Genomic DNA, 55,998 nt, shown 5'->3' with positions numbered 1-55,998 from the left:
TACGGGTGAGGGCGCGCCAGCCTCGCGGCGGGCCACCTGCAATGCGCCAATGCGCGGGCGGCCTCGTTGCGGCAGGCGGCGTGGTGGCGTACCTGACGCCAGAACGTCCGGGCGCCGCACCCTGCGGGTAATTCCGTCCTGACGGATTTTAGCAGGTGCTAATATGTGAAATGAGGTAGCGCGACATGGGTCGCCTTGGCCCGTCTGGCTTCGCAGGCCGGAACGTCACGCGCAGATCCAAAAAATCATAAAGGGAACAGACATGCTGGTTACTTTTAAATGTCACGCGGCGCCCGACGTCACGATGCTGGAGAACCTCGCACAATACCTTCTCGGCATCATCGGCAAGCGGCTCGGCCCGCGCGGCGTGATCACCCACGACGAACTCGACACCGCCATCACCAAGCTCGAAGCGGCCATCGCCACCGACAAGAAAGAGCGCCACGAGCAGGAAGGCCACTTCCACGAAGGCGAGGATGACCGCGTGCATCACGAACTGCCGGTCGGCCTTGCGCAACGCGCCTTTCCTTTCCTCGATATGCTGCGCGCCGCAAAGAAGGAAGACAACGACGTATTGTGGGGCATTTGAGGTCCGTGTTTGACGTCCTTGCGTGACGTGACCGACCGGTGAGCGAGGGATTACGCTGTCTCCATTGCGCGCAGCGGCTAGCCTGTGAGGACAGCTCCGGCTGCCCCGTCCGATTCGACATTCCAAAAGCAAAGAGCCCGCAACATCGCGGGCTCTTTGCTTTTGTTCACCTTCGGCTCACGTTACTCGCTGGCGGCCGCCGGTTCGGCAGCGGAAGCCTCCGACTTCTTCATCTTCTTTTTCTTCGGCTTCTTCACGTGCTTTTCGGTGGGCGCCGAATACGACGTCGCCGGGCTCGCCTGCTCCGGCGCGGCCGGCTGGGCGAACGACGGCTGCGCAAGCGCCGCGACGCCGAAGGCGGTCAACATCAACATCAGCTTCTTCATACGATTTCTCCGTCGAGGTTGCTTCGATTTTGCGTTTTAAGGATTTGCTGATGATCGAGCCGGCGCGGCGTTGCCGCATGTGGCCGGGTGTCATGCAGGTGATACCGGGTCTTGCCGGGCCATCTTACAAAGCCGAAAAATCGCGCGCGCGTAATCTTCACCTTGCCGGATGGCGTATGTCGGGCGGCGACAACAGGGGGTAGCGCGACGGGAGAAAGCGCGCCGCCCGGGGCGGCGCGCCGTGCGGCTTAGAGCTGCGGCGCGAGCGCGCGGCGGGCGTCCGCGTCGGAGAGCGACATACGCTTTGCATAGTCGGCGAGCTGGTCCTGGCCGATCTTGCCCACCGAGAAATAGGTGCTGTCCGGGTGCGCGAGATAGAAGCCCGAAACGCTCGCAGCCGGCAGCATGGCGAGCGATTCCGTCACGCTCATGCCGACCTCGCCCGCCTGCAGGAAGTCGAACATGTCGCGCTTCACGAGGTGATCCGGGCACGCCGGGTAGCCAGGCGCCGGGCGAATGCCCGCGTACTTTTCGGCGATCAGCGCGTCATTGTCGAGCGTTTCGCTGGCTGCATAGCCCCACAAATCGCGGCGCACGCGTGCGTGCAATGCTTCGGCGAACGCTTCCGCGAAGCGGTCCGCGAGCGCTTTGAGCATGATCGCGCTGTAGTCGTCGTGGTCCTTTTCGAACTGCGCTTCCTTCACGTCCACGCCGATGCCTGCCGTCACCGCGAACATGCCGATATAGTCCGCCACGCCCGAGTCCTTCGGCGCGATGAAGTCGGCAAGCGAGCGGTTCGGACGCATCACGCCGTCCACCACAGGGCGCACCGACTGCTGGCGCAGGTTGCGCCACGTGAGCGCGACTTCGCTGCGCGATTCGTCGGTGTAGATTTCGATGTCGTCGTCGTTCACCGTGTTCGCGGGCAACAGCGCGATCACGCCGTTGGCCTGCAGCCAGCGGCCTTGAATCAAGCGCGAAAGCATCGACTTCGCGTCGGAAAACACGCGGCGCGCCGACTCGCCCACGATCTCGTCGTTGAGGATCTGCGGATAGGGACCGGCGAGATCCCACGTCTGGAAGAACGGACCCCAGTCGATGTAATTCGCGAGCTCGTTCAAGTCGAAGTTCTTGAACACGCGGCGGCCGATGAACTTCGGCTTCACGGGCTGGAAATTCGCCCAGTCGATCTTCGTCTTGTTCGCGCGCGCTTCTTCGAGCGTCACCAAAGGCTGAGCCTTCTTGTTCGCGTGCTGATCGCGAATGCGGTCGTAGTCGGTCCTGAGGTCGTCGATGAACTTCGTCGCGCCTTCATCCGAAAGCAGGCTCGACGCCACCGAAACCGAACGCGACGCGTCCGGCACGTACACGACCGGACCTTCGTAATGCGGCGCGATCTTCACGGCCGTATGCACGCGCGAGGTGGTCGCGCCGCCAATCAGCAGCGGAATCTTCTTGATGCGGAAGTAGTCGTCGCGCTGCATTTCGCTCGCGACATAAGCCATTTCCTCGAGCGACGGCGTAATCAGCCCCGAGAGGCCGACGATATCCGCGCCTTCGACCTTTGCCTTCGCGAGGATCTCGTTGCACGGGACCATCACGCCCATGTTGACCACTTCGAAGTTATTGCACTGGAGCACCACCGACACGATGTTCTTGCCGATGTCGTGCACGTCGCCCTTCACGGTCGCGATGACGATCTTGCCCTTCGCGCGCACATCGGCGCCCGTTTCGGCGAGCAGGCGCTTTTCTTCCTCGATGAACGGAATGAGGTGCGCCACGGCCTGCTTCATCACGCGCGCCGATTTCACCACCTGCGGCAGGAACATCTTGCCCTGGCCGAACAGGTCGCCGACGATGTTCATGCCGTCCATGAGCGGGCCTTCGATCACGTTGATCGGGCGGCCGCCGGCACCCATGATCTTCACACGCGCTTCTTCGGTGTCCTCGACAATGAAGTTCGTGATGCCGAGCACGAGTGCGTGCGCAAGACGCTTTTCCACGTCCTGGTTGCGCCACTCGAGGTTCTCTTCTTTCTTCGCGGCGCCGGTCTTGAACTGGTCGGCGATCTCGAGCAGACGGTCGGTGGCGTCGGCGCGGCGGTTGAGCACCACGTCTTCCACGCGCTCGCGCAGCTCCGCGTCGAGGTCGGCGTACACGCCGAGCTGGCCCGCGTTCACGATGCCCATGTTCATACCCGCCTGAATGGCGTAGTAGAGGAACACGGTGTGGATCGCCTCGCGCACCGGATCGTTGCCGCGGAACGAGAACGACACGTTCGACACGCCGCCGCTGATCTTCGCGTAGGGCAGGTTCTGCCTGATCCAGCGCGTGGCTTCGATGAAGTCCACCGCGTAGTTGTTGTGCTCCTCGATGCCTGTCGCCACCGCGAAGATGTTCGGGTCGAAGATGATGTCCTCGGGCGGGAAGCCCACTTCGTTCACGAGGATGTCGTAGGAGCGCTTGCAGATCTCGGTCTTGCGCGCGTAGGTGTCGGCCTGGCCCTTCTCATCGAAGGCCATCACGACGCTCGCCGCGCCATAGCGGCGAATGAGCTTCGCGTGATGCACGAACTGCTCCTTGCCTTCCTTGAGCGAGATCGAGTTGACGATGGCCTTGCCCTGCACGCACTGCAGGCCCGCCTCGATCACGTCCCACTTCGACGAGTCGATCATGATCGGCACGCGCGCGATGTCGGGCTCGGACGCGATGAGGTTCATGAAGCGCACCATCGCCGCCTTCGAGTCGAGCATGGCTTCGTCCATGTTGACGTCGATGACCTGCGCGCCGTTTTCGACCTGCTGCCGCGCAACCGCGAGCGCCTCGTCGAACTGGCCGTTGAGAATCATCCGCGCGAATGCCTTCGAGCCGGTCACGTTGGTGCGCTCGCCCACGTTGATGAACAGCGAGCCTTCGGTCACGTTGAAGGGTTCGAGGCCGGAAAGGCGCAGGGTATGGTCAGTCATGGCGTGGGACCGGATCGTATGGTGTTGGAGCGGGACTCGAAAGCAGTGATCGAATGTGTCGTCAGGCAGCGTCGCGATACTGGCCGGGCCAGCGGCGCGGCTTGATCTCGGCGAGCGCGCGGGCGATGGCCGCGATGTGCTCAGGCGTCGTGCCGCAGCAGCCGCCCGCCAGGTTTACGAGACCGGCGCTCGCGAATTCCTTGAGCAGTGCCGAAGTATCGGTGGGCGTTTCGTCGAAGCCCGTGTCGCTCATCGGGTTGGGCAGGCCCGCGTTCGGATAGCACGAGACGTACGTGTCGCAGAGTTTCGCAAGTTCGGCGATGTACGGGCGCATGAGCGCCGCGCCCAGCGCGCAGTTCAGACCGAACGTGAGCGGCTTCGCGTGGCGCAGCGAGTTCCAGAATGCTTCGACGGTCTGGCCCGAGAGAATGCGGCCCGAGGCGTCGGTGACGGTGCCCGAGATCATGATCGGCAGATTCTCGCCCGTGTCTTCGAAGAGCTGGTCGAGCGCGAACAGCGCGGCCTTGGCGTTGAGCGTGTCGAAGATCGTCTCGACGAGGAAGAGGTCGCAGCCGCCGTCCATGAGCGCCTTCGCCTGCTCGTAGTACGCACGGCGCAGTTCTTCGAACGTCACGTTGCGCGCGCCCGGATCGTTCACGTCGGGCGAGATGCTCGCCGTTTTCGGCGTCGGCCCGATCGCGCCCGCGGCGAAGCGCGGCTTGTCCGGCGTCGAATACTTGTCGCACGCGGCGCGCGCGAGCTTCGCCGACTCGACGTTCATCTCGATGGCGAGTTCGCCCATGCCGTAGTCGTCCTGGGCCACTGTGGTCGCGCCGAACGTGTTGGTCTCGATGATGTCCGCGCCCGCCGCGAGATACTGCTCGTGAATCTCGCTGATGATCTGCGGCTGCGTGAGCGAGAGCAGTTCGTTGTTGCCCTTGATATCGCGCGGGTAGTCCTTGAAGCGTTCGCCGCGGTAGGCGGCTTCGTCGAGCTTGTAGCGCTGGATCATCGTGCCCATCGCGCCGTCCAGGATCACGATACGCGAGGCGAGCAGCGCGGGAAGCGCTGCGCCGCGCGTGTATTTGGCGTCCCCGGCGGGGCGCGAGGCAAGGGCTGCGGGCTGGTTCATGGATCGCGGGCGGGCGTGGTGCCGGTTGAACTGGGAAACCTCACATTGTAGCCGCTGCGGCAATGGGCCGCTGCCGGCGGCGTCGCGCGCAGGCAACCGCTGTGGCGCGCGCCGGACGGCCAAAAGAAAACCCCGGCCGGCCAAGCCGGACGGGGTTTCGTGTGAAGGACGCTGCGCGTTGAGTGCCGCGGGGTGCGCTAGCGTCAGTGAAGCACGACGGGTTGCTGCATGAGGCTGTCGAACTGTCCGAGGAATTCGTCGACTTCGTCGAGCGACTGGTCTTCGTCCATCAGCTTTTGCACGTCTTCGCGAAAACGTGCCGCCATCACGCCGTCGATGAAGATCTCGCGGCGCGCGTTCTTGTCGACGATCTCGTAGCCGCCTGCGCGCATGGCGCTATGGCCGTCCTGCGGTGGGAACTCGACAACGCAATAGTTGGGACTGTTGTAGATCATTTGCATGGCGACACTCCTTTTTCCTGTGCTCCCCGACCTTCTCGGTCATTACATGGAGCGTTCGTTCTGGAATTCAAGGGGTGGGTCCCGCATCACCTCTTATGTGGACTGCTCTCCCTTTTTATACTTCACTTCTCAACTGCGTCTGCTGCCACTGCCATGATGCATTTACTTCGAACTACTTAGACCAACTGCTTGAGAAACGTTTCGAGCAACGCGGTGAAACGGTGCGACTCCTCTACCGGGGCCAGATGCGCGGCGTCGAGCACCACAAAATGCGAACCTTCTATCGCTCTTGCGAGGCCCTGCGTCATCGCCATCGGCGTGCCGTTGTCGTGGCGGCCCGCCACTGCGAGCGTCGGCACTCGCACTTGCCCGAGCCTGTTTTCCACGTCGAAATCGCGTAGCGCCTCGCAGGCCATCGCATAGCCTTCTGAAGGGGTCCGTAATAAAACGTCACAAATCCGCTCGACAGTCGGCGCATGCGTGCGCCGGAAGTCGGCGGTGAACCAGCGCGCCATCGTCGCGTCGACGAGCGCCCCGAGACCGTCGCTGCGTACCGTCGCGGCGCGCTCGTTCCACGTTTCGCGCGCTTGTGGCGGCGTATGGCTAGCCGTGTCGCAAAGCGTGAGCGTCGTCACGCGTTCCGGGTAATCGAGCGCGAACTGCTGCGCGATCATGCCGCCCATCGACATGCCGACGAGATGCGCATGCTCGATGCCAGTTGCGTCGAAAAGCGCGTCGAGGTCGGCGGCGAGTTCTGCGAAGCCGAAGGGCTTGCTCGCGACGGCACTCGCGCCGTGGCCACGCACGTCATAGCGCAACACGCTGTGACGATGGCGGAAATGTCCGGCGAGCGTGTCCCACACGCCAAGGTCGCCGCCGAGTTGATGAATGAACGCCAGCGCGGGCCCACCGCTCCTGTCGTCGAAGACATAGTGCGTATCGATGCCGTTGACAGTCACTTGCATGGGTTCCTCCTTCGCCTTCCAGGCTGGGAGTCAAGCCGTTTGCGAGGTACTGCATGCACGCGATGCTGGGTGGAGCAATCCGCGCGCCTGGGGCGCGCAGACGATGCGCGATGCGATGTTCGTTAGCTTGTGTGTCGCGTCCCTGTTTGCTGCGCCGTTTATTGTGTCGTGCCGATTTTGCCCGTCTTTTGCAGCGTTGTATCGGTTTGTTCGTGCTGGTCCGTTTGCTGGTCCGTTTGCTGGTCCGTTTGCGCGCGGAGTCGTGCTGCCGTATTTCGTCTGCTTGTTTTTCGGCCCTTCGTGATGCGCGCGATGCCTTGCGATCCTTGACGCACGGCTCGATTCGAGTATGCGCTCATTCGCGAATTTGTGTTGCGAAGCGGGCCGTCCGGATCGAGCGGTTCGTGCGGTTGCGCGCTCAGGGATGTTCGGGCGCCGGGCCCGGCGAGGCGGGTGAGGGCTGCGCGTCGTCAGTGGACGGTTGCGGCGGTGATTCGGTTGGCGTTTCTGTCTGCGTATTGGCGGGTGGTGCAGGTTGCACTGGCGATTGCGGTTGCGGCGCAGAGGCTGGCGCAGCTTCCGATGTTGCGGATTGTGCCGATGTTGTGTCGGGTGCGGCGTTGGGCGCCGTGGCGGTCGTGGCCGTCGCGGAGTCGGGCGTCGGCGCAGGCGCGTTCGTCGCGCTCGGCGCCGTTAGCACGCCACGCCACACCAGTTCGAACTGGTTGCCATTCGGTTCGGTTTGCACGAGGCGCACGGGCAACCAGCCGAGCGACTGCGCGAGCCACACGTCGATGCGCCGCTTGTCGCCCTCGCGGCGCGGCAGACGCATGAAGTGGCGCGCCGTGACGTAGCCATGATCCGTGCTCACCGTTTCGTCGCCGATCGTGGTGATGGGCCAGCTCTCGCCGCTGTCGTTGTCCGCGACATAGAACTCGCGCGTGACGCCCGGCTTGTACGCATCGGGGTCGCCGCGCACGAGGCTTGCGAGCTGCATCACCATGCTGAAGCGGTCCTGCGCGCCATCGGGCAGTGCGAGCGAGTTGGGCGTGCGCGTGAACACGATCTGCTTGTCGGTGCGGTTGAAAATCGTCACGTCCGAGGGACGATGGCCGCGCTTTTCGATGTACTGATCGGGTGCGAGGCCGAAGGCGTCCACGCGGCCCTTGCTCGTCCAGCTGAACTCGCCGACGAAGGGCAGGGGCACACGCACGACCATCTCGTAGCGTTGCCCATCGCTTGACCAGTGGATCGTGCCGGGCTGATTGCGCACACCGTTATAGAACGTGTCGTACTGCAATTCGCCCGATGGGGGCACCGAAAACTTCAGTCCATGCGAGGCCTGCGTGGCTTGTGCCGAAGGCTGCTTGCCGTTGCCGGGCGCCGTGCTTGCCGTCCCGCTAGTGCCGGCGCCGCTCGCGCTGGCTTGCGATGCGGCTGCGGGCGCGGACGCCGCCTGCGTATCCGGTGGCGAGGCCGGCGCTTTGGGGTGCGGTTTGGGCGGCGTCACAGTGTGCAGCGTATGCGGCTCGGCGGGCTTAGGCGCCGGTTTGGGCGCGGCATGCGCGGGCGCCGCCGCGGGGCCCGCGGGCGGTGCCTCGCGCTCGATGCGCTCGGGTTTGAGGAGCGCCACTTGCACCGGAACGCGCACGTGCGCGATGGGCGGCGGCGCGCTGTGATGCCGCTCGAACCATTCGGCCGCGAGCCAATGGAGCGCCGTGACCGCGACGAACACACCCACCCAGCGCCACGCGCGCATGCGCTGCGGCGTGGGTGAGTCGGTGTCGAGGCGGCGTGCCTCGCGCGGGGCGGCTGGAGTGGACATCGGCGGTTCGTGGGGCGGTATCTGTCGTACGTTAATGTGACACAACCCGCCCGGTGCGCGCAGAAACGCCGACGCGCGAGAGCGGGGTCACATGTCTGCCGGCCCAGGCATACAGCCTTCAGCGCGGCGTTGGACTGTACCCCAATTCGTACGACAGTTTTTCGGCGCACGCGCGCAACGCGGTGTCCACGACGCCGTTCCAGTCGATATCGAACGCGCCTTCGTGACCGAGCGCGATGAGCCCGAGCGCGAGTTCGCCGCTCGCGTCGAACACAGGCGTGCAGAACGCGTGGATAGTCGGCAGCAACATGCCTTCCACGCGGGCTGCGCCATGCTCGCGAACTTCTGCCAGTGCGCATTCAAGCGCCTCTGCCGTACGCGGTGTCGAGCCGTACGAGTAGTGCTGCGCGCCCGCGAGTTCGCGCTCGATCATCGGGGCGGTCTTGCTGCGCGGCAGGTAGGCGGCGAATAGCAGGCCCGTGGCGGAACTGAGCATCGGCATGACGTCGCCGAGCTTGAGCGACGCTTTCGCAGGGTGGCTCGACTCCAGCCAGTGCACGACGGTTGGCCCCTGATTGCCCCACACGGCGATGCCCACGGTGATGTCGAGCGCGTCGCGCAATTCGGTGAGCGCGAGGCGCGCGAGTTTGACGCCGTCCACGCGCGCGAGGCGCGCGAGTCCAAGCTGCAACGCAAAGCCGCCCAGTTCGTAGCGCCCCGAGAGCGGGTCCTGCGCGACCACGCCGAGGCGCATGAAGCTCACGAGATAGCGGTGCGCCTTCGCCGGGCTCATGCCCGCGCGCTGCGCAAGGTCGCGCAGCATCATCGCGCGCGGTTCGCTGGTGAGTACTTCGAGCAGGCGAAAACCCACTTCGATCGACTGGATGCCGGAGCGCAGTTTTTCTTCGCCGCCTTCGGCGCCTTCCGACGCCTCTGCGGTGTCGAGGGTGTCGGCGAGATCTTCGGCGCTCGCGCGCGGCGAGGCGGGTCGGACGGTTGGCGGCATGGAGGCGTTGTGGTGTTCAAACGTACGGCAACTGAGGGCATGCGGCGCGCCCGCTTGGGGCCCGCCGATTCACCATCGTAGAATACATTTCCCTTATCGTCACTCACGTCTGATTCCATGAAACTTGCCACGCTCAAGGACGGCACCCGCGACGGGCAGCTGATCGTCGTTTCCCGCGACCTGCGCAGTGCCGCCATCGCCGACGCGATCGCGCCCACGCTGCAGCGCGTGCTCGACGACTGGCGCTTCTACGCGCCGCAGCTCGCCGAGCTGTACGACGCGCTCAACTACGGGCGCGCGCGCAACACGTTCAGCTTCGACGCGCGCGATTGCATGGCGCCGCTGCCGCGTGCGTACCAATGGGCGGATGGCTCGTCGTACGTGAATCACGTCGAACTCGTGCGTCGCGCGCGCGGCGCCGAGATGCCCGCTGAATTCTGGACCGACCCGCTCATGTACCAGGGCGGCAGCGACGACTTCATCGGGCCGTGCGACGACATCGTGTGCGCGTCCGAGGCGTTCGGCATCGACTTCGAGGCCGAAGTCGCCGTCGTGACCGGCGACGTGCCGATGGGCGCGAGCCCCGACGAAGCGCTCCGGGCCGTGCGGCTCGTCACGCTTGTCAACGACGTCTCGCTGCGCAACCTCATTCCCGCGGAACTCGCGAAGGGCTTCGGCTTTTTCCAGAGCAAGCCGGCCAGTGCGTTCGCGCCGGTGATGGTCACGCCCGACGAGCTCGGCGAGCACTGGCGCGAAGGGCGCGTGCACCTGCCGCTCATCGTGCACTGGAACGGCAAGAAGGTCGGCCAGCCCGATGCCGGCACGGACATGGTGTTCCACTTCGGCCAGTTGATCGCGCACGCTGCGAAAACGCGCAATCTGCGCGCAGGCGCCATCGTGGGCTCGGGCACGGTCTCGAACAAGGACGCGAAGCGTGGCTACTGCTGCATCGCCGAGAAGCGCTGCCTCGAAATGATCGACAGCGGCCAGGCGAGCACCGAGTTCATGAAGTTCGGCGACAGCGTGAAGATCGAGATGCTCGACGAAGCGGGCAAGTCGATTTTCGGCGCGATCGATCAGGCTGTGGCGTCACTCCACGGCGAGCCATGACACGCAAGCGCTGAAGGGTTTCGCCGGATGCCGCGCGCCACGCGTGCGGCTACACTGGCGAACGCCCTTTTTCTTCGAGGGCATCGGGGAGACCAGTCAAAGTACGAGCCGTAGAAGCACGCAGCATTCGAACGTAAAACGACAAGGAGACACCGTGAACGCTTCTCGCCCCAGCCGTCTTGCTGTACGCATCGCGTGGCTTTTCAGTATTTGTGCGCCCACGCTTGCGCTCGCGCAGGTCAAGATCGGCCTCGTGCTTTCGCTCACGGGTCCGGCCGCCTCGCTCGGCATTCCCGCGCGCGACACCGCTGCCATGTTCCCCACCGAGATCGCGGGCCAGAAAGTCCAGTACATCGTGCTCGACGACGCCTCCGACACGACCCAGGCCGTGCAGGACACGAAGAAGCTCATCGACGAACAGCATGTCGATGCGATCATCGGCTCGTCGATCACACCCAACTCGCTCGCGATGCTCGACGTGATCGCGCAGGGCGAGACGCCCACCATTTCGCTCGCTTCGTCGGCGAAGATCATCGAGCCCGTTGACGACAAGCGCCACTGGATGTTCAAGACGCCGCAAACCGACGCGATGATGGCCGGCGCGATCATGGAGCACGCAGCCGCGCACAACGTGAAGACGCTTGCCTATATCGGCCAGGCCGACGCGCTCGGCGAGACGTTCTACGCCGAGATCGCGAAGGCCGCGCAGCGGCACGACATCAAGCTCGTCGCGAACGAGCGCTTCAATCGCACCGATCCGGGCGTGACGGGGCAGGTGCTCAAGATCGCCGCGGCGCACCCCGACGCCGTCGTGGTGGGCGCGGCCGGCACGCCCGCCGCGCTGCCGCCCAAGACGCTCAAGGAGCGCGGCTACAAGGGCGTCATCTATCACAACCACGGCGTGGGCAACCGCGACTTCCTGCGCGTGTGCGGCGCCGACTGCAACGGCACCTTCCTGCCCGCAAGCCCGGTGCTCGTGGCTGCACAACTGCCCGAGGACCAGCCCGGCCGGCGCCTCGCGCTCGACTATATTTCGCGTTACGAAGCACGCAACGGCGCGGGCACCGTGTCGGCGTTCGGCGCGTATACATGGGACGCGGGGCTCTTGCTCGAGAACGCGATACCCGTTGCGCTCAAGTCGGCTGCGCCCGGCACGCCTGCGTTTCGCCAGGCGCTGCGCGACGCACTCGAAGCGACGCACGGGCTGCATGACACCAATGGCGTCGTCAACATGAGCGCCACCGATCACCTCGGCCTCGACGCGCGAGCGCGCGTGATGGTCGAGATCCGCGATGGCAAGTGGGTGTATCAGCCGCATTGATGAGCCGCACTGCCATCGCTTTCACGTAATCAGCAATCCGAAACAAAGGAGGTCCGCCTATGAACGATCCTTTTTACGCCCGCTATCAGGCCCTGCGCGTGCAGCGGCACGAGCACGGCATCGTCGAGATCGTGATGAGCGGCGAGGGCACGAACAAGAGCGGCCTCGCGACCGCCGACGCCCATATGCACCGCGAACTCGCCGAGATCTGGCGCGACGTGGACCGCGATCCCGACGCGCGCGTCGCCGTGATTCGCGGCGAGGGCAAGGGCTTTTCGGCGGGCGGCGACCTGCAGCTCGTCGAGGACATGGCCACGCATTTCGACGTGCGCGCGCGCGTGTGGCGCGAGGCGCGCGACCTCGTCTACAACGTGATCAACTGCGGCAAGCCGATCGTCTCGGCCATGCATGGTCCGGCGGTGGGCGCGGGGCTCGTCGCGGGACTGCTGGCCGACATTTCGATTGCCACGAAAACGGCGCGCATCATCGATGGCCATACGCGCCTGGGCGTCGCGGCGGGCGACCACGCGGCGATCGTGTGGCCGCTTTTGTGCGGCATGGCGAAGGCGAAGTATTACCTGCTGCTGTGCGAGCCGGTGAGCGGCGAGGAGGCGGAGCGCATCGGCCTCGTCTCGCTCGCCGTGGACGAGAGCGACCTGCTGCCGAAGGCGTTCGAAGTGGCGAAGCGCCTCGCTAACGGTTCGCAAACCGCGGTGCGCTGGACCAAGTACGCGCTCAACAACTGGCTGCGCATGGCGGGGCCGACCTTCGACACGTCGCTTGCGCTCGAATTCATGGGCTTTGCGGGACCCGACGTGCGCGAGGGCGTGCAGTCGCTGCGCGAGCGGCGCGCGCCGGACTTTCCGGGCGGCGATCCGTTCTGATTCGCGCTTTCTACCGATTTTTACATTTACGCGCGCTATCATCAAAGAGATCGTTTCGAGCCCGCCCACGCGCGCGCATTTGAACACCTATCTATGCGAGGGAGTTCCGCATGACCGACCCAGCAGGCACCATGCCGCCGTTCCCGGGCTTTCCAGGCTTTCCGCCCGCCGAAATGCTCGACCAGATGTGGGGGATGATGCGCCTCACGCCGTTCGGCGGCGCGTTTCCGGGTGGCGAACCGGGCGTGGCGCAAGCCTTTGGCCCGCCGCTTTCGATGATGTCCGACATGATGACGCCGCTCACCAACATCGAGGAGCTCGACAAGCGCATCACCGATCTGCGCGCCGTCGAGCAGTGGCTCAAGCTCAATCTCGGCATGTTGCAGTCCGCCATCCAGGCGCTCGAAGTGCAGCGCGCCACGCTCTCGACGCTGCGTGCGTTCGGCGCGTTCGCGCAGGCGCAGATGACCCCGAGGCACGCCGAATCCGAAGCGCCGAGAACGGGCGCCGCGCGCGAACGGGCCGCCGGGCCTGATGACGCGAACGCAGGCGCTGCGCCCGAGGGCGCGGCATCCGCGCCGCCGGGCTTCGACGCGGCTTCGTGGTGGAATCTCGTGCAGGCGCAGTTCAACCAGCTCGCGCAATTCGCGATGGCGCAGCCTGCCGCCGCAGCGCAGGCCGCGCAAGCTGCCGCCGAAGCGGTGAGCGAGGCGCAGGCCAAGACCGAAGCCGCGACGGCTAAACGCAGCAGCACCGCCAGGCGGAGCAGCAACACGGGCAGTGGCAATGGCAACAGCGGCGGCGCGGGCCGCAGCGCGCCGCGCGGCGCGAAGAAGGCGCCGGCGCAACCGGAATAAGGCGCGCCGCGTCACGTCACGAAGAACCGTCCCGCGGGACGCAATAGAAACGCGACTGCGGGACAAAAACGGCACAAAGCGGGGAGCGTCGGCATCATGCGGCTTGCGCTCGTAATGATGGGCGGCGGCGCGCGTGCGGCCTACCAGGCCGGCGCCTTGCGCGCGCTTGCCGAGCTGGCCAGCCAGGCCGAGCCGGCGCGCCGCGCCATGCCCTTCACGGTAATCTGCGGCACCTCGGCGGGCGCGATCAACGCCACCTCGATCGCGAGCCACGCCGACCAGTTCGCGCACGGGGCGGCGCGCCTCGTCGACATCTGGTCGGACATGCGCGCAAGCCGGATCTATCGCACCGACTGGCCCGGCGTCGCGGCCGCGGGCGCGCGCTGGCTCGCCGCGCTCGCGTTCGGCTGGGCTGCATCCAGCGTGGGTGCGCGCGCCGCGCCGCGCACCTTGTTCGACAGCACGCCGCTCGCGCGGATGCTCCCGCACGCGCTCAATTTCCATCGCATCGAGCAGATGCTCGACGAGCGACTGCTCTACGCGCTCGCCGTCACGGCGCTCAGCTATTCGTCGGGGCGGCATGTCACGTTCTACCAGGCATGCGAGCCGATTAGCGCGTGGCGGCGCGCGCAACGCACTGCGCGCATGGTCGCGCTCACGCCCGCGCATCTGCTCGCTTCGGCGGCGATTCCGTTCGTGTTCCCGGCCGTGCGTCTCGAACTCGACGGCCGCCACGAATATTTCGGCGACGGCTCGATCCGGCAGACCGCACCGCTCTCGCCCGCCATCCACTTCGGCGCGCAGCGCATCGTCGTGCTGGGCGCCGCTGCGCCCACGCCGGAAGTGCCCGCGACGCGCCCCGACATCGACCGGTATCCGACGCTCGCGCAGATCGGCCAGCAGGTGCTCGCGAGCGTCTTCCTCGACTCGCTCGGCGCCGATATCGAGCGCATCGAGCACGTGAACCGCATGGTGCTGCAACTGCCACAGACGGTGGAGCCGGAAAGCGGCTGGCGGCATGTCGAGGTGCTCGCGATCGCGCCGAGCGAGCGTATCGAGCTGATCGCCGCGCGCCATTTGCGGCAGTTGCCGCGCTCGGTGCGCATGCTGCTGGGCGCGATGGGCGGCAACCGCGCTTCGGGCGCGGCATTTGCGAGCTATTTGCTGTTCGAGCGTGAATTCACGTGTGAATTGATCGAGCTGGGTTACCGCGACACGCTTGCGCAAAGTGATGTTCTTTTGACTTGGCTCAAAGCTCCGACAGACGGCGCGATCAACGATTTTGGGGTGTGGCGGAACTGAAACACCGGCATGCTATTATTGTGTAAGGTTTTTCTGGTTATTTGTGGGAGTTGCGGGCGGCGTTGCGGCGCTTCGCCGCGCGGGTTCCACGGCCTTGACGGGCGGGATGTTTGCCCATTGGAAAATCAGCCAGCAAGGTGTGTCAAAAGGACGTCGAACGCAGGGCGCTAGAGTGCGACATTGTGTCGCATAGGCCCGCGGCGATGGCTCGCACGCCTCGCGGGTATCGGTGGTGATCAGCGGTATCAGGCGGCCGGGTTCAAGGAACGGAGCAGCTACCCAGAATCCACGACGGCGCCTTCATTCCGGTTAGCTGGATTGTCGTGGGGCAACGCGTGTTGCGTTCGCCGGTCTGCGATTGCGTCCAGAGGGCCGGATACCGCGTAAAATTAAATGCTTTTTGCCTGCGCGGCCGCGTTGTATGCGGCACGCGGCACGCTACGAATTCGTCATGCGCGCGTTTTGCGCAGATCAGGGGCGGGACTATGAACACGATGCTTTATCCGGAACTTTACAAATCGCTCGAATCGGTCCGTTGGGACATGGAAAAGGACATTCCCTGGGACAAGTTCGATGCGTCGCTCCTTACCGATGAGCAGGCCGCGACCATCAAGATGAACGCGATCACCGAATGGTCGGCGCTGCCGGCCACGGAAATGTTCCTGCGCGACAACCATCACGACAGCGACTTTTCGGCATTCATGAGCGTGTGGTTCTTCGAGGAGCAAAAGCATTCGCTCGTGCTCATGGAATACCTGCGCCGCTTCAAGCCGGAAATGGTGCCGAGCGAGGAAGAGCTGCACGCCGTGCGCTTCGAGTTCGATCCGGCGCCGCCGCTCGAAACGCTCATGCTGCACTTCTGCGGCGAAATCCGCCTGAACCACTGGTATCGCCGTGCCGCCGAATGGCACACGGAGCCGGTCATCAAGGCCATCTACGAAACGATTTCGCGTGACGAAGCGCGCCACGGCGGCGCGTATCTGCGTTACATGAAGAAGGCGCTCAACAATTTCGGCGACGTCGCCCGCGCGGCGTTTGCGAAGATCGGCGTGCTGATGGCTTCGGCGCGCCGCACCGAAAAGCCGCTGCACCCAACGAACCTGCACGTGAACCAGGCGCTGTTCCCGCGCGACACCGTGCAGTCGCGCCTGCCCGACCCGGAATGGCTCGAGCGCTGGCTCGACGAGCAGATCCGCTTCGACGACGGCTGGGAAAAGAAGGTGATCGAGCGCATTCTGCACAACCTCTCGATCCTGTTCGAGCGCACGTTCACCACGGCACAGGAACTGAACCGCTATCGCAAGGAAGTGGTACAGCGCCTGCAGGCCGAGCAAGGCACGCAACAGCCGGCCTGACGCGCCGGGACATCTCGCGTGCGCGTCTTCGTGGCGCGCCGCGACCGGGACGGCCCGAAGCGCTCCTCGCGTGACGGGCCGTTTTCATTGGCGCGTTTGTCGATGACTTGCCCGATTCGATCCGCGCCCATTTTTTATCCGAGCCTCATTCCATGCCCGCTTCCTTCGAACGCAAGATCACGACCCGCGAGGCGCTCGCGCAACTGCGCGCCTCGCTGCCCGGCCCAGTGGTGTTCACCAATGGCGTCTTCGACATCCTGCACCGCGGACACGTCACCTATCTCGCCGATGCGAAGGCGCTGGGCGCCACGCTGATCGTCGGCGTGAATAGCGACGCTTCGGTGAAGAGGCTCGGCAAGGGCGACGACCGCCCCATCAACAACGAGAACGACCGCATGGCGCTGCTGGCGGCGCTGGAGAGTGTGGACTGGGTCGTGCAGTTCGGCGAGCAAACGCCCGTCGAGCTGATCGGGGCCGTGCGTCCGGACATTCTCGTGAAGGGCGGCGACTACGACATGGACGCGCTGCCGGAGTCGGCGCTGGTGCGCGGCTGGGGCGGGCGCTCGCTCGCGATCGCCTTCGAGCACGACCGCTCCACGACGAAGCTGCTGCAGAAAGTGCGCGCGCAGGAAGGATCGAAGTAAGTTCTGGCATGCGTCCGCACCTTCACACCGTGCGGCGGACGATGCAAAACCGGCCGGAGGCCGGGCCGCCCAAGGCTTGGGCGCGCCCGACCTCCGGCCGGTCGTGTTTGAAGCGCCGCTTACTGCGACAGGGTTGACGCCTGCACCGCCGGATCCGCCACCGGGCCGCCGACGGTCGGCACGTCGGCCGATTCGGTGGGCCGGAGCGCCTTCACCACGAGCCGCTCGGGGTGGATCTGCCGGTTCAGGTGCTGGGTTTCGCGCGTACCCGACGAGGGCGTCGGGCCGAACACGCCGCCAATGGCCGCAAAGGCTAGCCCGTTGGCGAGAATCAGAATGGCGATCAGCCAGCGCAGCATCGTGTGAAGCTCCTTCCAAATCGTTCGTTCAGTTTCAGCGCTAGAGGTGGGCGGCGCGTTGGTCGCGCGCGCCTCAGGACTGCGCCGCGATAAGCGCCAGGCCCGAAAGCACCAGTGCATCGTGGCGAGTATGCGGTACCTTGAGCGCCGCTGTCACTTCGGCCGCCGCGCCGCCGCTCACCACGACCCGCACCGGCAGTCTCCACGCATCCTGTAAATCGGCCCAGGCGCGCTCGATGAGCGCGGCCTGCGCGAGCGCACAGCCCGCCGAGATCGAGCTTCGCGTGTCGGTGGCGAAGGCGATGCCCGGGCGGGCAGCATTCGCCATGCCGCCGGCGACCACGGGCAATTGCGCGGTGTGCTCGCCGAGCGAGCGCATCATGAGCGTGAAGCCCGGCGCGATCATGCCGCCCACGAACGTGCCGTCGGCGCGCAGCGCTTCGAGCGTGGTGGCTGTGCCGAATGTCGCGATCAGGAGCGGCTCGCCCGGATACGCGGCGTGCGCACCGATCATGCCGGCCCAGCGGTCGCTGCCCAGCGCGTCGGGCGTGGCATAGCTGTTCGTCACGCCGCATTGCTGCGCGCAGGCGCGCACCACGGTGCGCGAGAGACCGGGCCAGTGCGCCTCCACCAGCGCGTCGAGGCGTTCCCCGACTGCCACGCCCGCGACGTTCGAGATCCACGCGCCGGCGGGCCGGGGCAGTGCCGCCCATTCTTCGCTACCGGCCTCAGGAGCGGCGGGCGTGGCTTGCGTGCCCTCATCGCGCACATGATCGATCGTTCCCGCATGCAGGCGCGACCCGTCCTGCGCGACGAGCGCCCATTTGATCCGGCTGTTGCCTGCGTCGATCAGGAGGAAGGGGCCGCGCCTCATGCGCCGCTGTCCGCGAGCCGCAGCGACACGTCGCCAGCCGTGACGGTCTCGCGGCCGCCCGGCGTATCCACGAGCAACTGGCCGCGCTCGTCCACGCCGGCCGCCGTGCCGCGCAGCAGCTCCCGTCCTTGCTCGTAGATGGCGACCTCGCGGCCCGCGTACGCGTGGCACGCGTTCCAGCGCGCCTGGAAGGGCGCAAAGCCCGCCGCGCCGAAGCGTTGCAGCGCGGCTTCGAGCGCGTTGAGCTCGGCGGCGAGTGTGTCGGTGAGGTTGGCATTCGGCCACGCGCGTGAAAGTGCCGTGGGCGTCGTACCGGGCACGACCGCCGCACTGCCGCCCGCGGCGTTGAGCGCCTCGACCCTGGCGGCGAGCGCATCTTCGCCGCGCACGTTCGTGCCGATGCCGATCACAACCGCTGTGGCGTCGGCGGTGGTCCAGGCTGTCTCCACGAGGATTCCCACCAGCTTGTCGCCTTCGAGCAGCACGTCATTGGGCCACTTGAGCGCGATTTGTCCGGGCGCGGTCACGGGCAGCGTGCGCAGGCCGTCCACCAGCGCCGAGCCGATGGCGAGGCTCAAACCCGCAAGCCCTTCGATCGGGCGCGGCAGCACGCAGCCGATCGAGAACAGCAGCGCGTCGCCGGGCTGCGCGACCCAGGTGCGGCCGCGCCGGCCCCGGCCGGCCGTCTGCAGATAGGCCACGCGCACGATCGGGCGCGCGAGCGCGTCGCGCTTTTGCGGCAGCGCCTTCAGGCGCGCCATGAGGTCGGCGTTGGTCGAGCCGGTTTCCTCGACGATCTCGATGGGCCAGTCGTTCGCGGCCGGGCCGAACAGCGTGATCGCGCGGTTGCGGTCGATGCGCCAGTCGCCGGCGCTCGGAGTATCGGAGGTGGGGGGCGTCGCGTTCATGTCTCATATTGTAGTGGCTGGGGCGCGGGCAGCAGGCCGCGACGCTGGTTTCGACCCGAAATGCGGGTAATCCACACGCCACCCACAGGTAGCCCACAGGTTATCCACGGAATCGTCCACAGGATCGAAGGTGTCCGATGGGATCCGAAAGTGATAACCGCACCGCCGATTTTCGCGCAATTTGCTTAATCTATAGGCAATTCACAGGCTGCCCACAGGCAGTCCACAAGTTATCCAGAGAGTTGCCCACAGTTCGCCTCGTGTCTGAGCGCCGGCCGTGCGCTTTCGGACCGACGAAACGGGGCGCGTTCGCTACAATGTTTGCTCACCCCGTCCGCCGAGTGCTTACCCTTGAATCAAGACACGCCGCCCGGCCTTGAAGTCTCGGCCGGCACCCACGGAAAGACCGTGCGCCTGTCTGGCCAGTGGACAGCGCTCGCGCTCGCGCGCGACCGCGAACAGGGCGGCGCGACCCGGCGCCTGCGCGCGCTCGCCGAAGAGCGCATCGGCGAATGGGACCTCTCGCGCGTGGAGCGCATGGACCACGTCGGCGGCCAGGCGCTCTGGCTCGCCTGGGGCCACAAGCTGCCGGCCGATCTCGTCGACCTCACGCAAACGCAGCGCGACATCTTCGAGCGCATCGCGCTGCTCGACTCCGTGCGCGAGCCGGCGGAGCGCATCGTGCGCGTCGATCCGGTCACGCAGCTCGGCCTCGCGATTTTCTCGTTCTTCGACCACCTGTATGGCGGCATCGCCATGTTCGGGCGCGTGATCCTCGATCTGCTGCTCGTGGTGCGCAAGCCCAAGGTCACGCCCTGGATCGAGATTTCGGCGAACATCTACAACGCCGGCGCGCGCGCGCTGCCCATCACGGCGCTCGTCGCGTTTCTGATCGGCATCGTGCTGTCGTACCTTTCGGCGCAGCAATTGCGCCTCTTCGGCGCGAACCAGTTCATCGTCAACATCCTCGGCCTCGCGGTGATCCGCGAACTCGGGCCCGTGCTCTCGGCGATTCTCGTGGCAGGGCGCTCGGGCTCGGCCATCACCGCGCAGATCGGCGTGATGCGCGTGACCGAAGAACTCGACGCCATGCGCGTGATGGGCATCTCGCACGGCCTGCGCCTCATCCTGCCGCGCGTGATCGCGCTCGGCGTCGCCATGCCGCTGCTCGTGATCTGGACCGACATCATTGCGTTGCTAGGCGGCGCGATCGCGGCGAAGATCGTGCTGGGTATCGACATTTCGTGGTTCATGCGCTCGATGCCCAGCGTCGTGCCGATCGCCAACGTGTGGATCGGCCTCGGCAAAGGAGTGGCGTTCGGCATGCTGGTGGCGATCGTGGGCTGTCACTTCGGCTTTCGCATCAAGGCGAATTCGCAGAGCCTGGGCGAGGGCACGACCACGTCGGTCGTCACGTCGATCACGATCGTGATCCTCGCCGACGCCGTGTTTGCGATCCTGTTCCAGAACGTGGGGCTTTCATGAGCACGACTGGCACGACGGTTACGACGATCGAGACGAAAACGACCGGCACGATCACCACGCCGCTCAAGGAGGTCGCGCAGGATTTGCCGCTGCCGACCATCGGCGAGCCGGTGATCGAGGTCCACAATCTCTCGAAGCGCTACGGGCGCAACGTCGTCCATCAGCATCTGAACCTGGAAATTCGCCGTGGCGAGATCGTCACGCTGGTGGGCGGCTCGGGCTCGGGCAAGACCACGCTCGTGCGCCAGATCCTCGGGCTCGAGAAGCCGACCTCGGGCACCATCAAGATGTTCGGCGAAAACATCACGACCATCGATCCCGAGCGCGCGCGCCTCATGCGCACGCGCACCGGCATGCTGTTCCAGCAAGGCGCGCTGTTCTCGTCGCTCACCGTGTTCGACAACATCGCCCAGCCGGTGCGCGAGCTTGGCAAGGTGCCGGCCGGCCTGATGCGCGACATCGTGATGCTCAAGCTCGAAATGGTGGGGCTGCCGTGCAAGCACGCCTCCAAAATGCCGGCCGCGCTCTCGGGCGGCATGATCAAGCGCGTGGGCCTCGCGCGCGCGATCGTGCTGGAGCCGGAGCTGCTCTTTCTCGACGAGCCCACGGCTGGGCTCGATCCGCGCTCCTCCGATGAAGTGGTGGACCTCATCAGCACGCTGCACCGGGCGTTGGGGCTCACCGTCGTGCTCGTCACGCACGACCTCGACGCCATGGTCGCGCTCTCCACACGCGTGGCCGTGCTGGCCGAGCGCAGGGTGCTCGTGGCGGCGCCCGTGGAGGAGGCGGCGAGCGTCGATCATCCGTTCATCCGCGAGTACTTTCTGGGCATGCGCGGTCGCCGCGCGCTCCAGGCGCTGCCGCCCGAGCGGCGCGCGAAGCTGCCGCCGGCGGCGCTCGCTCCAGCAGCCGTGGGGTACAAGCCGTGGTAGGGCCTGCGCACGCCCGTATCCGGCTTGACCGGCTTAACCGGCGCGCCGCGGCCGCCAAAGAAGGAATCTGACGATGGAAAACAAACCGCATGCGTTCTGGGCGGGCATGTTCACGATAGGGCTGCTCATCGTGATCGCGCTTGTCGTCATCTTCTTCAGCGCCGACCGCTCCGTGCGCGTGCCGTACGACCTCATTTCGCGCTCGAGCGTGACGGGCCTCTATCCGGACGCGGCGGTGCGTTTTCGCGGTATCGACGTGGGCAAGGTGCAGTCGATCAAGTTCGATACCCAGCATCCGGGCCAGATCCGCATTCGCATTCTCGTCGACCAGAAGGCGCCGATGACGCGCTCCACCTTCGGCTCGCTCGCGCTGCAGGGCGTGACAGGCATCGCGTTCGTGCAGCTCGACGACAATGGCATCGACCTCTCGCCACTGCATTCTTCGGCGGCGCGCGTGGCCGAGCTGCCGCTGCGCCCGGGCTTGCTCGACCAGCTCCAGCGCCGTGGCGACGCGCTCCTGCGCAAGCTCGACAGCATTGCCGGCGACATCGACCAAATGCTCTCCGAGGACAACCGCAAGCAGGTGATGCAGGCCGTGAACAGCCTGCAGCAGGCCGCGAGCAGCGTGAACGTGCTCGCCCAGCAGCTCCAGCCCACCGCGAAGCAGCTGCCGGGCGCGGTGACGGAGTTGCAGCACACGCTGCAGTCGACCAACACGCTCATCACGAGCATGAACCGCCCGGACGGCCCGTTCCAGACCAATCTCAACAAAGCCGGCACGGCGGCGGCCCAGGCGGGGGCGGCGCTCACCTCGATCGACGCCTCGATCCAGGACCTGTCGGCGCGCGTGGGCTACGACACGCTGCCGCGCGTCGACTCGCTCACCGACGATGTGCGCTCGGCCATGCGCGCCGTGGACCGCGCGGCGGGCACCTTCAGCACGAGTCCGCGCAGCGTGCTGTTCGGCGGCGCGCCGCAGCCGGCGCCCGGGCCCGGCGAGCCGGGCTTTGCGTGGCCGGCCGCTGCGGTGACGAAGTAGGCCGCGCCACTGCCCTGCGGCCTTACGCGACACCATTCGATGCACTTTCGCGCGGCGCATACGCCGCGCGCCAAAGAAGGAAACGCAATGTCACGCACATCACGCCTGCCACGATCGATGCAACGCGCCGCAGCGGCTGGCTCAGCCTTGCTGGCGGCGCTCGCGCTCGGTGCGCTCCTCGCCGCCTGCGCGGGCAATCCGGCTTCGATCAACGATGTTCGCTACGACCTCGGGCTGCAGTCGTCACTGGAAGCGCAAGACGCCCAGGCCGCCCCCGCGGCGCCGGGCGCCAGGCCGCTCCTGAAGGTGCTGGCGGTCAGCGCGCCGCCGCCGCTCGATAACGACGGCATCCTCTACCGGATGAATTTCGACTCGCAGCGTACGGCGCGCTACGCGAACAGCCGCTGGACGATGTCGCCCGCGCGGCTGCTCACGGAACACCTGCGCACGTCGCTCGGCGCGCACGCGACGGTGCTCGCGGGCGGCGACGCCGTGCAGGCGCCGATGCTCAAGGTCGAACTGTACGAGTTCGAGCAGGTCTTCGAGAGCCCGACGCAAAGCGCGGGCGTGCTGGCCGCGCGTGCCACGCTCATGCGGGGCGGCAAGGTGCTGGCGCAGCGCTCGTTCGCCACGCGCGCGCCGGCGGCCACGCCGGACGCCGCGGGCGGCGTGCGCGCGCTGCAGGCGGCCAGCGACGATTTCGCCAATCAGCTGGGCGCGTGGCTGAGCACGCAGTCGTTCGCGGGCACGCCTTGAGGGACATGGACAGGCGTCGCGCGATAACAGTGCGCGGCGTGGCATTGGGGGCAAGGGCGGGATAGCGGATGATCGAAGCGGGACGGCTCCGGCTGCGCGCCCCGCAAGGCGGGCGGCGCGGGATGGACGGCGACGAGGGTGGCCAGGGCGGTGGTCAAAACAGCGGCCAGGGCGCTGGCGACGAACGCGGTGCGATCGCCAGCGGCGACACGCCCGCGCCCGCGTCATCAGCGCCATCGCCAGCCGCCACACGCGAGCCGCTGCCGCGCCAGGCCTCGACGCTCTCGCGTCAGTCGCTCGCGCTTTACACCGCGCTGATCGTCTATGGCTCGTGGTATCCGTTCTCCGGCTGGCGCTCGCTCGGCCTCAGTCCCTTCGCCTATCTCGGCGATCCGTGGCCACGCTACTGGACAGTGTTCGACATCGTCACCAACGTGCTCGGCTACATGCCGTTCGGCGCGCTCGTCGTGCTCGCCGCGTGGCCGCGCTGGCGGGGCTTGCTCGCGGTGCTGCTCGCCGCCATTGCGGGCACGCTGCTCTCGGGCGTCATGGAGGCCGTGCAGACCTGGTTGCCCACGCGCGTCGCGTCCAATCTCGATCTCGCGTCGAATGCACTCGGCGCGTTGCTCGGCGCGCTCGTGGCGGCGCCCGCCACCGGCGCGCTGCTCGAGCGGGGCTTCCTGCGCCGCCTGCGCTTTCGCTGGTTCGAGCGCGACGCGGCAGTGCTGATGGTGCTCGCGGCGCTTTGGCCGTTCGCGACGATGTACCCCACGCCGCGCCTCTTCGGCCTGGGCGAGTGGGCGCGCGCGCTCTGGCAGCGCCTCGACGGCTCGATGCAGGACGCCGTGCTCGCCTGGACGCCCGCCGCCTGGCATCTGCGCTCGCTGCCCGACATGCTCGCCGCGCGCTTGCCCGATAGCGGCTGGGAAGCGATCGTCACGACGCTGAACCTGTTCGGCGCGGCGGCGTTCGCGACGCTCCCCATGCGCTCCCGGGCGCCGCGCGCGCGGCTCGTCATCGCGCTGATTGCGTTCACGCTCGTCGTCAAGGTGGGCGCGACCTTTCTGCAGTCGCAAAGCGGGCTCATTTTCGACTGGGCGACGCCGGGGGCGCTCGCTGGCCTCGTGTGGGGCACGCTTCTCGCGTTTCTCGCCTTGCGCCTGCCGCGCGCCGTGCGCGCAGCGGCGGCGACACTCGCGCTCGCTGTGGCCCTCGTGTTCGTGAACGTGTTGCCGGTGAACCCGTATTTCGACGTCGTGCTCGCGGACTGGCGGCAGGGCCGCTACCTGCACTTCAACGGCCTCGCGCGCTGGCTCGCATGGACGTGGCCCTGGGCCGCGCTTGCGTGGACGGCGTTCTCGCTCGAGCGCGCGTGGCTCGTGCGGCGCGCGCGCCGGGCCGCGAAGCGCGCTCGCCACGACCGGTGAGGGCGCGCGGCGCTCGCCTGAGCGTTCACGCCGCGCTCGTTATAATCGACCGGATCGCCGCGCAGCCACGCTCGCGCGCAACGCAATGTAATGCCTCAAGGCGGGCCACGCGCTTTCAGCAAGCCTGCGCTCACTGCACGACACTCACCGGTGCCCCACGCCATGACCGATTCGTTCTACAAGTACCACGTCTTTTTCTGCCTGAACCAGCGCGAACCCGGCGCGGACCGCCCGAGCTGCGCGAATTGCAACGCACAAGCCATGCAGGAGTACGCGAAAAAGCGCGTGAAGCAGCTGGGTCTCGCAGGCCCGGGCCAGGTGCGCATCAACAAGGCGGGTTGTCTCGACCGCTGCGAGGAGGGCCCGACCGTCGTCGTGTATCCGGAAGGCACGTGGTACACGTATATCGACGAGAGCGACATCGACGAAATCGTCGTCTCGCATCTGCAGAACGGCCAGGTGGTCGAGCGCCTCAAGATCGATCGCTGATCGACCCCGATGCACGGCCAAAAAGTACCCGTAAGGACTGCCGCACGATGAACGCCCAGACACAAAAATTCCAGATCGACGGTCCCGTCGGCAAGATCGAATGCGCGCTCGATGTGCCCGACGCTGGCACGACGCCGCGCGGCATTGCGCTCGTCGCGCATCCGCATCCGCTCTTTGGCGGCACGATGGACAACAAGGTCGCGCAAACGCTCGCGCGCACGCTGGTGCAGCTCGGCTACACGACCTATCGCTCGAACTTTCGCGGCGTGGGCGAAACGGCGGGCACGCACGACAACGGCATCGGCGAACAGGACGATCTGCTCGATCTGCTCGCCTGGATGCGCGCGCAACCGGGCCAGACCGACGTGCCGCTCGTGCTCGCGGGCTTTTCGTTCGGCACCTTCGTGCTCTCGCACGTCGCGAAGCGCTATCTCGAAGCGGGTGGGGCAATCGAGCGCATGGTGTTCGTCGGGACGGCAGCGAGCCGTTGGGAAGTCGCGCCCGTGCGCGACGATACGCTCGTGATCCACGGCGAACTCGACGACACCGTGCCCATTCTCTCGGTGTACGAATGGGCGCGTCCGCAGGAATTGCCGATCGTCGTGATTCCGGGGGCAGAACATTTCCTGCACCGCAAGCTTCATATCCTGAAGCGCATCATCGTCGAAGCGTGGCGCTGACGTGTCGGCCCCAATCTTTCGGGGCCCGATGCAGGCCGTTCGTCACCTCGCGTATGCCGGGAGAAATGCGTGAAAAATGCACGACAGGTATGCGCAAACGTGTGACATCGCGAAAATTCGCCACGACGTGACGCGTATAATGTTCGCCAATTTTGTGCTTGCTGCGCCGCGATCGGCGCATGCACGGCATCCGCATTCCGGCTTTCACCGACCGTGCGCCGCATGGCGCGCTACGTTCATCCCGTCCCAATTCCGCCCGACCTGAACCTATGCGTTTTCTCTCCTCTGGCCATACGTCTTTCGTTCCTTCCTCCATCGTTCGCAATGTCACGCTCGCAGCGCTCTTGCCCGCCTCGCTTCTCGCGAGCGCGAGCGCGCTCGCGCAGGTGCCGCCTCCTGGCGTGAATGCGCGCTCGTGGGTGCTCGTCGACGCCACCGCGAACCAGGTGCTCGCCTCCGGCAACGCCGATGAGCGCGTCGAACCCGCATCGCTCACGAAGCTCATGACCGCGTACCTCGTGTTCGAGGCGCTGCAGAGCAAGAAGATCTCGATGGATCAGGTCATCGAGCCAAGCGAAGCCGTGCGCCGCGTGAAGAACGACGAGTCGCGCATGTTCATCGAAGCGAACAAGCCGGTCTCGGTGCATGACCTCGTGTATGGCATGATCGTGCAGTCGGGCAACGACGCGGCCATCGCGCTGGCCGAACTCGTGGGCGGCAGCGAAGCGAACTTCGTCAACATGATGAACGCCGAAGCGCAGAAGCTCGGCATGACGCACACGCACTTCGCCGACGTAAACGGCATGCCCGACCCGAATCACTACACGACGGCGGGCGACCTCGCCACGCTCTCCGCGCGTCTGATTCGCGACTATCCCGAGTACTACGAAATCTTCTCGGTCAAGGAATTCAAGTACAACAACATCAAGCAGCCGAACCGCAACCGCCTGCTGTGGATCGACCCGACGGTCGACGGTCTGAAGACCGGCCACACGCAAGCCGCGGGCTACTGCCTGATCGCGTCGGCCAAGCGTCCGCTCGCGGGCGGCGGCAACCGCCGTCTCGTCTCGGTGATGATGGGCGAGCAGAAGGAACACGACCGCGTGCAGGACAGCCTGAAGATGCTGAACTACGGCTATAGCGCGTACGACACCACGCGCATCTATCAGGCGAACCAGGCGGTGGCGACGCCGCGCGTCTACAAGGGCACCCTTGGCGCCGTGAAGGTCGGCGTGCAGAAGGATCAGTTCGTCACGCTGCCCAAGGGCGCCGCCGACAAGGCCAAGCCGCAGGTCGAACTCAACAGTCCGCTGATCGCCCCGCTCACGGTTGGCCAGCAGGTCGGCTCGGCAAAGTTCGTGGGCGCGGATGGCAAGGTGCTCGCGCAGGTTCCGCTCGTCGCGCTCGAAGCCGTGCCGCAAGCCGGTATCGTGGGCCGCGTGTGGGATTCGCTCATGCTCGTGGTCAACAAGAAGAAGTGATGACGGGCGCAGAGACGCAAGCGGCCGAGCCGCTAGTCTGGCTCAACGGTGAACTCACGCCGCTTTCCGAAGCGCGTATTCCCGTGCTCGATCGCGGGTTCATCTTCGGCGATGGCATTTACGAGGTCGTGCCCGTTTATGCGCTCGCTGTGGATGCGGCGTGTGTGCGCGTGTCGTTTCGCATGGCGCAGCATCTCGCGCGTCTCAAGCGCTCGCTCGAGAAGGTCGGCATTGCGAATCCGTTCGACGAAGCGGGCTGGCGCGCGCTCGTCGCGCGTCTGATCGAGGCGAACGAAGCCGCGGGCACGCTCGCGCGCGATGCTCACGCCAACTTCTACGTGCAGGTGACGCGCGGCGTCGCGCCACGCGGCCACGCATTCCCGGCGGTGGCCACGCCCACCGTGTTCGCGATGGTCAATCCGCTCAAGCTGCCGGGCGTCGCGCAGCGCGAGCATGGCGTGCGCTGTGTGACGGCTGAAGACAAGCGCTGGCTGAATTGCGACATCAAGTCGACCTCGCTGCTCGGCAACGTGCTGATGGCGCAGCACGCCGCGGAAAACGACGCGTTCGAAACCATCCAGCTGCGCGACGGCTGGCTGACCGAGGCATCGTCGTCGAATGTGTGGGTCGTGAAGGGCGGCGCGCTCTTTGCGCCGCCGCGCAGCAACCGCATTCTCGAAGGCATTCGCTACGGCCTGATCGAGGAGCTGGCCGAGGAATGCGGCGTGCGCTTCGAAGCGCGCGAGATCGCCGAAGCCGAACTGCGCGAGGCGGACGAGATTCTCGTGACCTCGGCAACGAAGGAAGTGCTGGCGGTCGTCGCGCTCGACGACAAGCCAGTAGGCGGCGGCAAGCCGGGCCCGGTCTATGCTGCGCTCTACGCGGCGTATCAGCGCGCGAAGCAACGCGAGGCGCAAGCAGTGCGTGCATCGGCCGCCGAGCTACAGGAAGTGGAGAAATGAACGTGGCACAACAGGCAAACAACCCCGCAGCGAAAGAATCGCTGATCGAATTCCCCTGCGACTTCCCGATCAAGGTGATGGGCAAGACGCATCCGGAATTCCAGGACACTATCGTGACGGTGCTGCGCGAATTCGACGGCGGCTTCGACGCCACGACCATCGAGACGCGTCCGTCGAGCGGCGGCAACTACACGGGCCTCACCGTGACGGTGCGCGCCACGAGCCAGGCGCATCTCGACGACATCTATCGAGCCCTCACCGGGCATCCGATGGTGAAGATCGTGCTGTAAGCGCTGGCGTTTCGCTGGCTGTAGTTTGAACGACAAGGGCCGCACATGTGTGCGGCCCTTGTTGCATCTGCGGCATTCATTTCAGGGCACGTCGCCGACGCGCGCACGTTGCGCCGCGGCGGCGGCCGTCATCAGCGGGCCGGCTTCGCAAGCGTCCTCATAAAGCCGCCTGAAGCGCGCGACCTCGTCGAACACCCAGTCGCGGAACGCCTGCACGCGCGCGGTCTGCATGCGTTGCGGCGGGCAGATGAAGTAGTAACGCCATGGGCTGGGGCCGTCGATGTCCTTGAAAAGGCGCACGAGCCGACCGAGCGTGATCTCGTGCGTGGCGAGCGAGCGGCGCACGAGCGCGATGCCCTGGCCGTCCATGGCCGCCTGAAGCAGGTTCGAGGAGTCCTGATAGAGCACGCCGCGCTTCGGCTCGGGCAGGTTCTGGAGGCCCGCGGCGTCGAACCACGGCCGCCAGAGTTCGTCGTCCGAGCGCAGGAGCGGCAGTGTCGCGAGTTCGCGCGGGTCGGTGGGCAGCTTGCCGCCGTTGAAATCGGGCGAGCAGGCGGGAAAGAAGATCTCGTCGAGCAGCAGCTCGGCATGCAGCCCGGGATAGTGCCCGTAGCCGAAGCGGATGGCGACATCGACATCGTCGCGCGCGAAGTCGGTGAGCGAATTCGTGGATTGCAGCTCGACGTCCCACTGCGGATGCGCCTCGATGAAGCGGCCGATGCGCGGCGTGACCCAGCGCGCCGCGAACGACGACAGCATCGAAACGACGAGCCGCCGGTCGCGGTCGCCGGCGCGGATCTCCTGGGTGGCGTGCGCGAGCTGGTTGAGCGCTTCGCGCACCTGGCCGGCGTAGCGGCGGCCGGTGTCGGTCACGCGCACGCGTTTGCCGTCGCGGGAGAAGAGCGCCACGCCCAGCTCCGCTTCGAGTGCGCGGATCTGGTGGCTCACGGCGCCGTGCGTGACGAAGAGTTCGTCGGCGGCGCGCGAGAAGCTTTCGTGGCGGGCGGCGGCCTCGAAGGCCTTGAGCGCATTCAGCGCGGGTAGCTGACGCAGATCCATATCGTATTTTTTCTCACATAGCCGTGAAAATTGATCGTTTTGCTCGATCCCTTATGGTGTCTACGATTGTAGCCATCGGAGCAGGTCATTCGGAGTCGAAAATGAGAGAAATTTCTTCAGATATCACGTTTGAAGTGGCGGCCGATCAAACGGCTTCAGTGCGCGTCGCCCGGAGCACGCGGCTGACCGTGAAGTGCGGCACCGTCTGGGTCACGCGCAGCGACGACACCGTCGACTACTGGCTCGAACCCGGCCACACACTGCGGCTGCGGCGCGGCGAGCGCCTGTGGATCGGCGCGGAAGGCGGCGCGGCCGCGTGGGTGGGGTTCGCCGCGCCGGTGCGCCTGAGTGAGCGCGTGGTCGACCTGGCCGCTCGCGCCGCACAGCGTGCAGGCGTTCACATCGGCGATGGCTGGCGCACGGTTTGACTTGACGGCTGGTAGTTCGACAGCGGTTCAAAAGCGGCGGCGATGGGAGGCAACCCACCGCCGCCGTTATCCGCAGCATGCCCGGCGCGCTCGTCCCGAATTCGGTAAACTCCCGGAATCATGTGCGCCACTCTGGTTTCACCCTCACAAATTTCTTCCGACCCCGGCGCTGCTGAGGCCGCGTCCCAAACGGCAAGTTCGCCCACCGTCGTGCGCTGGCGCGGCAACGAGGCTTATCAGACGAGCTTCGACGCCATGCGCGAGTTCACGGCCGCCCGTGACGCCAATACGCCCGACGAAATCTGGCTCGTCGAGCATCCGCCCGTTTTCACGCTTGGCCAGGCCGGCAAGCCCGAGCACCTGCTCGTGGCGAACAGCGGCATCCCGCTCGTACAGATCGATCGCGGCGGGCAGATCACGTATCACGGGCCGGGCCAGGTGGTCGCCTACCTGCTGCTCGACTTGCGGCGCCGGAAGCTGATGGTGCGCGAGCTCGTCACGCTCATCGAGGACGCCGTGATCGAAACATTGGCGGCGTATAATCTCGCGGGCGAGCGCAAGGCCGGCGCGCCCGGCATTTACGTGCCGCAAGACGCCAGCGGCGCGAGCGCCGCGCATACGGGCGCGAAAGTCGCCGCCCTCGGGCTGAAGATCCGCAACGGCTGCAGCTATCATGGCGTGAGCCTGAACGTGTCGATGGATCTGGGCCCATTTCTCGCGATCAATCCGTGTGGCTACGCCGGTCTCGAAACCGTCGATATGGCCACGCTGGGTGTGGAGGCGAGCTGGCGCGATGTCGCTGCCACGCTGGCGGCGCGGCTCGAGGCGAATCTCGCGGCGCACGCAGCAACACTTCTCGCGGTGGCCGAAGCGGCTGCCACAGACCCTTCAGCCGAAGCGGCCGGGATGAACCCGACCGCAGAGGCGGCTGAAAAGGAAGCGGCCGCTTACGCGGCCGCGATGGACCCGGCCGAAGCGGCCGTCTCAGGCGGGCAACCGCCGCAACCGCAGGCTGGCGTTGCACCGGCGGCCTGACTGGATCGAAAGCATGACTGACATCACTGCGAACCCCGCTGGCGCCAACGCCGACGCCGTTCCCTACGACGCCACCGCAAAACAGAAGGCGCAGGCCAAGACCTCGCGCATTCCGATCAAGGTCATTCCCATCGAGAAGCTCAAGAAGCCTGACTGGATCCGCGTGAAGGCGGCCACGGGCAACTCGCGCTTCTACGAAATCAAGAACATCCTGCGCGAGCACAACCTGCACACGGTGTGCGAGGAAGCGAGCTGCCCGAACATCGGCGAGTGCTTCGGCAAGGGCACCGCGACGTTCATGATCATGGGCGACAAGTGCACGCGCCGCTGCCCGTTCTGCGATGTGGGCCACGGCCGCCCCGATCCGCTCGACCCGGATGAACCGGCGAACCTCGCGCGCACCATCGGCGCGCTCAAGCTCAAGTACGTCGTGATCACGAGCGTGGACCGCGACGACCTGCGTGACGGCGGCGCCGGCCACTTCGTGGAGTGCATTCGCCAGGTGCGCGAACAATCGCCCGAAACGCGTATCGAGATTCTCACGCCGGACTTCCGTGGCCGTCTCGACCGTGCGCTGCAGATCCTCAACGCCGCGCCGCCGGATGTGATGAACCACAATCTCGAAACGGTGCCGCGCCTCTACAAGGAAGCGCGCCCGGGTTCGGACTACGCGCACTCGCTCAAGCTGCTCAAGGACTTCAAGGCGCTGCATCCCGAAGTCGCGACGAAGTCGGGCCTGATGGTGGGCCTTGGCGAAACCGAAGAGGAAATTCTTCAGGTGATGCGCGATTTGCGCGCGCACGACGTCGACATGCTGACGATCGGCCAGTACCTTCAGCCCTCTGAACACCACCTGCCGGTGCGTTCGTACGTGCATCCGGACACGTTCAAGATGTACGAGGAAGAGGCGTACAAGATGGGCTTCACGCACGCGGCCGTTGGCGCGATGGTGCGTTCGAGCTATCACGCCGATCTGCAGGCGCATGGGGCAGGGGTGGTTTAAACACCCCCCGCATCTTGCAAGCACGCAAAGCAAAAAGCCCGCTGAAAGCGGGCTTTTTGCTTTGCGCTGCGCTCGAACAGCGCGACACACACATCGATTCCAGGACCATCCGTCTCAACGCGAAAAGCAATGCCTAAGCAGCGTCTGGCGGAACGGCGTTCGAGGGGCATCGTCCTGATCGGGCTCATTGCCTGGGGCTTCGATCTGGGCATGCGTGCGCTCGAGAAGCGGCTCGTGCCGTGGAAGGGGCGGGCCTGACGCGACGCCCCGGCCATTTCTGGAAATCCAAACAGAGATAGGGCGCGATTCTGGAAAACCAGATTCGCGCCTTGGTTCGTTGGATAAAAATCCTTATAAATCAACGGCGTGAGCGATTGCGCTCGCTGGCATTTTCCTTGCAATTAGAAACGCGCGGCCCCCCAGGCCGCGACAAAAAAAAGAATCAAGGAGACAGCCGATGTCCGATCCCATCTTCCGGTTTCGCTGATCCCCAGTTTCGACCTGTCGCGGCCCGAACTCGATTCGTTCGGCCATTGGCTTAACTCATTTGCAGGAACCACCGTGAAGAAACCTCTCCACAAAGTCCTCTATTTCCAGGTGATCGTGGCGATCGTCATCGGCGTGATCCTCGGCCATTACTGGCCTGCGATCGGCATCGACATGAAGCCGTTCGGCGACGCCTTCATCAAGCTCATCAAGATGGTGATCGGACCGATCATCTTCTGTACCGTCGTGACCGGCATTGCCGGCATGGAGGACATGAAGAAGGTGGGCCGCGTGGGCGGCAAGGCGCTGCTCTACTTCGAGATCGTCTCGACCTTCGCGCTCGTGCTTGGCCTCATCGCCACGCACGTGCTGAAGCCGGGTGCGGGCTTCAACGTCGACGTCCATTCGCTCGACGCCAAGGCCGTGGCCAGCTACGCCGAAAAGGCGCATGGCCAGAGCAGCGTCGACTTCCTGATGCACATCATTCCGGACACGATCACTTCGGCGTTCGCGCAGGGCGAAATCCTGCAGATCCTGCTGATCGCACTGCTGTTCGGCGCCGTGCTCACGCAACTGGGCGAGCGCGGCCGCGTGGTGACCGAGTTCATCGACAGCGTCTCGGGCGTGCTGTTCGGCGTCGTGAAGATCGTCACGAAGCTCGCACCGATCGGCGCGTTCGGCGCGATGGCGTTCACCATCGGCAAGTACGGCGTGGGCTCGCTCATCCCGATGCTCAAGCTCATCGGCACGTTCTACCTCACGTCGATCGTGTTCGTGCTCGTCGTGCTCGGCGCGATCGCTCGCTTCACGGGCTTTTCGATCATCCGCTTCGTTTCCTACATCAAGGAAGAGCTGCTGATCGTGCTCGGCACCAGCTCGTCGGAATCGGCGCTGCCGCAACTGATGCAGAAGCTCGAGCGCCTTGGCTGCTCGCGCTCGGTCGTGGGCCTCGTCGTGCCTACCGGCTACTCGTTCAACCTCGACGGCACCAACATCTACATGACGATGGCGGTGCTCTTCATCGCCCAGGCGACCAACACCGACCTCACGTGGACGCAGCAGCTCACGCTGCTCGCGGTGACGATGCTCACCTCGAAGGGCGCGAGCGGCGTGACCGGCGCGGGCTTCATCACGCTGGCGGCCACGCTCGCCGTGGTGCCGACCATTCCGCTCTCGGGCATGGTGCTGATCCTTGGCATCGACCGCTTCATGAGCGAGTGCCGTGCGCTGACCAACATCGTCGGCAACGGCGTGGCGACGGTGGTGGTCTCGGCATGGGAGAAGGAGCTCGACCGCAACAAGCTGCGCGCCGTGCTCTCCGGCGAGGTCGAAGAAATGAAGGAAAGCGCAGGCGCGTAAGCTGCGCTGGGCGGGCGCGCGCGAGCCGGGAGGCGTGCGCCGCCCGCCGATGTTTCGTCTTTCGATGTTTCGCGGCCATAGCCGCTGGGCGGCGTGCCCGTTTCCCCTGCGTGAGCGCCGCCCGTTTTTGCTTTTCTTGTCTGACCAGGCGGCACGTTGCCTGAGCGCACCCGAAGCGCGCTGTCCGACCCGGACGCCCCAGCGCGGCCGTGTGCCACAATCTCCCTCATCCCCCTCGACCGTCTGGAAGCCGCTCACGTGACGCGCCGCCTCATCATCCTCTTCGCGCTCGCAGCCGGCCTCGTCGCGGTCTGCGCGCTGACGTGGGCGCTCACGTGGCAGGCCGGCATCGACGCGCTGCGTCGCAACGCCGCCGTGCGCGGCGACCGCACCGCGGCTTCGCTCAAGAGCACCCTGGAGCGCTACGACTCGCTGCCCTATATCGTCGGCGAACATCCGGTCGTGCAGGACGTGCTGGTCGATCCGAGGCCCGAGTGGGCGGCCGCCGCGAACCGCTATCTCGAAGACGTGAACCGCCACGCGCGCGCCACGACGACCTACATCATCCGCGCCGACGGCATGAGTATCGCGGCCAGCAACTGGCGCGACCCCGATAGCTTCGTGGGCGTGGATTACCGCTTCCGGCCGTATTTCATCGAGGCGATGAACGGCGGCGTGGGGCGCTTCTTCGGCATCGGCACGATCTCGCACGATCCGGGCTACTACGTGTCGCAGCCCGTGCGGCGCGACGGCAAGATCGTCGGCGTGGCCGTGGTGAAGCTCAATCTCGAATGGTTTCCGGGCACCGATGCCTCGGAGCCGCTCCTCGTCACCGACGATCACGGCGTCATCTTTCTCTCCTCGGTGCCCGCGTGGAAGTACCGCACGGTGCGCCCGCTCCCGCCGGCCGTGGTGGCCTCGATCGACGCCACGCGCCAGTACGCGAGCGAGCCGATCGCGCCGCTGCCGGCGAGCGTCGAACGCGTGTTGCCGGGCGACGCCGACATCGTGCGCATGGGCGCGGGCCTACGCGCGCCGCGCTACCTGGAAACGCGCCGCTCGCTCGGCGAGCCCGACTGGCATCTCGTCACCATGTCGTCGATCGACCCCGTGCTCGACGCCTCGCGCAACGCGACCATCATGACGGGCTTCGGCTACGTTTCGCTGTGCCTGTTCGGCTTCTACTGGCGCATGCGGCGCGCCCGCGTGAGGGAAGTGATGCGCAGCCGCGCGATGCTGCAAAAGGCCTACGCGATGCTCAACGAGCGCGTGGCCGAGCGCACCGCCGATCTCTCGCAGGCGAACGAGCGCCTGCAGCGCGAGGTGGCGGAGCGCACGCGCGCCGAGGCGGAACTGCGCGCGACTCAGGACGAGTTGATCCAGGCGAGCAAGCTCGCCGCACTCGGACAGATGGCGGCGGGCATTACGCACGAGCTGAACCAGCCGCTCGCGGCGCTGCGCAGCTTCTCGGACAACACGCGCGTGTTTCTGGAGCGCGGCCAGTACGCGGCGGCCACCGAAAACCTGGAGGCGATCGGCTCGCTCACCGAGCGCATGGGCAAGATCGTGAATCAGCTCAAGCTGTTCGTCGGGCGCGCGCGGCCCAGGAGCGCGCGCGCGCCGGTTGCCCGCGCGCTGCGCAATTCGCTCGCGTTGCTCGGCAAGCGGCTCGATGGCGTGCGCGTGGATCTCACGTTGACGGAAGACGGCGCGCCGCCCGTGCCGCTCGACATGGACGCCGAGTACCCGGACCTGAGCGCGCAGAGCGACGACCTGCGTCTCGAACAGGTGCTCATCAACGTGCTCGGCAATGCGCTCGACGCCGTGGCGGGCCTGCCGTCGCCGCACGTCGCGATCGACGTTCAGGCGAGCGCCGCGACGCTCGACATCGCAGTGAGCGACAATGGGCCGGGCATTCCCGACGATGTGCTGCCGCGCCTTTTCGAGCCGTTTTTCACGACGAAGGAAATGGGGCAGGGGCTTGGCCTCGGACTCGCAATTTCCTCGTCGATCGCACGCGACTGCGGCGGCTCGCTCACGGCCAGCAACGTGCCGGAAGGCGGCGCACGCTTCGTGCTGACGTTGCGCCGCTCGCGCGCGGATGCCGCGAGCGCGGCGCGTGCGGCGGGGTTGTGACTCCGGGTTGTGATGCTGGCTTTTGAATCAGGATGACGAACGAACATGGTGAACGCATGGTCAACACCGCGCCCGGCCGGGTGCTCTACGTAGAGGATGACGAACTCGTGCGCCGCGCCGGCGTGCAAAGCCTGCAGCTCGCGGGCTTCGACGCCGCCGGTTTCGCCAACGCGGAAGGCGCGCTGCCGCTCGTCGATGCCGACTTCGCAGGCGTCGTGGTGAGCGATATCCGCCTGCCGGGCATGAGCGGGCTCGATCTGCTCGCGCAATGCCACGAGCGCGCGCCCGAGGTGCCCATCATCCTCGTGACGGGCCATGGCGATATCTCGATGGCCGTGCAGGCCATGCGCGACGGCGCGTACGACTTCATCGAGAAGCCGTTCGCCTCCGAGCGCCTCATCGAAACGGTGCGGCGCGCGCTGGAGCGGCGCCTGCTCGTGCTCGAAAACCTCGCGCTGCGCCGCGAGCTGGCGGGGCACAACGCGCTCGCGCCGCGCATCATCGGCAAAAGTCCGGCGATCGAACAGGTGCGCAAGCTCATCGCGAACGTCGCGCCGACGGACGCCTCGGTGCTCATCAACGGCGACACCGGCGCGGGCAAGGAACTGATCGCGCGCAGCCTGCACGAGCTTTCGCCGCGCCATGACAAACCGTTCGTCGCCGTGAACTGCGGCGCGCTGCCCGAACCGATGTTCGAGTCGGAGATGTTCGGCTACGAAGCGGGCGCGTTCACGGGTGCAGCCAAACGCCGGATCGGCAAGCTCGAGCACGCGAGTGGCGGCACACTCTTTCTCGACGAGATCGAGAGCATGCCGCTCTCGCTGCAGGTGAAGCTGCTGCGCGTGCTGCAGGACGGCGTGCTGGAGCGCCTGGGCTCGAACCAGCCGGTGCGCGCCGACTTGCGCGTGGTCGCGGCGGCCAAGGGCGACATGAGCGAGCATGTCGCGGCGGGGACCTTCCGGCGCGACCTGCTGTACCGGCTCAACGTCGTGACGATCGCGCTGCCGCCGCTGGCCGAGCGCCGCGAGGACATCGTGCCGCTCTTCGAACACTTCCTGCTCGACGCGGCGGTGCGCTACCAGCGTCCCGCGCCGCTTCTCACCGAGCGCGACCGCATGCGACTCGCGCAGCGCGACTGGCCTGGCAACGTGCGCGAGCTGCGCAATGCGGCGGACCGCCGGGTCCTCGGGATTCCCGACGATCTGTCGGCCGGCGCGGCGGCCGGCGCGGACGACGCGTTGCCGCTCAAGGAGCGCGTGGAGCAGTACGAACGCGCGCTGATCGCCGACGCACTTCAGCAGAGCAACGGCGCGGTCGCCCAGGCCGCCGAGCGGCTACAGATGGCGAAGGCCACGCTGTACGAGAAGATCCGCCGCTATGGGCTGGTGGCGCGCGGCGAGGCGTAAAGCGGCATAAAAAAAGCAGCGGGTTTTCCGCTGCTTTTTGATTGACTACGTGAATCGCGTATCAGGTTGCCAGCGCCTTCTGCAGCAACTGGTCGAGTTCGGCGAACTGCGGCTCACCCACGTAGCGCTTGAGGATCTTGCCGTCGCGGCCGATCACGAACGTGGTGGGCGTGAGCTGGACGTTGCCGAACTGCCTGGCCGCCGAGCCGTCGTCCATTGCCACCTTGAACGGCAGCTGGCGCGTTTGCGCGTAGTTGGCCACGTACATCGGCGCGTCGTAGTTCATCGCCACCGCTACGAACTCGAGACCTTCGCCCTTGAAGCGGTTATAGGTCTGGACCATCTTCGGCATTTCCGCCATGCAGGTGGTGCAGCTCGTCGCCCAGAAGTTGACGAGATAGACCTTGCCCTTGAGGTCGTTCGTGGAAACCTTCTGGCCGGACAGGAGCGTGAAGGTCGCGTCGGGCACGCGCTGCTGGCTGCCGAAGAACGCGAAGTAGCCGGCCACGGCGATCGCGACGACGACCACCGCCGCGCCAATGCGCATGAGCGCACCGGAACGTTTGTTCGAAGAATTCGGGGATGCAGCGGTCATGAGTCTTGCCTCGTGCGCCGAAGGACGCGGGTGTTGAGCGCAAATATTGTAGCGCCGAATTTCCCGGCATAGCGGTTGCGAGACAACATCCGGGTATGCGCCGACGGATAATGTCGCGCACCTTTCACTTCTGTGACGAATCGCGCCCCATGGTCCTGGACATCCTTCGCCGTGCCGAACTCCCGTTGAACATACCGATGCGCGCCTTCGTTCCCGCCCGCATGGCGACGCTGGGTGTACTCGCCGCCGCGTTCGCGCTGGCCGCCTGCTCGCCCACATACGACTGGCGGACGATTTCGAATGACGCGAGCGGCTACTCGATCGATCTGCCGGCCAAGCCCGACAAGGACGAGCGCCGCATCGACGTGAACGGCACGCCGATGCGCATGCGCGTGCAGACGGCCGAAGTCGCCGGCGATGTGTTCGTGGTCGGCACGCTCGATATGCCCGACGCGCAGCCCGCGACGCAGCAAAAGGCGCTCGACTTCCTGCGCGCGGGCCTCGCGCGCAACGTGGGCGCGCCTGCTGAGGCCCACGCAGTGGCGGTGCCGCTTGCGACGGGCGGCTCGGTCGAGGGGGTGGAGATGCGCATGACCGGCAAGGCGGGCGCCAACGGCGAGACGCGCACGATCCACGCGCGGCTCGTCGCAAAGGGCGCACGCGCCTACCAGGTGGCGGTCGTTGGACGTACCGAGCCGCCGGTCGAGCAGATCGACCAGTTCTTCGGATCTTTCAAGCTGTACTGAGTGTTGGGACTCCGCAGTACGCCTCGCGTCGCGATGTTTCGCTTACGCAGCCGCGGGCGCTTGCGGGCCGAAGTGAAAGTTGCACTGCAGGTAAACACGCTAATTACCGGATTTGATTGAGGGTTTACCGGTTACCCACAGGTGCTGTGGGTAACTTTGTGGAAAACAACGCCGCGTTGGCCGGAAAGGGCCGTCCTGTGGGCTTTCTGTTAGTTTCCCCTGCTTTTCTGTAAATCCATAAAGGTAGAAGAATCAAAGGGTTATCAAAACGGCTGCGGCGTAATGCGAACTATGCACAGAACCGGGGTCAACGCGACGAAGTGTGCATAAGTCAAGTATTGACTTCGATTTATTGGCGCTATTCACATTCCCCGGTGGCGCAAAGCGGCGGCGCTCTCCCGCGAAATCGGCGCTGTGATGGCTATCGCTCGGCCAACACGCGCCGGTACTGCACGGCCTCCGCCACGTGCGCGGCTTCGGGCATCGCGGCACCCGCAAGATCGGCAATCGTGCGCGCGACCTTGAGCACCCGGTAGTGCGCTCGCGCCGACCAGCCGAAGCGCTCGCCCGCTTCGCGCAGCAGTGCCTCCCCGGCGGCGTCCGGCTGGCAGACTGAGTCGGTCTCGCGGCCGGTCAATTCGCGATTGGTTTTACCCTGGCGCGCCAGCTGGCGCTCGCGTGCCGCTTGCACGCGCGAGGCGATCGCAGCGCTCGGTTCGGCGTTTGCGCTCGCGCGCGCGGCCAGTTCGGCGGGCGGCAGCGCCGGAATCTCGATCTGGATGTCGATGCGGTCCAGGAGCGGCCCCGAGAGCTTGCGCAAATAACGCGCGGCGCTTTCGGGCGTGCAGCGGCAGCGGCCTGCGGGGTCGCCGCGCCAGCCGCACGGGCAGGGATTCATCGCGGCAACGAGCTGACACGCGGCCGGAAAGTCGGTTTGCCACGCGGCGCGCGAAATCGTGATCGCGCCCACTTCGAGTGGCTCGCGCAGGGTCTCGAGCACGTGGCGGTCGAACTCGGGCATTTTGCTTTCGTGCACGATTGCTGGCTAAAAGTTGCTCAAGTTTGTCTTCCTTTTTGCTTACAAATTGGGGCAAGCCGGCGTAGCCGGCGCGTCAGACCTTCGAGTGTGTGCAACTCTGGCACTGCCCGAAGGGCAGCTGTCCACGCCCTTGAGGTGTGGGCAGCAGAGTTGTGCACACGGGGAAGTACAGGTAGGCGTTGGCTACAATTTACGGAAGGCAATTACGAGAACTGTCGGCGCGGAGCCTAGCTTTATCGACGCATGGCGTGAGATTCCCCGACTGGAGACCAGTGACCTGGCGGTATTCGTGCGCTGTCCGGTCAGTTTTACTGAGAACGCTACATGTGGTATGTTGACCTGCAATTGAGTCGTACATATAGTGGTTGATGCTCGCATGGCGCGAGTGCTAATTCTCCGGAGATGCGACCCGTGGCGACGCAGCAGCAATTCATCGACTTTTTGTCCGAGATTGAGCCCAGCCCGACAACGAAGTCGGTTTGCAGCAGCGCGCACTCGAACCTACGTGAGAAGCTGGAGAAGCACGAGACGTACAAAGATATACATGTAAATACGTACCTCTCAGGCTCTTATGCCCGCAACACAGCACTCCGTCCGCGGCAAACGAACGGTACGGTGCGCCGTCCCGATGTGGACATCATTGTTGTCACGAACCACAGACACTATGACCTGCCGAGCGATGTTATCGGCGCCCTGCGCAAGGCGGTGAAGTCCCTGGGATACACAGAGGTCGAGGCGAACCGCCGCTCCATTTGCGTGTCTCTGGGCTCGGTGGAGATGGACGTCGTTCCGGTTATCGCCAGTCCGTGGGACCAAGGTGGTTGGCTCGTCGCGGACAAGAGCGAGGAGCAGTGGCTGGTCACCAATCCGATGGGACATAACCAGTGGGCCAGTGCCGTGAACAAGAAGGCCAACGGCAACTTCGTTCCCCTTGTGAAGCTGGTGAAGTGGTGGCGGCGCGAGAACCTGCCGCACCTCAAGCGTCCAAAGGGTTTCATCCTGGAGTCGCTCGTCGCCAAGCACATGGATTACAAGGGGACCAGCTACGAAGAGTTGTTTGCCAAGTTCCTCGAGGCAATTCGCGACGAATACATGTGGACCGTCCAATCCGGTCAAGTGCCTTATCTCGAGGACCCCAGTGTCTCGGGCAACAACGTGTTCTCGCGGGTCAAGTCGGAAGAGTTCAAGCGGTTCTACGATTTGGCCGAAGGTCACGCCGCCCTTGTGCGTCGCGCCCAGCGGGAAACCGATGCGGACAAGGCGTTGGCCCTCTGGCAGCGGGTCTTCGGTGACCGATTCCGGAAGCCTGTCCAGAAGGCGAGCATGTTGCGTCCCGCAGTCGCCGCCAGTGCCGGTACCGGCTTAGTTTTTCCAGCCATCGCCGTAGTGCCTCCGAACAAGCCGGCTGGATTCGCCTGATGCGACTGCTGCTTGAAGAGCCAATTCGCATGCGCGCGGAGACCCGCGGGCTGGATGAACTCGCGAGCTCTTCAGGATGGCTGACCAAGCTGGAATGGGGTTTCACCGAGGCCAAGGACGTCTGTGTTGACTTTGATATCACGGTTAACGACAAGGTGCATGAGGCGGTCTTGGTCTACCCGGCCCTATTCCCCCAGGCGCCGGCGTATGTACGGCCGCGCAAACCCGATGAGTCATGGAGCGCGCACCAATACCCGTCGACGGGCACGCTCTGCCTCGAGTGGGGACCGGACAACTGGCACTCAGGCGTGACGGGTGCTGACCTTGTGGTCAGCACCCACAAGCTGCTGGCATATGAGAAATTTGGACCTGTCATCGGCGTCGCTACGCCGTCGCGGCACAAGTTGACGCTTGGGCAGCGCATACGTTCCGAGTGCCTGCGGTTCCTCATCACGCAGCAGCTGCAAGCAGCTCTCGAAGCCTCGTCCCGTACGACGCCCATTCCTCTGGCGGTGGGGACGCTATATCGACGGTCAGAGTTTGTTGCGGTGGCAACTCAGCTCGGTGATGAGGCTTCACCCACGGAGTTGGGCGTGCCCAAGGAGCTCTCCGATCCGGCTGCTGCCTCGTCATGGATTCGCAAGGGGTTCGTCGTCTGGTGCGATGAGTGGACCTCGTTGCCGAAGGTCATCAACGACCAGGCCGTTCTTCGGGAGTTCTTGAAGGCAAAGGGCTGCTGGCCGTGGCCGGATGACGAAGAGCGATCGGGCTTCCTGCTTTTGGCGGATGCGCAACTTCGGCTTCGGCCCATTTCGGTTGCAGCAAATACTGACGGCAGCGCGGTCTTCGACTATTTCCCTGTGGATTGTACCGATAAGGGCCAAGTCAGGCAGCCGGAACGCAATGCGACCTTGACGCGAAAGAAAGTTGCGATTGTTGGCCTCGGATCCGTAGGTAGCAAAATCGCCGTGTCGTTGGCGCGTTCCGGCGTAACACGCTTTCTACTCATCGACGACGATATCCTCAAGCCATCGAATCTGACACGTAACCAGCTGGATTGGTCCTCGATGGGCTACGACAAGGTGGACGGTGTCCAAGGCGCAATCCAGTTGATTTTCCCGGCTGCGGAGGTAGCTTGCCGGACGTTCCGGTTCGCTGGGCAGGAGAGCTCCTCATACAACACGACTGTGCTTGAGCAAATCGCAGCGTGTGACCTCGTTATTGATGCCACGGCGAACCCGAAGGTATTCTCGTCCATAGCGGCCATCTGTACGCGGCGCAAGGTTGCCGTCGTCTGGGGCGAAGTATTCGCCGGGGGCATCGGAGCTCTCATGGCGCGCAGCCTGCCCGGCTTCGACGCGGAACCATTGGGAATCCGCAGCGCGATTCATGCGTATCTCGCCGGCATGCCCGCAGCACCCTTCCAGCATGCGCAGGCCTACGATGCCGAAGAGGATGACGAAGTGTTTGTTGCGGGGGACGCGGAGGTGAGCGCCCTTTCGGCGTCACTAACGCAGTTCGCCATTGACGCGCTGGTGGGCGCAGATACACCTCGATTTCCGAACTCCGCCTATCTGTTTGGCTACCAGAAGGCTTGGATTTTTGAGGCACCTTTCGACACGCACCCGATTACTTGCCCGCGCGCCACGGAAGGCCCCGAGGTGCCAGTTGATTCAGAGGAAGCGGTGTCAGCGTTGAGAGAGCTCATTACTACCGTGTTCGGCGCGAAATAATGTTGACCGTCAGCATACCGCCGGACGTGCAGCGGACACTGCGCAACGCGCTCAAGGCCGCTGGCGCAGACGAATGTGGTGGCGTCCTGATGGGAGAGCACGTGGGGCCGGGCCATTTCGCCGTCAGATATCTCACGGTGCAAGGTGGGGGGCGTTTCGCTAGCTTCATTAGGGAAACTCAGTCAGCGTTGCGTGCCCTCAGGAAGTTCTTTCGCCAATCGGGCCACAACTACGCTCGGTTCAACTACCTCGGCGAGTGGCACTCACACCCGAGCTTCTCGGTGCAGCCCAGCACGACGGACCACCAGTCGATGTTGAATATCGTCAAGGACGTGCGCGTCGGCGCAAATTTCGTGGTCCTGCTCATCTTCAAGCTTTCACGCCGGGAAGAGCTCGAAGGCAGTGCCCACACCTATCTCCCAGACGGCTCCTTTGCGCTGTCGACATTGGTTTTTGAAGGCAGCCGATGAACTCCGCACTTTTTGAGCGCCAAGCCACTGGCGGCGTAGTGGCCCGAAACGGATTCGAGTATCAAGATGCGTTCTTGCTCGAGAACATTCCGCGCTTCCTCGCCCAAGGGGCTTTTAGCCACGCCGTCAGCGAGCTGCTGGGGGATGTTGAGATTCGTTACTTCCGGCCAGGCGGCGGAACGTACTGCGTGCTGTATGAGGCAAAACGGCACCAACTGACGAAGACCGAACTGTGGGCGGAGGTCGCTCATTTTCGGGAGCTGCACGAGAAGTCGCCAGCAGAGTACGTGCAATTCGTGCTGCTCTGTGGCGACTTCGTTGGAGAATACCAGGGCCTCTTCGGAAAATTAAATCGGTACCGTGGCCCTGCAGTAGCGCTCAATGCAGACTCTAGCATTCGAGCCACGGCTGAAGCCGACATTCTGGACACCATCGTGAAGGCTGGGCAGACGCGAGAGATGGCGCGCTTCGTGTTCGAACGGGTGTCGTTCGTCCAGTATCGGGACGACAACGTTGATGCCGGCTTTGGTACTAGGCTGGAAGAGCATTTGCCCAGCTTGAACATGAGCCGAATGGAGACCGCAGCTTTCCGGGGAAAGTGTAGGGAGCTGGTCGGCACCTCCGTCAAAGGTGTCGTCACGCGCAGGGACCTCGAAGCGGCGCTCGTGGATCATGCGCCGAGCGTGGCTGACGAATGGCGTGTTACACCGTCGGCCCTTCATCTTGCAACTGCTGGATTCGAACTTGGCCCTCTCGCATTGGATGTGTTGGCGTTCAATGGCCCTGATCGAGGGAGACTTGGCCAAGCGGCGTGGGTCCAACTACAGCAGCGCTTGGGAGAGGTTGGAGACTTCCTTCACGCGAGCCGCAGCCGCCGAGGGGTACGGCTGTCGGCAAAGCATCGGATGTCGCTCGCTTGCCTGCTTGGCTATTGCTTCTCGGCAACCCGGAACTTCGTCCTCACGCTGGACCACAACGACCAGACGTACGACACGTCAGTGCACGACAAGGCGCCGGGACCGTTCTTTACGATTAGCGAGGACGTGCCTTCGACGCTGGGTGTGGAGGGGGTTGCCTCCATCAGCTTTCCGAACGGCTCGAATGCTGACGTTGTGGCTAATGCCAAAGCTTTCGGTCTAAGTAGCTCACCGAAACTATCGCTGGTCTCAACGTCTGTCGTTACGGACATCGCAAGCCTGAATACTGCGGTGAGCGAGGCCAAGATTGCCTTGGCCGAGTTCCGTGGGCGCCATCAACTGCAGCGGGTGCACCTGTTCATTAAGGCGCCGGCCGTGTTCGCCATCGGCCTTGGACATCGGCTCAATGGGATAGGGCGTATTCAGCTCTATGACTGGGAACAAGGGAAGTACATCCCAACTGTGCAGCTCGACTGAGGGCCGCGCTGAGCGAACTACAGCTTCTGCTCCAGTTCAGCCACGAACTGGGCGGCAGCAGAACTTCGGCCTTGACATCGGTCCGCGTCGACACCGACCACAGCTCAAGTCACGAGCCTCAAATGGGCGCACGAGCATGGAGACTGAAAAGGAAATCGGTGCGTGGGAGCGCGAGAATCGCCGAAACGGACACCGCCTTTTCTGCCGATCAGCCTTCCTCTGGCTGTTGGCGAACCTTGTTCTTCCTGCCCAGCTTCACCGGAGCAGCGACGTCGTCGCGTTCAGCCAGCAACTCGAGTTCGTCCACGCCGAGAGCCTGAGCCAATGACACTAGCGTATCGAGCGTCACGCTGCGTCGCCCACGCTCAAGCTGGCCGATGTGTGTGCGATGAATACCAGCGCGGTCCGCGAGATCCTCTTGGGACAAACCTTGTTGCCCGCGGAAGAATCTGAGATTCCGCGCGAGCCGCTCACGAAATGAAGCCTGGCGTGATGTGATGTTCTCTGCCATATGGGGCAGGAGCATTACCCATCACGGGCACGAAATCTACAGCGTATAAAGTGCCACTTTATAAAGTGGCACTCTTTACAGTTCATATTCCCACAACTACACTTCGGGAAATCCTCAATTGAGGGGGGCTCGGCCAGCATTTGCGGCTGAGTTATCCAACTCGTATGCCGCGCTAACATCGAATGTCAATGTCACGCGCCGGCGCGAGACTTCATTTTCACAATCGCTTTCCGCGAGGGATGTGTTCGTCCCGCGGCAAGCCGAAGTCGGAGATTTATTGGTGACTGCTCCCCGAGCGCAGCATCGCACACGGTCAATCGAGAACTCGGCAGCCGTGCGCCGGATGACTAAGATGGCTAAGCACCCGCAACCCCGCGTATGGATGCTGAATTACCCGCTCTTCTTCCGCGCAGCCCTTTATCCCTCGTCATACCCGACCAACATTTCGCACTTTGGTATTCAGTGCGGGGTCGGCTGGTTTCCAGTTATTGAAACGCTGGCGCGTGACGTCGAGTCCGAGCTGCGCACATTGTGGCGCGAACAATTCCACCGTCCGGACCAGATCGCAGCCTTGGAATATGCGCTCGCAACCGGCCGCGCGACCTTCCCGGTCATTCCCTACTGCACAGAAATCTCGCAACTCGATGGGGAACTCAAAGTGGAGTTTCAGCATGGGTCCATGTGCCCGGCGGATGTGGCGGAAAGTATTCGCACTTACATAGATAACGCAGTAGCGAGTTCTCGCTATATCTGCGAGAGCTGCGGCAGGTCCGGCAAGTTTCGCGAATCCTACTGGCGTCGTGTGTATTGCGATGACTGCCTTGTGCCAGAGGCCCCCTTGGAGCAGGTGTTGGAGCCTGCATAAAACGTGTCTGGTCACCCGGAGGAGTAGCGCATGCTCGAATACCGTCAGAAGGCTGCCCTCGAGACAGCTGGCTGCATCTGCGACGGGTGCGGGCGGCTGATGAGGCCGGAAGCCAGCGATGGCGAATGGCAGGAACGGATGTCGCTCACGTGGCGCGGCGGCTTTGCCTCAGTCTTTGGTCACAGCGTCGAGATGGATCTCGATCTCTGCCAGCACTGCGTGAAAGCCATCCTGGGCGAGTGGAGCCGGGTTACGCGCCGGGACCGGGGCGACGGTCCCCCCGATCTGCGCGGCTTGATGTTGGCCGGAGCCACGTCATCGCGCACATCCGTCGCCGATGCGCCCCACTTCGATCTCCTTCGTGCTTTCTTCAAAGCTACCGACGAGTTCGTCGAGAGGAATGGATTGCACCTCGAAGCGGACGAGCAGTTGCAGAACACCAAGTCGATGACGGATCCAGTTGGCTGCGTGAAGTCGTCAGTCAACGTTGTGTCTGTGAATGAGATGAAAGCGTCGCGCGAGAAACCGAGCCAGGCGTGGCGCATCCTACGTTTCGCAATGTATGTCTGGGATGACGCGACCGACGCAGACGCCTGGATGCGCTACCCGCATCCTGAGCTCGACGGCAGGACACCCTATGAAGCCATGGTGACTGACGCCGCCGGCGCCGAACAAGTTGAAGCTATGTTGGGGCGAATCCTGCATGGGATTCCGACATGAATAGCGATCGTAGTCAAGACTGCTTCGTGGCGGGCGCGCGCGTCACGCTCCCGAGATTGAAACGCCGGAAGTTCGACACCGCGCTCAAAGAAGCCGACGAGACGCTCGCCTCCGTCGGCTTGTACGAATGTGCCAACAACGGAAAAAACAATGAAGCCTGAACTGGATGCCAAATTGCGCTGCGACTACCCCCTGATCTTTACCGTCGAACCAACTGTCGATCCCGACGATTCCGACGTGCCTCCTGTGCCGTCGCCATTTGCGATGCGGGGTTTCGAGTGCGGCGACGGATGGTATGACCTGATAGACGTCCTCTGTTTGAACCTGCAGCACGCAACAAAGAGCGGGGCGCCACAGATTGTCGCCAGTCAAGTGAAAGAGAAATTCGGCGGACTTCGCTTTTACGCGAATGGACCAGATGGCGAACAGGCGGCGATGATCGGACTTGCGGAAATGATGAGCAAGCGCCTCTGTGAGGTGTGCGGCAATCGCGGCAAAGTGATTCGAAACGGCTGGATACAGACGCGCTGTCCCGAGCACGAAAGCGACTGAGGCCTGCGGCTACCTCACCTAAGGCCCATTTGGAAATGACCACGCCATACGAACGAACTCGGACGGTAGTCCAAACTCGCGAGTTCCTAGAGAAGCTCGCTTCCGGTGACGCCCCGGTCAACCATCAGAAGGTGCAAGACGAGGCGATACGTCTTTTGCGGCACTACCCACTCGATTTTGACCTAGAGATTTCTTCAACGGCGCTTCCCAGCGTGTGGGCTTCGCTTCCTGGGTAACAGCGACGGCAAACCGCGATCGCCGGGCTCGGGGTTAGATTTCTTCCGATGGACGCCAACAAAGGAGCAGACAATTAGTCCCGAACTGCGCGCCGAGGAGGTGAAAGCAGTCGAAGCGGTGCTCAACGGCACGCACTGGCTGACGTCGCCGCCGCTCGTGCAGAGCTGGCAGACAGAGGGCCGCGTGTTTGCGATCGAGCGCGCCGGCCAGAACCTCTACCCCCGGTACATCTTCGACGAACTCGGCAACCCGATCGCTGAAGTCGCGGAGGTCCTGAAAGTCTTCGAGGGCTACAGGCCGTTTCGCATCGCCTCCTGGTTCGAGTCGGCCAACAGCCTGCTTCGTGGCCGGCGCCCGCGCGAGGTACTGGCCACGAACGCCGCGGCCGTAGTCGACGCCGCGAAAGATCACGTGGTGGGTCCCGTGCACGGCTAGGCCCGAACAGGAAAACGGAGACTGGAATAGTGGCGCTTGAAATCGGACTGATCTACGCACTTGCCATTGTTGTCGCTGCTGGGGTTGGCCTTACCGTTACGGCGCTTTGGCTGCGGACGCGCCGACAATCGCACGCGAGTATAAAAAAGCTGGAAAGCGACAGATCTGATGCTAGCGAAGCGCGTTTACGGCATTCAAGACGCTCTAGCGAACTAGCGAAGCTCGTTTACGACCCAGGGTGTAGCCCATGAGCACGAAAGTCACATTGCGTTTCAAGGACAAGGAAGGCGAGCTGCCCGACTGGTACTTGTACGAAGAGTTGCTCGAGGCCGACGACGTTATCTACCTCGAGCTCGACGGTATTAAGGCCGATGTCACGATGATTGACGGCCCGTGGTCGCGTGCTGGAACCGTCCTGCCGCGCCTGCCGGCAGCGACGGCCCGTCAGCTCGGACTCGTGCCGTCGGATTGGAAACGGGACAACAAATGGTCTCGGTCCGATATCGAGTCGGGCATCGGGCGCCTGCGGCGGCAGTCGCAGGAGACCGACGAGGAGGGTGGGCCGGAGGAGCCTTGACGCAGCGATTACAGGACGTGGTTGGCAAGCTCTACAAGCCGGCGGCCGGCACACGTCAGGTGTTTGCGCTGTCTCGAGCTGATGCAGAGAAACTGCCGCGGCTGCCCTCGATCGCCGTCATCTCTATTACTGCACCTGAGCGGCCTCCGGCAGATCTCGATGGCTTCGAGCATGTGCTGCGCCTGAGCTTTGCGGACGTTGACTTCCTCAACCCGAGCCTGTCCAGAAGAGCTGCGGAAAAGCTCGGCGATGCGTTCACAGCGGAGCAAGCGCAGGCGATTTGGTCCTTCGTCAATGACATGCCTGAAGAAATCGTATCGATTGTTGTGCACTGCGAGGGGGGCTACTCACGGTCATGTGCCATTGCATTGGGGCTCCACCACGTATATGGGTACCGGGTGGAGATGGAACAACTTGGACAGGCGAATCCCTCTGTAGCCCGCGTGATGACGACGGGGAGGTCCAGGCGAACGTGAACGTCGAATCTGGGAGCAGACGATGAGCGACAACCGTGCGGTTCCTGATGATTTTCCGAGAGATCTGTGGCTTGGAACCGTATCCGGTTATCAGCCGAAGGTCCTAGCGCGGCGCGAGAAAGACGGCCGGTATGTCGCGGGTCTCACTGAGTGTGAACTGTCGACGCGATATGAAGCGTGTGAAGACCTTGCGCATCAGCTCGCGGTATACACCGCGCAAAAGATCTCCGAGCTCGGTTGGTCGTTGGACGACGCGCTGGGGCGTGTTGAGACGAGCGTGCTGCGCAAGGTTACAGGTGGCAGATGGGACTTTTCCGCCGCAGAAGTCGCCTGGACAATGAAGCGCACGCGAGAATTGTTGTCTCCGCAGCCGACCTATATTAAACCCCCTGATATATCGTGATAGATGCCCGAAATCGGGACGGCTCGCGCATGGGGAGTTTTGCCTGTGGCAGTCGAACTACCGCGCTCGCGGGTGGACCAAATGGGACTTCTTTGTCAGCCGCAGAGGGGCCCTGGGTGAACCGAGCGCGCTGGAAGCGCTGGGCAAAGGCAAGGTCGACCTCGCAGAAAAGGTCGCGCGCGCATTTCATGAGGAGATGGCTCCCGGGCATGCTCACCCTCGATGGGCCTACGGCGGCCGCTCCCGCTGCCCACCCCTGCGAGCGCCGCACGTGCCCTATTGCGCAGCGCACAGCGCACAGCGCACGGCAAACGCTGCGGGTTGTCTGGATGTGACTGAAGGACCGTGGGTCGACTGCGACCTGCTCCGTCGGGCAACTGTCGGCCAAGAGCCGTCGTTCGTCGTCGCTCTTGCTCCCACATTCGACCGGCCGGTCGCGGCCTGAAAGCAGCCGTTCGATCGGCTAACACCATCATGCGTCGGCTGCTATTGCGCTTGCCGTCGAACCGGCTGAACTGAAATTGCTGCGCTCATTGTCGTGCGACGGCTTCGAGCAGAAAAACGCCAAACCGAGGCGCGGTACTCACCCAGGATTGCGTCACTTCCCATCCAGCAGATCTCGCGAGTTCTTGGAACGAATCGGTGGTGTACTTGTGCGAGTTTTCGGTGTGCATGCTTTCGCCAGCTTCGAAATGAATATCATGATTCAACACGCGAACCGTCTGTTTTGCCCGGCTGACTAGATGCATCTCGATCCGCTTAAGATCATCGTTCCAGATGGCTGAATGAGCAAACGCGCTCAGCTCAAAATTTCCTTCCAGCTCGCGATTGATGCGGAGCAGGAGGTTCAGATTGAAACGTGCCGTCACCCCGCCTTCATCGTTGTAGGCAGACAGGAGCGCCGGCGCGTCCTTGACCATGTCGACGCCAACAATGAGCTTTGCCTGACTGCCAAGGAGTTTCTTCGCCGAGCGCAGGAAGGCGATTGCGTCGGCGGGCTCGAAATTGCCTATTGTCGATCCAGGGAAGAAGCCGATCATGGTTTCGTGCCCGTGCATGTCGGGCAGTGCCATGTCCCGAGTGAAGTCGCCTGCGACTGGTCGGACGACCAACGCCGGGTAGGCGTCGGCGATGCGTTGCCGAGCCTGTTTCAGTGCCGCTGTGCTGATATCGATCGGCACGTAGGTGCCGATCTGCCGGGCGGCATCAAGGATGATCCGGGTCTTTGTGCTCGCACCGCTGCCGAATTCGACCAGGGTGGCGTGGTCAGGAATCTCTGAGGCGAGCTGCGCCGCAATGTCCTTGAGCAATGCCGTTTCCGTGCGCGTCGGGTAATACTCGGGGGTCGCGCAGATCGCTTCGAACAGCGCCGACCCTTGCGCATCGTAGAAATACTTGGAAGGCAGCGATTTGACCGGACGCGACAGACCTTCGAGAACATCGCGAGCAAACGCGTCCGTGCCGGACAACAGATCGTGTTCACCGTCACCATTGCCGGACGCAGTGTCCCGCGCGACACGCACGCCTGAGAACATCCAACGTTGCTCGGGCCGAAAGAAATTTCGATAACTCGGGCGCGTGTGATCGTCGGGAGTGGCGAATGCGGCACCACGCAATACCATCTGTCCACTCATGAACTTGCCGTTGTATTCACCGGCTGCGTCCGCTGTGGGTTTGAATCCCGGATACGGCATGTAGGCGCTGCAGGTCCATTGCCATGCGACATCGTCGGCCTGCTCGAGCAGGCCTGCCCGCGCCGCGATCTCCCATTCCGACTCGGTCGGCAGTCGTGCGTCCGCCCAGGCCGCAAAGGCCGCGGCCTCGTAATAACTGATGTGCATGACGGGTGCATCGAGATCCAGAGGTTCGAGGCCGCGCAGCGTGATTTCTGTCCAGCCCTGCTCAGCGGACGAACGCCGCCAGTAAAGCGGCGCATCCCAGCCTTCAGCTCGAACCCGGTCCCAGCCGTCGGATAGCCAGTGGCGAGCCGTCGTATATCCGCCGTCGTTCATGAAGCGCAGCCAGTCCCGGTTCGTGACCAGCCGGTCGCTGATTTCGAACGGTTCGATCCAGGTCCGGTGGTGTGGCCGTTCGTTGTCGAAGGCGAACGGCGATTCCGCGTCTCCGATCGAGACCAGTCCGCCTTCGTGCGTGCGAAATTTGCCCGGCCGACCAGCATCGGGTCGCGGCCAGTCAGACCTGTACGCGGGATGGAGCGGCGACTGAGAGAACAGATGAAGGATGTCCATCAGGAGCAGCTCCTGATGCTGTTGCTCGTGGGCGAGGCCGAGCCTGACGCGCGGTTCGAGGCTGTTCAATGTCGCGACCGGCAGCGTCCCGAGCAGTTCCTCGATGTGCCGGTCGACGTAATGTCGGTAGTCTGCCACCCGCGAGCTGCCGGGGCGGCTCAGGAGACCGCGTTGAGGACGAGGATGGCGAGGGCCCAGCGACTCGTAGTAGGAGTTGAAGAGGAACGGAAAATCCGGATCGAACGGCCTATAACCGGGCAGATTCTGCTCGAGCACGAAGGTTTCCCAGAACCATGTCGTGTGGGCCAGATGCCACTTTGTCGGGCTGGCGTCCGGCATCGACTGGATGACCTGGTCTTCATCACTCAGCGGGGCCGCGAGTGCTTCTGTACGCGCGCGAACGAGGCGATATTGCTCGAGCAGGATTCTTCCGGGCAAAGCTCGTGGGGAAGGCGACGCGCCACCTGGCAGCACGTCGGGGAACTGATCGACAGGGTTTTTCATTGTTTCCTCTTCTTCTCGGGATCGACTGATCTTTATGTCACTCGGGGAAGCAGATTCGGCGTTTCAGTTGGGAATCAGCGTCGCTCGTCCTTCGCAATGCGACGCAGGCCGAGCGCGAGTGTGAGCGTGGCGAAGCTCAAGGCGGCGATGACGCCGGCGCCCAGATACACGGCGAAGCCCAGTCCGTGAACCGTCGCCACGCGTAGCAGAATCGGCGCGAGTATGCCGGCGGCCAGATAACCAAGGAGATACAGCGCCGACAGGGTGCCGCCTCGTCGATCGCCGGGGGTCGCGCGGTTGATGACTTCCAGTGCACTGAGAAACAGCAGGCTATAGCCCGTACCCGTCAAGGCGGTCGCAGACAGAAATAGTGTCATGCCGTGAAGGGCCGTTGCGACCGCAAGCAACACCATGCCAGCGCCGGACGCCGCGGCACCAGCAATCATTGCCGTCCGGGTCGACAGGGATTTGCCCAGCAAACTCACGACGCCTGACATGATGGCGAATACCGCGAGAATCGAGCCGTTGACGAGCGTGTTCGGGGACTGGACCAGGTCGTGCGCGATCTGTCCGCCGAGCGACAGGATAATGACGCCATGGGTATAGGCGGTGATCATGGCAAACGCAGCGACCATGAAGGCCTTGCGGGCGCGCTGTGGCACGGACGGCAAACTGGGCGTCCAGCCGCCTGCGGCGCCGCGCTCTGCCGGCAGGGGCAGGAACCACGTGACCGAGAACAAGGCTGCGATCAGCAAAGCCAGCAGCCAGAAAACGAGGTGCAAGGGCCACGGCGCGTATTGCGTCAGAGCGCCGCCGATGATGAGCGCCGCCGCGAAGCCTGCGGCCTGGGCGGCCGTGGCAACCACAGAGGCTCGCCGGGGCGCACCGCTCTCGTTGAATTCGACCATCGCCGCCGTCGACGGTCCGGCGGTCAGGCCGACGCCGACGCCCATGAATGCCCGTGCCACGAAAAGCCATGAGACATCGTGCGCAAGCGCAAGGGCCAGCGCGCCGGCGAAAGAGGCGCCGAGGCCGAGCAGCATCGTCGCGCGCCTGCCGATCTGGTCGGACAGGTCACCAAAGAGGATCAGCACACTGACCACCACGATCGGGTAGATTGCGAAGATTTCGGCCGTGGTCGTCGGAGTGAGATGCCATTCGCTTGCGTAGAGGCGGTACGTCATGGCCGGCGCCGCGCTGGTCCAGAGGGTATGCGCGACCACGCCGGCCGAGACCCAGAAGCTGGCCCGGCGGTCGAGCGCGACATGCGCGTATCGACGGGTGTTCCCGCCTTGATTCGCGGCAACGGTCGGGCAACCTGCATGCGTCATGGTCATCTCCTCCAGGTATCAGAGCTTCGAGCCGCCATCGACTCGCAGCGTGTCGCCCGTCACCCACCGCGCCGCGTCGGATGCGAGGAAAACGGCTGCGCCTGCGATGTCGTCGGGCTGCGCCACGCGCTTGAGGGCCTGCATGCCGAGGGTGAAGTCCCGCCCGGCATCGGTTTTGGCGAAGTTCGACATGTCAGTTTCAACAACGCCCGGCGCGATGGCGTTCACGCGGATACCGCGCTCACCAAGCGATGCGGCGAAGTGCTTGACCAGTGTGTCGATCGCGCCCTTGGTTGCGGCATACGCCGACAGGTTGCCGACCGAAGCGCGAGCTGCAAGGGAGGACAGCAGGACCACGCTGCTGCCTTCACCCAGAACAGGCAGCAGCTGCTGGACGAGGAAGTATGGGGCGCGCACATTGACGGCGAATAACCGGTCGAAGTCCTCTACCGTCGTTTCCGCGATCGACGAGGCCTTCGAGATGCCGGCATTCGCAACGAGAATGTCGAGACGCTCGCCATTCAGCCCGCGTACCTGACGGGCCAGTTCATGAGGGCCGTTCGCCGCGCTCAGGTCTGCCGCGACCTTGTCGGCAGAACCACCCGACGCACGGATCGCCTCGACGACGGAATTCGCAGCCTTCTCGTCGCTGCCGAAGTGCACGATCACGCGCGCGCCTGCTGCTGCCAGAGCCAGAGCGGTTGCGCGGCCGATGCCGCGCGAAGCGCCCGTGACGAGTGCGGTTTTGCCGCGAAGATTAGTAGTCACGATTAACTCCTGTTGAATTCGGGATCAAATGTGGGTGTAACTGGCGACTCAGGAAAGGAACCTGGAAACGTCTTCCACGAAACGCTTGGGGTATTGATAGAGCGAGCCGTGATTGGCGTCCGGATAGATGATCAGTTGGGCATTGGGGATGTGCTGGCGCAGAATCAGCGAATTGACCGTGTAGATGATCACGTCGTTGTCACCATTGACGACCAGGGTCGGCTGGCTGAGTGCAGACAGGTAGGCGTACGGGTTGTCTTGCGGCGCGCCCCATTTCGCGAGTGCCGCGAGCTGGGCCGGTGCCACGGCTTCGTTGGCCGCCGGATCACGGTTTTCCGTGCGAAGGCGGAAGCGTTCGAGGAACGCACGCCCGGCCGCCTGGCTGGTTTCGGTCGGCGAGAAATGCACGCGTAGCCAGAGATGGTCCGGTTCGGCATAAGTCGCGCCGAAAATTTCCTGGGCTTCGGGCGTCAGCGAGGCCATGCCTTCTCCGCTGCGCGGGCCGGTGCCGACGAGGATCAGGCGGCGAACCAAAGTGGGTTCCGCAATCGCAAGCGTCTGGGCAATCAGGCCGCCCATCGAGAAACCCAGTACGTCGACCTGTTCAAGATCGAGCGCGCGAATAAACGCGGCAGCATTGGCAGCCATTTCCTCGATCGATTCGGGAACGCTGCCCGAACTGCTCGAAATGCCGGCGTTGTTGAACAGGATCACCTCACGTCCGGCGGCGAGGCCGTCGGTCACGGCGGGATCCCAGTGATCCATGGTGCCGGTGAAGTGGATATTCATCACGAGCGGTACGCCGACGGGATTCCCAAAGCGACGATAGGCGAACCGGACGCCGTTTGCTTCAACGTACTGCGTCGGTGAGGTCTGGTGCGTATGGCGGGTCATGATTGCGATCCTTTCAGATGTAAGTCCAGCAGACGTTTTTCCGGTATGTCTGAAATGCATGGGGTGATGTTTTGCAATCCAGTCACCCGCCTGGAAATCTCGTGGGGCGGTGCCTGTTGATGGGTAATGTATGCGCTGGCTGGCAAGAGAAAAAAGACTTTGTAGGCACATGGTCATGCCTGCCGGGTATGGGGCGTGCATGGCTGCCGGTTACCTGCGCAGATCAGGACGGAAAACGTTCGCCGAACATCGGCAGGCCGCTGACGGACTGCGCCGCACCAGCCTCGTCCTGGAGCACGTCCCAGTGCTCGGCCAGCCGGCCATTCTCGAAACGCACGATATCGGCGGCAATCCACGCGGTCGGCCTGCCATTCCCGGAAAACCGGCCATGCGCAATCACGTAGTCCCCTTCCGCCACCACAAGCTGGTTCTCGGTAAGCGATCCATTATCGACGTCTACCCAATGCGACTCTGAGCGAGGAGCATAGGTGTCCACCTATTTGGAGGTGGACACCTATGGCTGACAAAGACTCAGGGTTGAGGGTGGTTCGGCAAAGCAGGGATGGCCGTCGCCGCTACGACGAAAGCGGCAAACGCACGTTGGTCGAGGCTGCATTGCGCCCAGGCGTGTCGGTGGCGCGCATTGCGCAAGAGCACGAGATCAACGCCAACCTGCTGCGCAA

56 protein-coding genes and 4 pseudogenes are annotated in these 55,998 nt (G+C 64.4%); 40 read left to right on the top strand and 20 right to left on the bottom strand.

The features are described from left to right. Positions 1 to 262: 262 nt before the first annotated feature. Positions 263 to 589, top strand: a complete 327-nt coding sequence (locus M3I54_RS25295; protein ID WP_254340940.1) for a DUF1840 domain-containing protein — start codon at positions 263 to 265, stop codon at positions 587 to 589. Positions 590 to 771: 182 nt separating this feature from the next. On the opposite strand, the gene M3I54_RS25290 is transcribed toward M3I54_RS25295, so the two are convergent. From M3I54_RS25290 to M3I54_RS25260, 7 genes are all read right to left on the bottom strand, one after another. Continuing rightward, positions 772 to 975: a hypothetical protein gene (locus M3I54_RS25290; RefSeq protein WP_028201768.1), complete on the bottom strand. Its 204-nt coding sequence runs from the start codon at positions 973 to 975 to the stop codon at positions 772 to 774. Between the two features lie 248 nt (positions 976 to 1,223). Beyond that, entirely contained in the window at positions 1,224 to 4,085 is a 2,862-nt protein-coding gene (gene metH, locus M3I54_RS25285; RefSeq protein WP_375542207.1) for a methionine synthase, read from the bottom strand. Next, entirely contained in the window at positions 4,003 to 5,073 is a 1,071-nt protein-coding gene (locus M3I54_RS25280; protein ID WP_254340937.1) for a homocysteine S-methyltransferase family protein, read from the bottom strand. The genes metH and M3I54_RS25280 overlap by 83 nt, the downstream gene beginning before the upstream one ends. Positions 5,074 to 5,276: 203 nt before the next feature. Then, entirely contained in the window at positions 5,277 to 5,534 is a 258-nt protein-coding gene (locus tag M3I54_RS25275; RefSeq protein ID WP_028201771.1) for a DUF3567 domain-containing protein, read from the bottom strand. A gap of 176 nt (positions 5,535 to 5,710) precedes the next feature. Beyond that, positions 5,711 to 6,499: a 3-oxoadipate enol-lactonase gene (gene pcaD, locus M3I54_RS25270; protein ID WP_254340936.1), complete on the bottom strand. Its 789-nt coding sequence runs from the start codon at positions 6,497 to 6,499 to the stop codon at positions 5,711 to 5,713. A 418-nt stretch (positions 6,500 to 6,917) separates the two neighbouring features. Beyond that, positions 6,918 to 8,324, bottom strand: a complete 1,407-nt coding sequence (locus tag M3I54_RS25265) for a DUF3108 domain-containing protein (protein WP_254340934.1) — start codon at positions 8,322 to 8,324, stop codon at positions 6,918 to 6,920. A 118-nt stretch (positions 8,325 to 8,442) separates the two neighbouring features. Beyond that, positions 8,443 to 9,330, bottom strand: coding sequence for an IclR family transcriptional regulator (locus M3I54_RS25260; protein WP_254340932.1), 888 nt, complete (start codon positions 9,328 to 9,330; stop codon positions 8,443 to 8,445). A 117-nt stretch (positions 9,331 to 9,447) separates the two neighbouring features. Between M3I54_RS25260 and M3I54_RS25255 the strand changes: the two genes are divergently transcribed. The 7 genes from M3I54_RS25255 (at position 9,448) to rfaE2 (ending at position 16,803) form a co-directional block, all read left to right on the top strand. Continuing rightward, positions 9,448 to 10,440: a fumarylacetoacetate hydrolase family protein gene (locus M3I54_RS25255; RefSeq protein ID WP_254340930.1), complete on the top strand. Its 993-nt coding sequence runs from the start codon at positions 9,448 to 9,450 to the stop codon at positions 10,438 to 10,440. Between the two features lie 154 nt (positions 10,441 to 10,594). Further along, the gene (locus M3I54_RS25250) at positions 10,595 to 11,761 is read left to right on the top strand and encodes an ABC transporter substrate-binding protein (RefSeq protein WP_375542202.1); all 1,167 of its coding nucleotides are present in this window, start codon (positions 10,595 to 10,597) and stop codon (positions 11,759 to 11,761) included. Between the two features lie 59 nt (positions 11,762 to 11,820). After that, a complete protein-coding gene (locus M3I54_RS25245) occupies positions 11,821 to 12,645 on the top strand; it encodes an enoyl-CoA hydratase/isomerase family protein (protein WP_254340929.1) in 825 nt (274 codons plus the stop codon). 110 nt (positions 12,646 to 12,755) lie between these two features. Beyond that, positions 12,756 to 13,502 (top strand): PhaM family polyhydroxyalkanoate granule multifunctional regulatory protein, encoded by a 747-nt coding sequence (locus tag M3I54_RS25240; protein WP_254340927.1) that lies wholly within the window; start codon positions 12,756 to 12,758, stop codon positions 13,500 to 13,502. 96 nt (positions 13,503 to 13,598) lie between these two features. Further along, positions 13,599 to 14,804: a patatin-like phospholipase family protein gene (locus tag M3I54_RS25235; protein ID WP_254340925.1), complete on the top strand. Its 1,206-nt coding sequence runs from the start codon at positions 13,599 to 13,601 to the stop codon at positions 14,802 to 14,804. 485 nt (positions 14,805 to 15,289) lie between these two features. Beyond that, the gene (locus M3I54_RS25230) at positions 15,290 to 16,159 is read left to right on the top strand and encodes a ferritin-like domain-containing protein (RefSeq protein WP_254340923.1); all 870 of its coding nucleotides are present in this window, start codon (positions 15,290 to 15,292) and stop codon (positions 16,157 to 16,159) included. Positions 16,160 to 16,311: 152 nt separating this feature from the next. Next, positions 16,312 to 16,803, top strand: coding sequence for a D-glycero-beta-D-manno-heptose 1-phosphate adenylyltransferase (gene rfaE2 / locus M3I54_RS25225; protein ID WP_254340921.1), 492 nt, complete (start codon positions 16,312 to 16,314; stop codon positions 16,801 to 16,803). 119 nt (positions 16,804 to 16,922) lie between these two features. Here rfaE2 and M3I54_RS25220 read toward each other — a convergent pair whose 3' ends face one another. From M3I54_RS25220 to M3I54_RS25210, 3 genes are all read right to left on the bottom strand, one after another. After that, positions 16,923 to 17,162: a hypothetical protein gene (locus M3I54_RS25220; RefSeq protein WP_254340919.1), complete on the bottom strand. Its 240-nt coding sequence runs from the start codon at positions 17,160 to 17,162 to the stop codon at positions 16,923 to 16,925. 73 nt (positions 17,163 to 17,235) lie between these two features. After that, positions 17,236 to 18,036 carry a type III pantothenate kinase gene (locus M3I54_RS25215; protein WP_254340917.1) on the bottom strand — a complete coding sequence of 267 codons (801 nt, stop codon included), beginning with the start codon at positions 18,034 to 18,036 and terminating at the stop codon, positions 17,236 to 17,238. Then, a complete protein-coding gene (locus M3I54_RS25210; protein WP_254340914.1) occupies positions 18,033 to 18,944 on the bottom strand; it encodes a biotin--[acetyl-CoA-carboxylase] ligase in 912 nt (303 codons plus the stop codon). The genes M3I54_RS25215 and M3I54_RS25210 overlap by 4 nt, the downstream gene beginning before the upstream one ends. Before the next feature lie 351 nt (positions 18,945 to 19,295). Here M3I54_RS25210 and M3I54_RS25205 point away from each other — a divergent pair, with 351 nt between their 5' ends. The 10 genes from M3I54_RS25205 to M3I54_RS25160 all read left to right on the top strand — a co-directional run bounded on the left by M3I54_RS25205 (position 19,296) and on the right by M3I54_RS25160 (position 28,485). Further along, a complete protein-coding gene (locus M3I54_RS25205; protein WP_254340912.1) occupies positions 19,296 to 20,429 on the top strand; it encodes an ABC transporter permease in 1,134 nt (377 codons plus the stop codon). Between the two features lie 50 nt (positions 20,430 to 20,479). Further along, positions 20,480 to 21,361, top strand: a complete 882-nt coding sequence (locus M3I54_RS25200; RefSeq protein WP_375542206.1) for an ABC transporter ATP-binding protein — start codon at positions 20,480 to 20,482, stop codon at positions 21,359 to 21,361. A 73-nt stretch (positions 21,362 to 21,434) separates the two neighbouring features. Beyond that, the gene (locus tag M3I54_RS25195) at positions 21,435 to 22,400 is read left to right on the top strand and encodes an MlaD family protein (RefSeq protein ID WP_254340908.1); all 966 of its coding nucleotides are present in this window, start codon (positions 21,435 to 21,437) and stop codon (positions 22,398 to 22,400) included. A 105-nt stretch (positions 22,401 to 22,505) separates the two neighbouring features. Further along, positions 22,506 to 23,156: an ABC-type transport auxiliary lipoprotein family protein gene (locus M3I54_RS25190; RefSeq protein ID WP_254340985.1), complete on the top strand. Its 651-nt coding sequence runs from the start codon at positions 22,506 to 22,508 to the stop codon at positions 23,154 to 23,156. A gap of 68 nt (positions 23,157 to 23,224) precedes the next feature. Next, entirely contained in the window at positions 23,225 to 24,583 is a 1,359-nt protein-coding gene (locus M3I54_RS25185) for a VanZ family protein (RefSeq protein ID WP_254340907.1), read from the top strand. 162 nt (positions 24,584 to 24,745) lie between these two features. Next, positions 24,746 to 25,072, top strand: coding sequence for a ferredoxin (locus M3I54_RS25180; RefSeq protein WP_042265651.1), 327 nt, complete (start codon positions 24,746 to 24,748; stop codon positions 25,070 to 25,072). Between the two features lie 47 nt (positions 25,073 to 25,119). Beyond that, positions 25,120 to 25,752, top strand: a complete 633-nt coding sequence (locus tag M3I54_RS25175) for an alpha/beta hydrolase (protein WP_254340906.1) — start codon at positions 25,120 to 25,122, stop codon at positions 25,750 to 25,752. Positions 25,753 to 26,021: 269 nt separating this feature from the next. After that, complete coding sequence (locus M3I54_RS25170; protein ID WP_254340905.1) at positions 26,022 to 27,233, top strand: D-alanyl-D-alanine carboxypeptidase family protein; 1,212 nt, start codon at positions 26,022 to 26,024, stop codon at positions 27,231 to 27,233. Beyond that, positions 27,233 to 28,195, top strand: coding sequence for a D-amino acid aminotransferase (locus tag M3I54_RS25165; protein ID WP_254340904.1), 963 nt, complete (start codon positions 27,233 to 27,235; stop codon positions 28,193 to 28,195). The genes M3I54_RS25170 and M3I54_RS25165 overlap by 1 nt, the downstream gene beginning before the upstream one ends. Next, on the top strand, positions 28,192 to 28,485 hold the full coding sequence (locus M3I54_RS25160) for a DUF493 family protein (protein ID WP_254340903.1): 294 nt from the start codon (positions 28,192 to 28,194) through the stop codon (positions 28,483 to 28,485). Before M3I54_RS25165 ends, M3I54_RS25160 begins: the two co-directional genes overlap by 4 nt. An 81-nt stretch (positions 28,486 to 28,566) precedes the next feature. Here M3I54_RS25160 and M3I54_RS25155 read toward each other — a convergent pair whose 3' ends face one another. Then, entirely contained in the window at positions 28,567 to 29,544 is a 978-nt protein-coding gene (locus M3I54_RS25155) for a transcriptional regulator GcvA (RefSeq protein WP_254340902.1), read from the bottom strand. A 101-nt stretch (positions 29,545 to 29,645) separates the two neighbouring features. Here M3I54_RS25155 and M3I54_RS25150 point away from each other — a divergent pair, with 101 nt between their 5' ends. From M3I54_RS25150 to M3I54_RS25120, 7 genes and pseudogenes are all read left to right on the top strand, one after another. After that, on the top strand, positions 29,646 to 29,972 hold the full coding sequence (locus M3I54_RS25150; protein WP_254340900.1) for a DUF2917 domain-containing protein: 327 nt from the start codon (positions 29,646 to 29,648) through the stop codon (positions 29,970 to 29,972). Between the two features lie 120 nt (positions 29,973 to 30,092). Then, positions 30,093 to 30,854: pseudogene (gene lipB / locus M3I54_RS25145) on the top strand (lipoyl(octanoyl) transferase LipB); the annotation flags it as partial. A 166-nt stretch (positions 30,855 to 31,020) separates the two neighbouring features. Beyond that, positions 31,021 to 32,010 carry a lipoyl synthase gene (lipA, locus tag M3I54_RS25140; protein WP_254340895.1) on the top strand — a complete coding sequence of 330 codons (990 nt, stop codon included), beginning with the start codon at positions 31,021 to 31,023 and terminating at the stop codon, positions 32,008 to 32,010. Between the two features lie 165 nt (positions 32,011 to 32,175). Further along, positions 32,176 to 32,268, top strand: a pseudogene (locus tag M3I54_RS25135) (taurine ABC transporter permease); the annotation flags it as partial. 303 nt (positions 32,269 to 32,571) lie between these two features. Then, complete coding sequence (locus M3I54_RS25130) at positions 32,572 to 33,855, top strand: dicarboxylate/amino acid:cation symporter (RefSeq protein ID WP_254340891.1); 1,284 nt, start codon at positions 32,572 to 32,574, stop codon at positions 33,853 to 33,855. Between the two features lie 180 nt (positions 33,856 to 34,035). After that, positions 34,036 to 35,991, top strand: coding sequence for an ATP-binding protein (locus M3I54_RS25125; RefSeq protein ID WP_375542205.1), 1,956 nt, complete (start codon positions 34,036 to 34,038; stop codon positions 35,989 to 35,991). Positions 35,992 to 36,023: 32 nt separating this feature from the next. Continuing rightward, positions 36,024 to 37,397 (top strand): sigma-54-dependent transcriptional regulator, encoded by a 1,374-nt coding sequence (locus tag M3I54_RS25120; RefSeq protein ID WP_375542201.1) that lies wholly within the window; start codon positions 36,024 to 36,026, stop codon positions 37,395 to 37,397. 61 nt (positions 37,398 to 37,458) lie between these two features. On the opposite strand, the gene M3I54_RS25115 is transcribed toward M3I54_RS25120, so the two are convergent. Next, positions 37,459 to 37,944, bottom strand: a complete 486-nt coding sequence (locus M3I54_RS25115) for a TlpA family protein disulfide reductase (RefSeq protein WP_375542204.1) — start codon at positions 37,942 to 37,944, stop codon at positions 37,459 to 37,461. Positions 37,945 to 38,189: 245 nt separating this feature from the next. Here M3I54_RS25115 and M3I54_RS25110 point away from each other — a divergent pair, with 245 nt between their 5' ends. Beyond that, a complete protein-coding gene (locus M3I54_RS25110; RefSeq protein WP_254340889.1) occupies positions 38,190 to 38,738 on the top strand; it encodes a hypothetical protein in 549 nt (182 codons plus the stop codon). A 421-nt stretch (positions 38,739 to 39,159) separates the two neighbouring features. Here M3I54_RS25110 and M3I54_RS25105 read toward each other — a convergent pair. After that, positions 39,160 to 39,762, bottom strand: a pseudogene (locus M3I54_RS25105) (ATP-binding protein); the annotation flags it as partial. Positions 39,763 to 40,188: 426 nt separating this feature from the next. Between M3I54_RS25105 and M3I54_RS25100 the strand changes: the two are divergent. Genes M3I54_RS25100 through M3I54_RS25085 form a run of 4 tightly spaced genes read left to right on the top strand, consistent with a single transcriptional unit; the run spans position 40,189 to position 44,793 of the window. Next, a complete protein-coding gene (locus M3I54_RS25100) occupies positions 40,189 to 41,196 on the top strand; it encodes a hypothetical protein (protein WP_254340887.1) in 1,008 nt (335 codons plus the stop codon). Further along, complete coding sequence (locus M3I54_RS25095) at positions 41,196 to 42,929, top strand: ThiF family adenylyltransferase (protein WP_254340885.1); 1,734 nt, start codon at positions 41,196 to 41,198, stop codon at positions 42,927 to 42,929. The genes M3I54_RS25100 and M3I54_RS25095 overlap by 1 nt, the downstream gene beginning before the upstream one ends. After that, entirely contained in the window at positions 42,929 to 43,399 is a 471-nt protein-coding gene (locus M3I54_RS25090; protein ID WP_254340881.1) for a Mov34/MPN/PAD-1 family protein, read from the top strand. The genes M3I54_RS25095 and M3I54_RS25090 overlap by 1 nt, the downstream gene beginning before the upstream one ends. Beyond that, positions 43,396 to 44,793: a dsDNA nuclease domain-containing protein gene (locus M3I54_RS25085; protein ID WP_254340879.1), complete on the top strand. Its 1,398-nt coding sequence runs from the start codon at positions 43,396 to 43,398 to the stop codon at positions 44,791 to 44,793. Before M3I54_RS25090 ends, M3I54_RS25085 begins: the two co-directional genes overlap by 4 nt. A gap of 208 nt (positions 44,794 to 45,001) precedes the next feature. Here M3I54_RS25085 and M3I54_RS25080 read toward each other — a convergent pair whose 3' ends face one another. Beyond that, positions 45,002 to 45,319: a helix-turn-helix domain-containing protein gene (locus tag M3I54_RS25080; protein WP_254340877.1), complete on the bottom strand. Its 318-nt coding sequence runs from the start codon at positions 45,317 to 45,319 to the stop codon at positions 45,002 to 45,004. 337 nt (positions 45,320 to 45,656) lie between these two features. Between M3I54_RS25080 and M3I54_RS25075 the strand changes: the two genes are divergently transcribed. The 9 genes from M3I54_RS25075 (at position 45,657) to M3I54_RS25040 (ending at position 49,569) form a co-directional block, all read left to right on the top strand. After that, complete coding sequence (locus M3I54_RS25075) at positions 45,657 to 46,169, top strand: hypothetical protein (RefSeq protein WP_254340875.1); 513 nt, start codon at positions 45,657 to 45,659, stop codon at positions 46,167 to 46,169. 30 nt (positions 46,170 to 46,199) lie between these two features. Continuing rightward, a complete protein-coding gene (locus M3I54_RS25070; RefSeq protein WP_254340872.1) occupies positions 46,200 to 46,889 on the top strand; it encodes an MbcA/ParS/Xre antitoxin family protein in 690 nt (229 codons plus the stop codon). Continuing rightward, positions 46,886 to 47,050, top strand: a complete 165-nt coding sequence (locus M3I54_RS25065; RefSeq protein ID WP_254340871.1) for a hypothetical protein — start codon at positions 46,886 to 46,888, stop codon at positions 47,048 to 47,050. The genes M3I54_RS25070 and M3I54_RS25065 overlap by 4 nt, the downstream gene beginning before the upstream one ends. Then, on the top strand, positions 47,040 to 47,441 hold the full coding sequence (locus M3I54_RS25060) for a hypothetical protein (RefSeq protein WP_254340870.1): 402 nt from the start codon (positions 47,040 to 47,042) through the stop codon (positions 47,439 to 47,441). The genes M3I54_RS25065 and M3I54_RS25060 overlap by 11 nt, the downstream gene beginning before the upstream one ends. Before the next feature lie 35 nt (positions 47,442 to 47,476). Next, positions 47,477 to 47,677, top strand: a complete 201-nt coding sequence (locus M3I54_RS44925; RefSeq protein WP_302059126.1) for a BPSL0761 family protein — start codon at positions 47,477 to 47,479, stop codon at positions 47,675 to 47,677. A gap of 100 nt (positions 47,678 to 47,777) precedes the next feature. Beyond that, positions 47,778 to 48,113 carry a hypothetical protein gene (locus M3I54_RS25055; RefSeq protein ID WP_254340869.1) on the top strand — a complete coding sequence of 112 codons (336 nt, stop codon included), beginning with the start codon at positions 47,778 to 47,780 and terminating at the stop codon, positions 48,111 to 48,113. Between the two features lie 247 nt (positions 48,114 to 48,360). Beyond that, positions 48,361 to 48,690, top strand: coding sequence for a hypothetical protein (locus M3I54_RS25050; RefSeq protein ID WP_254340868.1), 330 nt, complete (start codon positions 48,361 to 48,363; stop codon positions 48,688 to 48,690). After that, a complete protein-coding gene (locus M3I54_RS25045) occupies positions 48,687 to 49,166 on the top strand; it encodes a hypothetical protein (protein WP_254340866.1) in 480 nt (159 codons plus the stop codon). Before M3I54_RS25050 ends, M3I54_RS25045 begins: the two co-directional genes overlap by 4 nt. Before the next feature lie 22 nt (positions 49,167 to 49,188). Further along, positions 49,189 to 49,569, top strand: coding sequence for a hypothetical protein (locus M3I54_RS25040; protein ID WP_254340865.1), 381 nt, complete (start codon positions 49,189 to 49,191; stop codon positions 49,567 to 49,569). A gap of 530 nt (positions 49,570 to 50,099) precedes the next feature. Here the strand turns inward: M3I54_RS25040 and egtD are convergent. The 6 genes and pseudogenes from egtD to M3I54_RS25010 form a co-directional block, all read right to left on the bottom strand. Further along, entirely contained in the window at positions 50,100 to 51,104 is a 1,005-nt protein-coding gene (egtD, locus tag M3I54_RS25035; RefSeq protein WP_375542203.1) for an L-histidine N(alpha)-methyltransferase, read from the bottom strand. Then, a pseudogene (gene egtB / locus M3I54_RS25030) lies at positions 51,078 to 52,322 on the bottom strand (ergothioneine biosynthesis protein EgtB); the annotation flags it as partial. The pseudogene egtB and the gene egtD, both read right to left, overlap by 27 nt. Before the next feature lie 74 nt (positions 52,323 to 52,396). Further along, on the bottom strand, positions 52,397 to 53,653 hold the full coding sequence (locus M3I54_RS25025) for an MFS transporter (protein WP_254340864.1): 1,257 nt from the start codon (positions 53,651 to 53,653) through the stop codon (positions 52,397 to 52,399). A gap of 18 nt (positions 53,654 to 53,671) precedes the next feature. Beyond that, positions 53,672 to 54,421 (bottom strand): SDR family oxidoreductase, encoded by a 750-nt coding sequence (locus M3I54_RS25020; RefSeq protein ID WP_254340863.1) that lies wholly within the window; start codon positions 54,419 to 54,421, stop codon positions 53,672 to 53,674. 48 nt (positions 54,422 to 54,469) lie between these two features. Then, positions 54,470 to 55,315 carry an alpha/beta fold hydrolase gene (locus M3I54_RS25015; RefSeq protein ID WP_254340862.1) on the bottom strand — a complete coding sequence of 282 codons (846 nt, stop codon included), beginning with the start codon at positions 55,313 to 55,315 and terminating at the stop codon, positions 54,470 to 54,472. Between the two features lie 223 nt (positions 55,316 to 55,538). After that, positions 55,539 to 55,811 (bottom strand): ester cyclase, encoded by a 273-nt coding sequence (locus M3I54_RS25010; RefSeq protein WP_254340861.1) that lies wholly within the window; start codon positions 55,809 to 55,811, stop codon positions 55,539 to 55,541. Between the two features lie 20 nt (positions 55,812 to 55,831). On the opposite strand from M3I54_RS25010, the gene M3I54_RS25005 reads away from it, so the two are divergent. Continuing rightward, positions 55,832 to 55,998, top strand: a 167-nt coding sequence (locus tag M3I54_RS25005) for a transposase (protein ID WP_254340981.1), incomplete at its 3' end; no start/stop codon positions are given.

It is taken from the genome of Paraburkholderia sp. CNPSo 3274 (assembly GCF_024206475.1).
Classification (GTDB): domain Bacteria; phylum Pseudomonadota; class Gammaproteobacteria; order Burkholderiales; family Burkholderiaceae; genus Paraburkholderia.
Note: the sequence above shows the minus strand (reverse complement) of the source record. Positions and strands in the feature narration are given on the sequence as shown.

Bases quoted from the DNA above. Each gene is read 5' to 3' on its own strand.
- M3I54_RS25295 (WP_254340940.1), top strand. From the start codon at position 263: ATGCTGGTTACTTTTAAATGTCACGCGGCGCCCGACGTCACGATGCTG.
- M3I54_RS25290 (WP_028201768.1), bottom strand. From the start codon at position 975: ATGAAGAAGCTGATGTTGATGTTGACCGCCTTCGGCGTCGCGGCGCTT.
- M3I54_RS25280 (WP_254340937.1), bottom strand. From the start codon at position 5,073: ATGAACCAGCCCGCAGCCCTTGCCTCGCGCCCCGCCGGGGACGCCAAA.
- M3I54_RS25275 (WP_028201771.1), bottom strand. From the start codon at position 5,534: ATGCAAATGATCTACAACAGTCCCAACTATTGCGTTGTCGAGTTCCCA.
- pcaD (WP_254340936.1), bottom strand. From the start codon at position 6,499: ATGCAAGTGACTGTCAACGGCATCGATACGCACTATGTCTTCGACGAC.
- M3I54_RS25265 (WP_254340934.1), bottom strand. From the start codon at position 8,324: ATGTCCACTCCAGCCGCCCCGCGCGAGGCACGCCGCCTCGACACCGAC.
- M3I54_RS25260 (WP_254340932.1), bottom strand. From the start codon at position 9,330: ATGCCGCCAACCGTCCGACCCGCCTCGCCGCGCGCGAGCGCCGAAGAT.
- M3I54_RS25255 (WP_254340930.1), top strand. From the start codon at position 9,448: ATGAAACTTGCCACGCTCAAGGACGGCACCCGCGACGGGCAGCTGATC.
- M3I54_RS25245 (WP_254340929.1), top strand. From the start codon at position 11,821: ATGAACGATCCTTTTTACGCCCGCTATCAGGCCCTGCGCGTGCAGCGG.
- M3I54_RS25240 (WP_254340927.1), top strand. From the start codon at position 12,756: ATGACCGACCCAGCAGGCACCATGCCGCCGTTCCCGGGCTTTCCAGGC.
- M3I54_RS25235 (WP_254340925.1), top strand. From the start codon at position 13,599: ATGCGGCTTGCGCTCGTAATGATGGGCGGCGGCGCGCGTGCGGCCTAC.
- M3I54_RS25230 (WP_254340923.1), top strand. From the start codon at position 15,290: ATGAACACGATGCTTTATCCGGAACTTTACAAATCGCTCGAATCGGTC.
- rfaE2 (WP_254340921.1), top strand. From the start codon at position 16,312: ATGCCCGCTTCCTTCGAACGCAAGATCACGACCCGCGAGGCGCTCGCG.
- M3I54_RS25220 (WP_254340919.1), bottom strand. From the start codon at position 17,162: ATGCTGCGCTGGCTGATCGCCATTCTGATTCTCGCCAACGGGCTAGCC.
- M3I54_RS25215 (WP_254340917.1), bottom strand. From the start codon at position 18,036: ATGAGGCGCGGCCCCTTCCTCCTGATCGACGCAGGCAACAGCCGGATC.
- M3I54_RS25210 (WP_254340914.1), bottom strand. From the start codon at position 18,944: ATGAACGCGACGCCCCCCACCTCCGATACTCCGAGCGCCGGCGACTGG.
- M3I54_RS25195 (WP_254340908.1), top strand. From the start codon at position 21,435: ATGGAAAACAAACCGCATGCGTTCTGGGCGGGCATGTTCACGATAGGG.
- M3I54_RS25185 (WP_254340907.1), top strand. From the start codon at position 23,225: ATGATCGAAGCGGGACGGCTCCGGCTGCGCGCCCCGCAAGGCGGGCGG.
- M3I54_RS25180 (WP_042265651.1), top strand. From the start codon at position 24,746: ATGACCGATTCGTTCTACAAGTACCACGTCTTTTTCTGCCTGAACCAG.
- M3I54_RS25175 (WP_254340906.1), top strand. From the start codon at position 25,120: ATGAACGCCCAGACACAAAAATTCCAGATCGACGGTCCCGTCGGCAAG.
- M3I54_RS25170 (WP_254340905.1), top strand. From the start codon at position 26,022: ATGCGTTTTCTCTCCTCTGGCCATACGTCTTTCGTTCCTTCCTCCATC.
- M3I54_RS25165 (WP_254340904.1), top strand. From the start codon at position 27,233: ATGACGGGCGCAGAGACGCAAGCGGCCGAGCCGCTAGTCTGGCTCAAC.
- M3I54_RS25160 (WP_254340903.1), top strand. From the start codon at position 28,192: ATGAACGTGGCACAACAGGCAAACAACCCCGCAGCGAAAGAATCGCTG.
- M3I54_RS25155 (WP_254340902.1), bottom strand. From the start codon at position 29,544: ATGGATCTGCGTCAGCTACCCGCGCTGAATGCGCTCAAGGCCTTCGAG.
- M3I54_RS25150 (WP_254340900.1), top strand. From the start codon at position 29,646: ATGAGAGAAATTTCTTCAGATATCACGTTTGAAGTGGCGGCCGATCAA.
- lipA (WP_254340895.1), top strand. From the start codon at position 31,021: ATGACTGACATCACTGCGAACCCCGCTGGCGCCAACGCCGACGCCGTT.
- M3I54_RS25120 (WP_375542201.1), top strand. From the start codon at position 36,024: ATGACGAACGAACATGGTGAACGCATGGTCAACACCGCGCCCGGCCGG.
- M3I54_RS25115 (WP_375542204.1), bottom strand. From the start codon at position 37,944: ATGCGCATTGGCGCGGCGGTGGTCGTCGTCGCGATCGCCGTGGCCGGC.
- M3I54_RS25110 (WP_254340889.1), top strand. From the start codon at position 38,190: ATGCGCGCCTTCGTTCCCGCCCGCATGGCGACGCTGGGTGTACTCGCC.
- M3I54_RS25095 (WP_254340885.1), top strand. From the start codon at position 41,196: ATGCGACTGCTGCTTGAAGAGCCAATTCGCATGCGCGCGGAGACCCGC.
- M3I54_RS25090 (WP_254340881.1), top strand. From the start codon at position 42,929: ATGTTGACCGTCAGCATACCGCCGGACGTGCAGCGGACACTGCGCAAC.
- M3I54_RS25085 (WP_254340879.1), top strand. From the start codon at position 43,396: ATGAACTCCGCACTTTTTGAGCGCCAAGCCACTGGCGGCGTAGTGGCC.
- M3I54_RS25080 (WP_254340877.1), bottom strand. From the start codon at position 45,319: ATGCTCCTGCCCCATATGGCAGAGAACATCACATCACGCCAGGCTTCA.
- M3I54_RS25075 (WP_254340875.1), top strand. From the start codon at position 45,657: ATGGCTAAGCACCCGCAACCCCGCGTATGGATGCTGAATTACCCGCTC.
- M3I54_RS25070 (WP_254340872.1), top strand. From the start codon at position 46,200: ATGCTCGAATACCGTCAGAAGGCTGCCCTCGAGACAGCTGGCTGCATC.
- M3I54_RS25065 (WP_254340871.1), top strand. From the start codon at position 46,886: ATGAATAGCGATCGTAGTCAAGACTGCTTCGTGGCGGGCGCGCGCGTC.
- M3I54_RS25060 (WP_254340870.1), top strand. From the start codon at position 47,040: ATGAAGCCTGAACTGGATGCCAAATTGCGCTGCGACTACCCCCTGATC.
- M3I54_RS44925 (WP_302059126.1), top strand. From the start codon at position 47,477: ATGACCACGCCATACGAACGAACTCGGACGGTAGTCCAAACTCGCGAG.
- M3I54_RS25050 (WP_254340868.1), top strand. From the start codon at position 48,361: ATGAGCACGAAAGTCACATTGCGTTTCAAGGACAAGGAAGGCGAGCTG.
- M3I54_RS25040 (WP_254340865.1), top strand. From the start codon at position 49,189: ATGAGCGACAACCGTGCGGTTCCTGATGATTTTCCGAGAGATCTGTGG.
- egtD (WP_375542203.1), bottom strand. From the start codon at position 51,104: ATGTTCTCAGGCGTGCGTGTCGCGCGGGACACTGCGTCCGGCAATGGT.
- M3I54_RS25025 (WP_254340864.1), bottom strand. From the start codon at position 53,653: ATGACGCATGCAGGTTGCCCGACCGTTGCCGCGAATCAAGGCGGGAAC.
- M3I54_RS25015 (WP_254340862.1), bottom strand. From the start codon at position 55,315: ATGACCCGCCATACGCACCAGACCTCACCGACGCAGTACGTTGAAGCA.